At 46.0% G+C, this 57,671-nt stretch carries 44 protein-coding genes (1 of these 44 running past the window's edge); 20 read left to right on the top strand and 24 right to left on the bottom strand.

Annotated elements, in window-relative coordinates; genetic code table 11:
- From QUB16_RS17520 to QUB16_RS17505, 5 genes are all read right to left on the bottom strand, one after another.
- On the bottom strand, positions 1–4,001 hold the 5' portion of the coding sequence (locus tag QUB16_RS17520; RefSeq protein ID WP_333317951.1) for an ATP-binding protein. It extends 130 nt beyond the left edge of the window; the window shows 4,001 of its 4,131 coding nt (coding positions 1–4,001); the start codon lies at positions 3,999–4,001; the stop codon falls past the left edge of the window.
- A gap of 75 nt (positions 4,002–4,076) precedes the next feature.
- Positions 4,077–4,562 carry a DUF6887 family protein gene (locus QUB16_RS17515; RefSeq protein WP_333317949.1) on the bottom strand — a complete coding sequence of 162 codons (486 nt, stop codon included), beginning with the start codon at positions 4,560–4,562 and terminating at the stop codon, positions 4,077–4,079.
- Entirely contained in the window at positions 4,549–4,734 is a 186-nt protein-coding gene (locus tag QUB16_RS33620; protein ID WP_445251131.1) for a DUF6888 family protein, read from the bottom strand. Before QUB16_RS33620 ends, QUB16_RS17515 begins: the two co-directional genes overlap by 14 nt.
- 352 nt (positions 4,735–5,086) lie before the next feature.
- The gene (locus QUB16_RS17510) at positions 5,087–5,230 is read right to left on the bottom strand and encodes a hypothetical protein (RefSeq protein WP_333317947.1); all 144 of its coding nucleotides are present in this window, start codon (positions 5,228–5,230) and stop codon (positions 5,087–5,089) included.
- 34 nt (positions 5,231–5,264) lie between these two features.
- Complete coding sequence (locus QUB16_RS17505) at positions 5,265–10,358, bottom strand: PAS domain S-box protein (RefSeq protein ID WP_333317946.1); 5,094 nt, start codon at positions 10,356–10,358, stop codon at positions 5,265–5,267.
- Between the two features lie 229 nt (positions 10,359–10,587).
- Between QUB16_RS17505 and QUB16_RS17500 the strand changes: the two genes are divergently transcribed.
- Together QUB16_RS17500 and QUB16_RS17495 are read left to right on the top strand one after the other, a co-directional pair.
- A complete protein-coding gene (locus tag QUB16_RS17500) occupies positions 10,588–14,403 on the top strand; it encodes a glycoside hydrolase family 2 TIM barrel-domain containing protein (protein WP_333317944.1) in 3,816 nt (1,271 codons plus the stop codon).
- 92 nt (positions 14,404–14,495) lie between these two features.
- Positions 14,496–14,630 carry a hypothetical protein gene (locus QUB16_RS17495; protein WP_333317942.1) on the top strand — a complete coding sequence of 45 codons (135 nt, stop codon included), beginning with the start codon at positions 14,496–14,498 and terminating at the stop codon, positions 14,628–14,630.
- On the opposite strand, the gene QUB16_RS17490 is transcribed toward QUB16_RS17495, so the two are convergent.
- The 8 genes from QUB16_RS17490 to dnaK form a co-directional block, all read right to left on the bottom strand.
- Positions 14,625–14,861, bottom strand: coding sequence for a type II toxin-antitoxin system Phd/YefM family antitoxin (locus QUB16_RS17490; RefSeq protein WP_096829156.1), 237 nt, complete (start codon positions 14,859–14,861; stop codon positions 14,625–14,627). The genes QUB16_RS17495 and QUB16_RS17490 overlap by 6 nt on opposite strands.
- A gap of 91 nt (positions 14,862–14,952) precedes the next feature.
- Positions 14,953–15,198 (bottom strand): HNH endonuclease, encoded by a 246-nt coding sequence (locus QUB16_RS17485; RefSeq protein ID WP_333317940.1) that lies wholly within the window; start codon positions 15,196–15,198, stop codon positions 14,953–14,955.
- A 50-nt stretch (positions 15,199–15,248) separates the two neighbouring features.
- Positions 15,249–15,722: a KGK domain-containing protein gene (locus QUB16_RS17480; protein WP_333317938.1), complete on the bottom strand. Its 474-nt coding sequence runs from the start codon at positions 15,720–15,722 to the stop codon at positions 15,249–15,251.
- A gap of 47 nt (positions 15,723–15,769) precedes the next feature.
- Positions 15,770–15,958 carry a hypothetical protein gene (locus QUB16_RS17475; RefSeq protein ID WP_333317936.1) on the bottom strand — a complete coding sequence of 63 codons (189 nt, stop codon included), beginning with the start codon at positions 15,956–15,958 and terminating at the stop codon, positions 15,770–15,772.
- Positions 15,959–16,043: 85 nt separating this feature from the next.
- Positions 16,044–18,479 carry a dynamin-like GTPase family protein gene (locus QUB16_RS17470; protein WP_333317934.1) on the bottom strand — a complete coding sequence of 812 codons (2,436 nt, stop codon included), beginning with the start codon at positions 18,477–18,479 and terminating at the stop codon, positions 16,044–16,046.
- A gap of 140 nt (positions 18,480–18,619) precedes the next feature.
- Positions 18,620–19,558 carry an Rpn family recombination-promoting nuclease/putative transposase gene (locus QUB16_RS17465; RefSeq protein WP_333317932.1) on the bottom strand — a complete coding sequence of 313 codons (939 nt, stop codon included), beginning with the start codon at positions 19,556–19,558 and terminating at the stop codon, positions 18,620–18,622.
- 106 nt (positions 19,559–19,664) lie between these two features.
- Entirely contained in the window at positions 19,665–20,852 is a 1,188-nt protein-coding gene (locus QUB16_RS17460) for a J domain-containing protein (RefSeq protein WP_333317930.1), read from the bottom strand.
- A gap of 124 nt (positions 20,853–20,976) precedes the next feature.
- Complete coding sequence (gene dnaK, locus QUB16_RS17455) at positions 20,977–23,109, bottom strand: molecular chaperone DnaK (protein ID WP_333317928.1); 2,133 nt, start codon at positions 23,107–23,109, stop codon at positions 20,977–20,979.
- 55 nt (positions 23,110–23,164) lie between these two features.
- Here dnaK and QUB16_RS17450 point away from each other — a divergent pair, with 55 nt between their 5' ends.
- The 3 genes from QUB16_RS17450 (at position 23,165) to QUB16_RS17440 (ending at position 25,638) form a co-directional block, all read left to right on the top strand.
- Positions 23,165–23,341: a hypothetical protein gene (locus tag QUB16_RS17450; RefSeq protein ID WP_333317926.1), complete on the top strand. Its 177-nt coding sequence runs from the start codon at positions 23,165–23,167 to the stop codon at positions 23,339–23,341.
- Between the two features lie 376 nt (positions 23,342–23,717).
- The gene (locus QUB16_RS17445; protein WP_333317924.1) at positions 23,718–24,758 is read left to right on the top strand and encodes a DUF6745 domain-containing protein; all 1,041 of its coding nucleotides are present in this window, start codon (positions 23,718–23,720) and stop codon (positions 24,756–24,758) included.
- A 130-nt stretch (positions 24,759–24,888) separates the two neighbouring features.
- Positions 24,889–25,638, top strand: coding sequence for a Uma2 family endonuclease (locus QUB16_RS17440; protein ID WP_333317955.1), 750 nt, complete (start codon positions 24,889–24,891; stop codon positions 25,636–25,638).
- Between the two features lie 44 nt (positions 25,639–25,682).
- Here the strand turns inward: QUB16_RS17440 and QUB16_RS17435 are convergent, their stop codons facing one another.
- On the bottom strand, positions 25,683–26,276 hold the full coding sequence (locus tag QUB16_RS17435) for a hypothetical protein (RefSeq protein ID WP_333317923.1): 594 nt from the start codon (positions 26,274–26,276) through the stop codon (positions 25,683–25,685).
- Between the two features lie 388 nt (positions 26,277–26,664).
- Here QUB16_RS17435 and pds point away from each other — a divergent pair, with 388 nt between their 5' ends.
- Complete coding sequence (gene pds / locus QUB16_RS17430; protein ID WP_333317921.1) at positions 26,665–28,038, top strand: 15-cis-phytoene desaturase; 1,374 nt, start codon at positions 26,665–26,667, stop codon at positions 28,036–28,038.
- 92 nt (positions 28,039–28,130) lie between these two features.
- Positions 28,131–29,060, top strand: a complete 930-nt coding sequence (gene crtB / locus QUB16_RS17425) for a 15-cis-phytoene synthase CrtB (RefSeq protein WP_333317919.1) — start codon at positions 28,131–28,133, stop codon at positions 29,058–29,060.
- A gap of 154 nt (positions 29,061–29,214) precedes the next feature.
- Here the strand turns inward: crtB and QUB16_RS17420 are convergent, their stop codons facing one another.
- Entirely contained in the window at positions 29,215–29,712 is a 498-nt protein-coding gene (locus QUB16_RS17420; protein ID WP_333317917.1) for a hypothetical protein, read from the bottom strand.
- Positions 29,713–30,147: 435 nt separating this feature from the next.
- Positions 30,148–32,898 (bottom strand): valine--tRNA ligase, encoded by a 2,751-nt coding sequence (locus tag QUB16_RS17415; RefSeq protein WP_333317915.1) that lies wholly within the window; start codon positions 32,896–32,898, stop codon positions 30,148–30,150.
- A 160-nt stretch (positions 32,899–33,058) separates the two neighbouring features.
- On the opposite strand from QUB16_RS17415, the gene QUB16_RS17410 reads away from it, so the two are divergent.
- Together QUB16_RS17410 and QUB16_RS17405 are read left to right on the top strand one after the other, a co-directional pair.
- Positions 33,059–33,394 (top strand): hypothetical protein, encoded by a 336-nt coding sequence (locus QUB16_RS17410; RefSeq protein ID WP_333317913.1) that lies wholly within the window; start codon positions 33,059–33,061, stop codon positions 33,392–33,394.
- Positions 33,387–33,761 carry a type II toxin-antitoxin system RelE/ParE family toxin gene (locus tag QUB16_RS17405; RefSeq protein WP_333317911.1) on the top strand — a complete coding sequence of 125 codons (375 nt, stop codon included), beginning with the start codon at positions 33,387–33,389 and terminating at the stop codon, positions 33,759–33,761. Before QUB16_RS17410 ends, QUB16_RS17405 begins: the two co-directional genes overlap by 8 nt.
- 315 nt (positions 33,762–34,076) lie before the next feature.
- Here the strand turns inward: QUB16_RS17405 and QUB16_RS17400 are convergent, their stop codons facing one another.
- Positions 34,077–35,729: an FAD-dependent oxidoreductase gene (locus QUB16_RS17400; RefSeq protein WP_333317909.1), complete on the bottom strand. Its 1,653-nt coding sequence runs from the start codon at positions 35,727–35,729 to the stop codon at positions 34,077–34,079.
- Between the two features lie 680 nt (positions 35,730–36,409).
- Here QUB16_RS17400 and QUB16_RS17395 point away from each other — a divergent pair.
- From QUB16_RS17395 to QUB16_RS17365, 7 genes are all read left to right on the top strand, one after another.
- Positions 36,410–37,390 carry a sigma-70 family RNA polymerase sigma factor gene (locus QUB16_RS17395; RefSeq protein WP_333317907.1) on the top strand — a complete coding sequence of 327 codons (981 nt, stop codon included), beginning with the start codon at positions 36,410–36,412 and terminating at the stop codon, positions 37,388–37,390.
- 386 nt (positions 37,391–37,776) lie between these two features.
- Positions 37,777–38,193 (top strand): hypothetical protein, encoded by a 417-nt coding sequence (locus QUB16_RS17390; RefSeq protein WP_333317906.1) that lies wholly within the window; start codon positions 37,777–37,779, stop codon positions 38,191–38,193.
- A 287-nt stretch (positions 38,194–38,480) separates the two neighbouring features.
- Positions 38,481–39,032 (top strand): hypothetical protein, encoded by a 552-nt coding sequence (locus QUB16_RS17385; RefSeq protein ID WP_333317904.1) that lies wholly within the window; start codon positions 38,481–38,483, stop codon positions 39,030–39,032.
- Positions 39,033–39,273: 241 nt separating this feature from the next.
- Complete coding sequence (locus QUB16_RS17380) at positions 39,274–40,716, top strand: hypothetical protein (RefSeq protein ID WP_333317902.1); 1,443 nt, start codon at positions 39,274–39,276, stop codon at positions 40,714–40,716.
- Positions 40,717–40,934: 218 nt separating this feature from the next.
- The gene (locus QUB16_RS17375) at positions 40,935–42,818 is read left to right on the top strand and encodes a hypothetical protein (protein WP_333317900.1); all 1,884 of its coding nucleotides are present in this window, start codon (positions 40,935–40,937) and stop codon (positions 42,816–42,818) included.
- 63 nt (positions 42,819–42,881) lie between these two features.
- Entirely contained in the window at positions 42,882–44,501 is a 1,620-nt protein-coding gene (locus tag QUB16_RS17370) for a PLAT/LH2 domain-containing protein (RefSeq protein WP_333317898.1), read from the top strand.
- A gap of 143 nt (positions 44,502–44,644) precedes the next feature.
- Positions 44,645–45,511: a DUF4231 domain-containing protein gene (locus tag QUB16_RS17365; protein ID WP_333317896.1), complete on the top strand. Its 867-nt coding sequence runs from the start codon at positions 44,645–44,647 to the stop codon at positions 45,509–45,511.
- 80 nt (positions 45,512–45,591) lie between these two features.
- Here QUB16_RS17365 and QUB16_RS17360 read toward each other — a convergent pair whose 3' ends face one another.
- Entirely contained in the window at positions 45,592–46,596 is a 1,005-nt protein-coding gene (locus QUB16_RS17360) for a phosphoribulokinase (RefSeq protein ID WP_190739441.1), read from the bottom strand.
- A gap of 864 nt (positions 46,597–47,460) precedes the next feature.
- Between QUB16_RS17360 and petH the strand changes: the two genes are divergently transcribed.
- From petH to QUB16_RS17340, 4 genes are all read left to right on the top strand, one after another.
- Entirely contained in the window at positions 47,461–48,666 is a 1,206-nt protein-coding gene (gene petH, locus QUB16_RS17355; RefSeq protein ID WP_333317894.1) for a ferredoxin--NADP reductase, read from the top strand.
- A gap of 144 nt (positions 48,667–48,810) precedes the next feature.
- Positions 48,811–49,566 (top strand): Uma2 family endonuclease, encoded by a 756-nt coding sequence (locus tag QUB16_RS17350; protein ID WP_333317892.1) that lies wholly within the window; start codon positions 48,811–48,813, stop codon positions 49,564–49,566.
- A 132-nt stretch (positions 49,567–49,698) separates the two neighbouring features.
- The gene (locus tag QUB16_RS17345) at positions 49,699–51,015 is read left to right on the top strand and encodes a homoserine dehydrogenase (protein ID WP_333317890.1); all 1,317 of its coding nucleotides are present in this window, start codon (positions 49,699–49,701) and stop codon (positions 51,013–51,015) included.
- Between the two features lie 371 nt (positions 51,016–51,386).
- A complete protein-coding gene (locus QUB16_RS17340; RefSeq protein ID WP_333317888.1) occupies positions 51,387–52,238 on the top strand; it encodes a hypothetical protein in 852 nt (283 codons plus the stop codon).
- A gap of 168 nt (positions 52,239–52,406) precedes the next feature.
- Here QUB16_RS17340 and QUB16_RS17335 read toward each other — a convergent pair whose 3' ends face one another.
- The 6 genes from QUB16_RS17335 to QUB16_RS17310 all read right to left on the bottom strand — a co-directional run bounded on the left by QUB16_RS17335 (position 52,407) and on the right by QUB16_RS17310 (position 57,332).
- Complete coding sequence (locus QUB16_RS17335; RefSeq protein ID WP_333317886.1) at positions 52,407–53,291, bottom strand: PhzF family phenazine biosynthesis protein; 885 nt, start codon at positions 53,289–53,291, stop codon at positions 52,407–52,409.
- Positions 53,292–53,448: 157 nt separating this feature from the next.
- Entirely contained in the window at positions 53,449–53,784 is a 336-nt protein-coding gene (locus tag QUB16_RS17330; protein ID WP_333317884.1) for a type II toxin-antitoxin system RelE/ParE family toxin, read from the bottom strand.
- Positions 53,771–54,022: a hypothetical protein gene (locus QUB16_RS17325; RefSeq protein ID WP_333317881.1), complete on the bottom strand. Its 252-nt coding sequence runs from the start codon at positions 54,020–54,022 to the stop codon at positions 53,771–53,773. Before QUB16_RS17325 ends, QUB16_RS17330 begins: the two co-directional genes overlap by 14 nt.
- Positions 54,023–54,137: 115 nt before the next feature.
- Positions 54,138–55,751 carry an anthranilate synthase component I family protein gene (locus QUB16_RS17320; RefSeq protein WP_333317880.1) on the bottom strand — a complete coding sequence of 538 codons (1,614 nt, stop codon included), beginning with the start codon at positions 55,749–55,751 and terminating at the stop codon, positions 54,138–54,140.
- 131 nt (positions 55,752–55,882) lie between these two features.
- Positions 55,883–56,743 (bottom strand): GNAT family N-acetyltransferase, encoded by an 861-nt coding sequence (locus QUB16_RS17315; protein WP_333317878.1) that lies wholly within the window; start codon positions 56,741–56,743, stop codon positions 55,883–55,885.
- A gap of 163 nt (positions 56,744–56,906) precedes the next feature.
- Complete coding sequence (locus QUB16_RS17310; RefSeq protein ID WP_333106609.1) at positions 56,907–57,332, bottom strand: photosystem I reaction center subunit II PsaD; 426 nt, start codon at positions 57,330–57,332, stop codon at positions 56,907–56,909.
- Positions 57,333–57,671 lie beyond the last annotated feature (339 nt).

The raw sequence follows: 57,671 nt of genomic DNA, 5'->3' as shown, positions 1-57,671 counted from the left end.
AAATCGCACTCAATTGTGGCTTTCTCTAAAGCTGCCAGCCAATCTGCGGGTAAAGCTGCAAGAGTCTCTGGAGTCGGAGCCTCGATTTGAGTTGACTCGGGCATACTCTCCGGTTCACCGTAAATGTAACGCACTCCCAGATGTTTGTGGAGGGTGGCAAAAATTTCTGTATCTCGAAAGGGTTTGTGGATAAAGTCATCGCAATCATCTGATACAGTAACGGTTTGCCCTTCCTCAGCGTTACCGGCACTCACGGCAATAATTGCCGTAGCTTGACCTTTAACGGTGGCTTTAATGCGTTTGGTAGCTTCATGTCCATCCATCACGGGCATCCACATATCCATAAAAATTAAGTGTGGCTCAAAACTCGACCACTTTTCAATAGCTTCCATGCCGTTGGTGGCTTCTTGGAGTTCAAAGTTAAAGGCAGCCAGGAGTTTGATCAGCAGTTGGCGGTTGTCGGCTCGATCGTCCACAATCAAAATACGATAGCGCGGCTGATTGCGTTGCAGTGCTATCGCCCGACGCGGTGGCTGTACGGGTTGAGTCGCGGGGGCATCAACGGCGCTGACGGGGATATCAAACGCGAAGGTGGTGCCGCGTCCAACTTCACTGCGTACAGTAATCACGCCGCCCATCAGCTTGATAAACTGTTGGCTGATAGCCAGCCCCAAGCCTGTTCCTTGCTGAGATTTTGTTCCTGTTTTGGTTTGCACAAAGGCTTGAAAAAGCTTATCTAACTCATCAGCAGCTATGCCGGAACCCGTGTCTTCTATTTCAAAATGTAATTGGTAATTACTGATTGGTAAATTCTGATTTTTTCGGTCTATAAATGCACTTACTCTTAACCAAATTACTCCGTGTTTAGTAAATTTAATGGCGTTAGAAAGCAGATTAATTAAAACTTGGCGCAACTTCATTTGATCGGTTTGCACGTATTCGGGAGTTTCGCTAGAGCAGTCAAATATTAACTGCAATTGTCGATCCATTGCCTGGAGTTGAAACATTTCTGCCAGATCGTTCAACAGGCTGCTTAATTGAAATTTTGTTGGGTTGATTGTAATGCGTCCCGCCTCTATTTTGGCTAAATCTAATATTTGATTTATCAGAGCTAGCAAGTGTTCTCCGCTGCGGTTGATGATACGGATATTTTCTTGTTGTTCGCGAGTGAGGTTGGTAGAGCGCTGCATCAATTGGGAGAATCCCAGAATTGCGTTTAGCGGGGTGCGGAGTTCGTGGCTCATATTTGCCAGGAAAGTGCTTTTGGCAAGGTTGGCGGCTTCTGCGGCCCAGGCGGCTTGTTGAAGCTGTACTGCTTGCTGTTGAGTGGCTTCGAGCAATTGAGCTTGTTGTAAGGCGACTCCTAGTTGAGTGCTAATTTGCAGCCCAATATTGATTTCTGCTTCGCGCCAAGTGCGGGGTGCAGAATTTTGATAGCTGGCGAGCAAACCCCAAAGTTGACTGCCACAAAATATGGGAAAAATAACGTAGGCTCTAGCTTGAAATTGCTCTAACAGTTCTAGGTAACAAGGACTCAACCCAGCGGTGTATATGTCTTCAATTATGCGGTAAGGAACGCCTCTAGCATACATACCACCTTGATTTCTTTGTAAATAGGTATCCCGCACTGGTTCACCGGAGGCTTGCATAGTTTTCACGGTACAGCGAGAGTCTTCGACGAGAGTGTTTGGCACATTAAAATCGTCGGGTTGTTGCATCAGAGATATCCAGCCCGGAGCCATTGACTCGGCAACAAATTCCCCACTCCAATCAGGATTAAAGCGATAGATACCGACTCGATCGCATTTTAGGGTTTGTCGCAGTTCAAATGTTGTGGTTTTGAATATTGTGTCAATATCTAAGGATTGACGGATGCGCTCGATCGATCGGGCGATGGCTTGTTCTCCCTGGGCGCTTTCTCGCAAAGCTGACTCGGCTTGTTTGCGATCGCTAATATCCAAGACAGTGCCCAACAAACGGAGCAACTGCCCTTTTTCATCATAAACCGGTTTCCCTCGAACTTCAATGTAACCGATCGAGCCATCTCTTCGGAGCAGCCGCAGATCAATTTCAAAGCTTTGCCCCGACATAGCTCGATCGCGCACCATTGTCAGATAGCGCGATCGATCCTCTGGATGAAAACGCTCGATTAATTGTTCGTTTGGCAGCGGTTTTTGAGTCGGATCGAGTTCGTAAATGCGATAGACTTCTTCACTCCAAGTGGTTGTTGCTGTGGCGATATCGTATTCCCAACTGCCAATACGGGCAATTTTTTGGGCTTCCACCAGTCGGGATTCCGCCAACTGGCGATCGCTAATGTCGCGCGCTACCCAAACCGCAGAGCTATCCGACAGCGGCGAAATTTTAGCAGCAAACCAAACTTCTTGGTTATTAATCGGCAGACTGTAATCAAAACTAATAGTTTGTTGGGTTTCCAATGCCTGTCGAACTCGATCAAAATAAATCTCCTCCCTTGGCTCATGAAAAAATTGTTCGATGATGGAGTCGATCTGATTCGTCTGATAGTTGTATTGAAAAATTCCCTTTGTGGGTATAATTTGGATGGTTTTTTCTTCGTATTCAAAAATCAATACAATATCTGTAATAGACTCAAATATTTTCACAACTTGCTCAGTAGAAGTGGAAAGTTTTTGTTCGAGCAATTTGCGCTCGGCAATTTCATATTGTAATAGTTCGTTGGCACGAGCTAAGGCGCAGGTACGTTCGACCACTTCGGCTTCTAAAGTGCGATTGTAGTCAGTTAAGATTTTTTCAGCTTGTTTGCGCTGTACGATGTTAGAAAAAGCAGTGATGGCATAAATAATGTTTCCGCCTTCGTCGAAAATTGGTGTGGCGCGCACCTCAAAAGGAATAAATTTCCCATCTCGATTAAGTTCTAAATCTTCAAGGAATACCGTTGCGCCGCGCAGTGCTCGGAATGCGGGAAGTTCTTCAGTTGGATACGGCTGGTTTTGGCGATAGATTTGATAAACTTCTACTGCTTCTTCTAAAGTCGAATCGGGGATAGTTTCTACGCCGAGCCAATACTTGGCAGTTTCGTTGAAGTACACGACTTTACCCGAGGCATCGTGGATAGATACTCCCGCAGGTATGGCTTCGATAAATTGCTTGAGTTGGCTCTCGCTCTGCGCTAAAGCTTCATTTAAAGATTTTTGGTCTGCAAAAGCCTGTTGCAGTTGCGCGGCCATAAAATTGAAGGAATTGGCGAGTTCTCCGACTTCATCCAAGCGTTTATTTTCTAAAGGTTTATCCCATTTTCCTTGGGCAACATTTTTGGCTGCCGTATTCAAGCGCATAATTGGCTTTGTTACCCAACGGGAAGTCAAAAATCCGATCGCGATCGCCAGCGGCAGCGTACCCGTCAATAACCACAATGTATTGCGCGTATTTGCTTGAATGCGAGCCATGAAATCAGACTCTGGCACCACCACCACAATCAACCAATCCAAGCCACGGAAATCTCGATAGGGAGTGACGCGGACAAATTGCCTATCGCCCTTGTTCGCCAGGGTAAATCGCTGGGTTGTTTGCAGCGTGCGGAAGTTGCCAAATCGGTTGGCGAGTTGTCGAGCAATATCTCGCGTTGGGGCATCCTTGCTGTTGGTGGCTAGCAATGGCGTCGGTTGCTTTGTTGTTTGCGTCACCAAGGGTGTTTCTAGTGTAGATGTGGCAATCAGATTGCCCGATCGATCCATAATAAAAGTTTGTCCCGACGCCGAGAATTGCAGCCTAGCCAGAAAGGTATTGATTGCCGAGGGCCCATTATTATCGGTGAGGCGATCGCGGGTACGTTCTCCTACTTGTTCGATTAACTGATGCGCTACATCTTCGACTGATTCCTGACCACTTTTGAAAGAAAGATAGCCCACTAGCCCGACGGCGCTGACTGTTTGCAAAACAAAGGGAACAATCAGAACCATTCGCAGGGGAAGCTTGCTGAAAAGTTTGACTGCTGGGCGGTTGAGGGGATAAAGGGGCATGGGTGTGAACCAATTGCGCTGATAATCGTATTTTAACTGCTGTAGTCTGCCTTTACCCCCGGCAATTGGCGTACCCTACAGGCTCTGAAATGTTCCTCCGGGTTCAATATAGCCAACTACCAGCGAAGATTGGGCCCTGCTGTCAAAATTTGCTTCTGTCAGTTCTGTTTCTAGCTGTTTGGCATTTGATTCATTTTTACTTACAAAAACTGTGATAACCTTTCTAATTTCTTTGTGTCTCTCGGCGATCGTGTCGTTAATTAAAAGCTCTATAAATGGCTTATTGGTTGGCAGAGAACTGCCCATATTTTGAATTTTAACTTCTGTTTTCTTTCCTTCGGAATCTGTCAAAGTCCAGCTAGAGCAGCTTTCGGGAAGTTTATTAATAGTTTGATTCGGGTTCTGGAAGTGCAACCATTTAACAACTGCTGCCTCTGTTACGGCTACAGATTCATGCAGCCGATCGACAAAAGCATAGAAAGCCTCATTATCTTCTCGGTGAGCAAGTACGTAAGCTCGCAATTCCTTTCTGGTCATAGTTTGAAAATTAGGTCGGTTCATCAGAGTATCTCCATTGCCCGTTAGGATAAATCTCTATTTCGATAGTTTCACCAGCCAAAATGTAGACGTTATTTGTGCGTTCATCGAGCCGCACTATGTAGATAGGCTGATACATATTTGTTAACTCGTAGCAAACTACAAAGCATTTGAGTAACGGCGCTGCTGTAGGAATAATCTTTGCTCCTTCACTCTCCCACTCTTTGTTGTTTAGCCTTAAATTGTAGGTTGGGTTGAGGAACGAAACCCAACATTTTTCGTAGATTTGTTGGGTGGCGCTACGCTTAACCCAACCTACAGAAGAGGCAAGAAAACACGCTCTAGCCCGATCGCCCTACTGAGTTAACTTGGCTAAAACGGTGGCGAAGACAACGGGTTCGATCGGCTTTGTTAAGTGTTCGTTGTAACTCACATCTTGCACCATTCTCAATTAGCCTTTTAGGAACAGGCAAGATGCCTGTTCCACAAAGAGTGAATTTTCTTGTGGAACGGGCCGGAGAGCCCGTTCTTGAGAATGGTGCAAGATATCAGTTGTAACCAGCGGCGATCGCCCGATCGCGGTCTTCTTCGCTAGCATAAGCTGTCAGCGCCACGGCCGGCAAGCGCTTGATTTTGTCGGATTCGGACGATCGCACTTTGCGGATCGGCGAGTAGCCGTCCTCAACGGGCATAGCGATATCACTAACTAAAATATCCGGCGGCGACTCATCTCAACTGCCCCTTCTTACTCCGAGGCTGTTTGAGTGGCAGTGTCACCGTAAATGTCGCACCCTGGTCTTTACCGGGACTTTCCGCAGTCACAGTGCCCCCGTGGAGTTGCACCAAGTGCTCGACGATGGCCAATCCCAGTCCCAAACCGCTGTCAGCCCTAGTTTTCGAGCCGTCTGCTTGTCGGAAGCGATCGAACACGTAGGGCAGAAACTCAGCAGAAATGCCCTTTCCGGTATCGCTGACAGTAATTTGCACGTAATTGAGTGATGAGGAATCGCTAACAGCTACCGCAGACAAGCGCACTTGCACATTTCCCCCCGAAGGCGTAAACTTGACGGCGTTAGTCAGCAAATTCCACACTACCTGCTGCAACCTCTGAGCGTCGCCCCACATCAAGCTGACTGAGGGGTCAAGTTCTAACGAAACGGTGACAGACTTGGCCTCGGCTGCCAAACGAACTGAATTATTAGCCGCCTCGATCGTCCTTACCATATAGAACCAGCCGGGTTTCAGGGCCAGCTTGCCTTGAATAATCCGGGAAACGTCAAGCAAATCTTCCACTAGCTGGATCTGCACCTTCGACTGACGCTCAATGGCTTCCACACCCGAAACTAATTTATCTGGGTTGTAGGGGTGGGCGCGCAGGATCTGTGCCCACCCCAGAATCACATTTAAAGGCGTTCGCAATTCGTGGGAAAGAGAGTCTAGAAACTCGTCTTTCCGGCGGCTGATAGCTTCTGCTTCCGCCCGCGCGACTTGTTCGCGCTCGAGCAACTGAGCGCGTTGGGCCTCGATTTGCTTGCGATCGCTGATGTCGGCGACGATCGACATACAGTTGATATTGCCGTTGCTGTCGCGGACTGGAGTTGCCCACAAACTGATGTCGATCGAGCTGCCGTCTTTCCTTTGGCGCTGGGTTTCCATGCCCGCTATCGCCTTTCCTTCGCGAATTCCTTTCAAATTAGCCGTGAATTCCTCCCGCTTGTCTGCGGGAACGCTGGGCACAAATTGACCTACCGCCTCTGATTCATGCCAGCCAAAAATCCTCTCGGCTGCTGGGTTCCACATTTTCACAGTGCCGTCGTCGCAGTCCAAAACAGTAATTCCTAGGGGACAAGCCTCAATCAAGGCTTCTAAAGTTTGATGGATGTGCGATCGCGCTGCTTCTGCTTCTTTGCGATCGCTGATATCGACGTTCACCCCGATCATCCGCCAAGGCAAACCCCGATCGTCGGGAAATACCTTAGCCCTGCAAGCAATCCAGCCCACGCTTTTGTCGGGGCGGCAGATGCGAAACTCTATGTTTAATTCCTCCCCGGACGCCGCCGCAGCCTGCACCTGCTGTTGAGTCAAAGCGCGATCGTCTGGATGCACCATTTCCACCCAACTTTGATAGCTGTCCATACCGCCTGCAGGCAGCCCGTACAAAGCCTCTAACTCCGGCGTACACGCGACCTCGCCGGTTTGGACGTTCAATTCAAAACTTCCGATTTTGCCTGCTTGCTGAGCGATTTGCAGCCGTTCTTGATTGTGTTTGAGTTCTGCTTCCACCCGCGCGATCTCGGTCAAGTCGATGTAGAATGCGACGATCGTCTCTGGTTCGCGATCGTCCGGGCACAGAGTAGTTCCGCCCATCAGAATCGGCACGCGGCTGCCATCTTTGCGGATGTACTCTTTCTTGAAAGGAGTTGCGACTCCCTTAGCCCGCAGTTCTTGGGCTGCTAAGGCGTCGAGGTGCAGGTATTCGGGGGGGGTCATCCTGTCCCACCGCATTTTACCGGAGAGCATATCTGAGCGGGTGTAGCCGACCATGTTGAGCAGGGATTGGTTGGCGTAGGCGATGCGGCCGCTAAAATCGCCGATCGCGACTCCGAAAATATTTGACTCGAACAGCCGCCGGAATATGGCTTCGCTTTGCTGCATTACTCGTTTTGCTTGGTTGCGATCGGTGATTTCGGCTACCACAGTGCTGACTCCCAGCAGTGTTCCTGATTCATCGATCACGGGGTAAAAGCTGATTTGCCAATCCCGCAAAACTCCCGGCTGTTGCTTGGTTTCGGCCTTAACTTCCAAGTCGAGCACGGGGGTTTGCGTCGCCAGCACTTGGCGGTAAATCCGCTCTACCATATCGGCCATTTCGGGAAGCGCTTCTCTAACGGTGCGCCCGAGGTGCTCTGCGATCGATCGGCCGTTGATCGCAGCGAGGCATTCGTTCATGCGGATGTAGCGCAAATTGGTATCGACAAAGCACAGCCCGACTGGTGTGGTGTTGTAAACTAAGTCGAGTTCTGCTAGTTGGCGGCGAATGCGTATTTCGTTTTCTCGAAGTTGGTTTTGGGCTTGTTTGCGATCGGTGATATCTAGTACGAAGAATGCTCCTTTGTCTTTGCATCCTTGGAAGTTTCCGCCGCCCACTAAAACTGGGAAGCGCGTGCCGTCTTTGCGGATGTATTCTTTTTCAAAAGGCGCGCAACTTCCTTCGGCTTCGACTTGCGCGAAGGCGATGCGATCGAGTTCTAGATATTCCGGCGCTGTGAGTTCGAGCCAGCGGATCTGTCCTGCAACTAAGTCTTCCCTCGTATATCCAATCATTTCCAGCAAGGCGTCGTTAGCGTTAGTAACTTCGCCGTTGGCATCCCAGAAACCGATGCCGATCATGTTAGATTCTACCACGCTGCGGAAGCGCATTTCGCTTTCCCGCAAAGCTAATTCTGTTTGTTTGGCTGCGGTAATATCGGTGATAATTAGGCCAACTCCGATTATTTCTTCTCTTTCATTTTTCACTGGGTAGTAGTTGGCTAGCCAGTAACCGAAATATCCCGGTTTCCCATCAGGTTCGCCGCTCATTTCTAAGTTTAAAACAGGCTTGCCGGTTTCTAAAACTTGCTGAATTATCGGCGCAAATTTTGCTGCATGTTCTGGCAACAATTGGCGGAAGTCTTGGCCGAGATGCTGTTCTATCGGCAAACCGTTGAGTTCTGCTAATACTTGATTGATACGGATGAAGCGCATTTCGCGATCCATAAAGCAAATCGCTAGGGGAGATGCTTCTAATAGCGAGTCAATTAAGGCGAAGGATTGCGATGTTTGAGATAGTGCTTGTTGCGCTTCTGTGTAAAGTCTGGCGTTGTCTAGGGCGATCGCCACGCGGTATGCTAAATCTTCTAGCATTGCCATGTCTTCTGCACTGTAGCGGCGGCCCAACTTTGAGGTAAAGCAAGTGATGGAACCCATTACCCGCCCGCGAGCCCTCAGTGGTACGCAAGCGTGAGATCCGATATTGAGCGAGCGCAATTTTTCCTTTTCTGCTGCATTTTCGGCGATTGCTGCTAAAAATTCCTCATCCACTTCGGCAATTAATTCGGATTTTCCGGTGCGGATTACCAGCGGATAGCCGTTAACAGCATTGTCGGCGATCGAACTTCGGATGCTGAAGTTATTAATAGTCTCAACCATAGAGGGTTCTGCGTGAGCCACAGCGACTAGACGCACTTTTGACCCCGTTTCGGTCAAATGAATGCAGCACCCGTCGGCGATCGAATTTATTGCTAATTCTGCTACCTTTTGCAGCACCGTTTCCCCGTCAAACGCATCAGCCAGCATTTTGCTGACTTCTGCTAAAAATGCCGAGCGCTGCTGTTCTATTTCCGCTTTTTCCCTTGCTGTTTGCTCGATTGTTAACTGCAATCTTTGAGTTTCCGCAAGTTTTATTTCTGTGATATCGCGGGCGACAATTAAGGCTGATTCTGGTACCCCATTTTTGTCAAATTCTGGAACTACGCGGGATTGATAACTTCGGATGCCGTTGATTGAGAAAGCCTGAAATTCGATAATTTCTTCTTGGCCTGTGTCTAACACTTTGTGCAGGGTTTCATCCCACATCTGGCACAGTTCCGGCGGCATTCCTATTTCTTGACTGGTTTTACCCAGGAAGAATGAAATTGGTTTTCCTTGGCTTCTTTCAACTGCTTGATTTATATAAATATAACGCAGCTCTTTGTCAGTGCGGATAATGATATCTGGCGTATTTTCTAGCAGCGTTCTCAGTTGCTGTTCGCTGCTTGCCAAAGCTGCTTGCGCTTGTTGTCTTTCGGTGACATCTCTCACCGTGCCCACATATCCGATGAGTTCGCCGGAGTCGGAGAACATCGGCGATGAACAAACGTTAATCCAGCGCACAATCCCTTCTGGTGTTTGCAGGCGATACTCGATCGCATATTCCCCACCTTGCCGAGTATAATCCAGCCATCGGCTCAATACGCGATCGCTGTCTTCCGGGTGAATGCACTTCTCCCAACCGTCTCCTAAAAGTTCTGTCAAACTCAAGCCGCAAATAGCCTGACAGCGTGGGTTTGCATAGGTGTAGCGCCCCTCAAAATCAGCCATAAAAATGCCGACAGGCGAACAGGAACTTAAACAGCGAAATCGTTCTTCTTGAGCTTGCAGCGCTTCTTTAGCTACTGTCAGTTCTGCTGTCCGCTGTTTGACGCGGCTTTCTAGTTGGGTGTAGGATAAAGCCAGGGCTATTTCTGCTTCTGTGCGATCGGTAATATCAATGCCTGTTCCTATCACATATTCTACCAAACCATCGCTATCGGTCGTCACAGTATTCGACCAAGAAATTAAGCGTTTTGATCCGTTTTTAGTGCGCCAATAGTTTTGATATTCGCTGTTAAAATGTTCGACTTTTAGCTGGGTAAAAATTGTTTTCACTGGATCTATTTCTTCGGGAATCAAGAACAAATCCCACACATATTTATTAACAACTTCTGCTGTCGAGTAGCCTGTAGTTTTTTCGCAAGCTTGGTTGAAGCGGACAATCCGTCCTTGACTGTCGAGAACTACAATCAAGCAAGCTGTCGTGTCAATTACTTTAGAAATAATATTACGTTCTATTTCTAGTTTTTGTTCTGCGGACTTTAAGCCAGCATACCAAGCGATAACCATTGCAGCGGCCAAAAGTAAGATTGCAGGAGCTGCCTGGAAGGAAAACAGTAACAGAGTTGTCAGCAGTAAAGCCGTGCCGGCACTAAATGTAGCAATACTGTAAGATTTAATGGGTAAGGGCAAGACCTCAAACTCGCTCATTTTTGTTGACCTGTAGCGATGGCGCGATCGCACTATTGCTTATGTCGATGAAACAACCTTGTTAAAACTTAGTTAAAACTAAGTATTTATTTTTTCTATACAAAACCACATTTGTCGGCTCTGTGCCATCTTCCCAGAGGCAGATTGGCAGGGGAATTTCTGCTGAATCAACTGCTATCATAGAGCCAGGGACAAATTAGATTATCTAATTTCTGGGAGAAATAAGCGAGTGAATCACAAGCTGGCCAAAATTATCGGATTATTTTTCGCAGCCGCCATCCTCTTTGGATTCGTCGGTTACGCGCTTCAAAATCCCAACTTCACCAGCAGCTCAGCGATATCGATCGGCTTCCCCAATCTTACCACCTCGGCCGTCGGGGCGATCGACAACAAACGATCCCAAATCTATCTTAACGGAACTTGGCAATTTGTCCCCGCAGTTGGCAACCCCCAAAACCCCCCCGTCTCTCCGAATTGGGGTTCCATCTGGGTGCCCGGAGACTGGCAAAAAGAAAACCACGAATCCGTACCCGGAATCCTCACTCGCGGCAACGGCAAAGATTGGGAAAACTTCAACAGTAAACAACTATCAAAAGCTTGGTATCAGAGAAATATAGACATTCCCGGCGACTGGACAAACCGCCGAATTTTTCTCGACTTAGCCAGAGTCAGCACCGATGCAGTCATCTTTGTCAACGGCATTAACTGCGGTCAAATCCCCTGGCCCTACGGCACTATTGAAATTACCAAAGCAGCAAAACCCGGTCAAAACACCCTATCTATTTTAGTGATAGCAGTATCCGATGAAAAGGAAAAAGCCGTCATCATGGGCCCCACAGAAATCTACACAGAAAAATCCAAGTTGCAATCGCGGGGAATCATCGGCGAAGTACGGCTTCTGAGCCTTCCCCCAGGCCCGTTAATTAGGGACGTATTCGTCCAAACTTCCACCCGAAAAAAGCAAGTTAAATTAGATGTCGAACTCAAAGACGTTGCCCAAAGCGGTCAAGTAGAAATAATCGCGCAAATGCTCGACGAAAAAGGCCAAGTAGAACAAAAATTTACAGGCACTGCCAAGGTTCAAGCTAAACCCATTCAAACGGTAAAAGTTCAGTGGAATTGGCAAAATCCCCGTCTTTGGGATGTCGGGCAACCCAACCTTTACACATTGCAATTAGAAGTAAAAGGCAGCGGCATAGACACGCAATACTACCAACCTTTTGGCTTCCGCGAATTTTGGATAGAAGGGCGCAAATTTTTCTTAAACGGAACTGAATTTCGGCTGCGACCAAACTTGCACTCCGAGTCTTGGCAAAGCGGGACAGTTGAAGTTGCTGACAGGCTAATTGACAGCTACGTAAAAGCAGGTTTTAACATAACAGAAATGTGGCCTTGGAATCACGACGAACGGGGTAAATGGCACTTCCGAGAGTTATTTTCCGAAAGAGCAGACCTCAAAGGTTTTCCAATTATGGCTCCCGCTTTAGACATTAGTCCTATCGCTTGGAACGGCAAGTGGAGAAACCCCCTGTGGAAAAACCGCTGGAAAGACCGAATGGTGACTGAAATGCGCCGCTACCGCAATCATCCATCAGTATTAATGTGGGCGACAAGTCCTAATTTTTTCGGCAACGCTGACGATTTAAATCCCCGTCGCATCGGCAAAAGCAAAGTAGAAGGAACTCTCAGTCCCTCGGAAAACCAGCGTTTGCGGGTCAACACTCCCCTAGGAAATGACGCTATAGCGACGATTAAATCGGCCGACACAACCAGACCTGTGATGGTACACCAAGGCGCACACTTCGGCGATGTTTATGCGCTGAATTCTTATTTAAATCTGATTCCCTTGCAAGAACGGGAAGAGTGGATTTCTGAGTGGAGCAAAACCGGGGAAAAGCCCTACATGGCAGTCGAGTTTGGGACTCCTCTGCACGCAACGATGATGCGGGCCCGCAAAGGTTTTGGTCAGGCGATTCTCAGCGAACCTTGGATGACTGAGTTTGCGGCAATTTATTTTGGCAAGCAGGCTTACGAGTTGGAAACTGCCGCTTATAAAGCTAAAATTCGCGAGCAATTTGTCCAGGGTCAGGAGTATCAAAGCTGGCATGGTAAAAAAGAGTTAGATTTTGCACCCGCTTTTCAAAAGTTGCAGCATTTATTCAGTACAAATACTTGGCGGAGTTGGCGGACTTTTGGAATTTCTGGGGGGATGATTCCTTGGAATGACGGACATGGTTGGGAAGTTTCCGAAGCTGGCAGAAAAAAGGTGGATATTGGGGCATTTCAACCGGGTCGCCGGGGAGTTTATTTGAAGCAAGTCTCAAATAATCTTTTGAATTATTTCCAGCCCGAAGCTTACACTGTTCATCCTGGGGGCGAGGCAATTATGAATAATAATAGCTCGACTTTGGCTTGGATTGCTGGTGCTAGCCCGGTTTTTACTGCGAAAGAGCGCAATTTGTTTGTGGGCGGAAAACTGGCCAAGCAAGTAGTGTTAATTAACGATACGCGGACGCCGCAAGAATTTTCGTTTAATTGGCGGGTTTTGGTGGGGGGGAAAGAAGTAAAAAAAGGCGATGGAAAAGGGATGATTGAGGCGGCAGGAACGCTGTTTTTCCCAATTGACGTAAAATTGCCAAATACCATTTCTAGCAAGGCTGACGGCGAAATTCGCTTGACTGCGCGAGTCGGCGAGCGATCGCATTCTGATACATTTGCTTTCCGCGTTTTTCCCAAGCAAGCCAACATCAAAGATTCGCTGACAATCTTCGACCCAGCGGGCAAAACATCTGCCATGTTAAAACAATTAGGTTATCAGCTTGTACCGTGGAATGGTTCGCAAGTTTCATCGCTATTAATTATCGGTAGGGAAGCATTTTCTAGCGGGGAAAATTTGCCGGGAAGTGTAGAAAGTTTTGTGCGAAACGGCGGCAAAGCAATTGTGTTTCCTCAGCGCAGGGAATGGCTGGAAAATACGGGTTTCCGAGTTGCTGCCCACGTCAGCCGCCGCGTTTTTCCAGTTGACAGCAACCATCCGGCAATTAGCGGTTTAGACAGTGAAGATTTGCGGGATTGGGCGGGGGAAAGCACGCTGGTTGAAGCTTATCCAGATACAATTAAAACTGCGCCGAGATTGAGTCCGGCAAATACGCCTTGGTACGGCTGGCGTTGGGGAAATCGTGGCGGTGTCAGTAGCGCTTCAATTGAGAAACCGCACCGCAGCGGTTGGCGCCCAATTTTGGAATCAGAGTTTGATTTAGCTTATTCGCCGCTGATGGAATTGGATTACGGAAAAGGGCGGCTGATTTTAAACGAGTTGGATTTGGAAGACCATTATTCTGTAGATGCTGGGGCGGCGCAGTTAGTGCAACAAATTGTGAGTTACGGGATGAATTCTCCGGTACTTGGAAAGCCGGATAAAGTGGTTTTAATTGGGGGAGATGGAGATGCCCAAAAGTTGGACAGTTTGGGGGTAATTTATCAGCGCGCTAGTTCGCTTTCTAATGATGTTGGTTTGGCGATTGTGGGGAGAGAAGCGAATCTGAAAGATGCAGATTTGCGCGGTTATTTGAATGCTGGTGGGAAGGCGTTTTTCTTGCCACGTCAAGTGCCTGCTGCGGGTTTGGGCGTGGATTTGCAGCAAGCGAAGGATTTTGGGGGTTCGCTGGCGGTTCCGAGTTGGGATGAGGTGAAGGGGGTTAGCGCTTCTGATTTGCGATCGCGCTCTTTTTATGATACTTGGTTGATTAAGTCTGGGGGAGATATCGGCGCTGACGGTTTGTTAAGTCGGGTAAAAGTTGGCAAGGGTGTGGCGATTTTTTCTCAGATTGAACCGGACAGTTTGAATGCTGATACTAAGACTTATTTGCGTTTTACTCGCTGGCGGCAAACCAGGGCAAATGCTCAGATTTTGGCTAATTTAGGGGCGAGTTTTAAGGCTGATGGATCTGTGTTTAACGGTTCGTCGAGTCGGGAGTTTTATCACTGGGATTACAGAACGGATTTTGAGAAGGGGGACGATCCTTATCGGTATTATCGATGGTAAGTAGAAGGAAGTTCAGTAACGGATGTAAGGGATGTAACGGATTTAACTGAGATGTTCCACCATTCTCAATTATTTGCTTAGGAACAGGCATCTTGCCTGTTCCACAAGAGATAAATTTTCTTGTGGAACAGGCATCTTGCCTGTTCTTGACAATGGTGCAATTTGTGAGATGTAACGGATTGAAGGAAGAAGGAATAATGTATGAGTATCCAGCAGTAGTTTCATAGATTCCCTGTCCAAAATTCGTCTGGTAATGGTTCATCAAAATCGTCGCTTGTCCAGATTGCTCCTGCGTGTAATCCTGCTGTACGCTGCTTAGTAGGGGATGCGATCGGCGCTAAACGGACAAGGGGAATGCCACCTTCTGTGAGAACCACCTCTATGCCTTTAAGTGCTAGAGATAATAACTCTTTTAAATTTGTCTGTGCTTCTTGCACGTCTACTGTTTTTGTCAGCATTGCAATTATCCAAGCTAGGGATTAAAAGTGCGATCGAACAGAGGTTAGCAATTTCAAGCTTAAATTGCTGATTTTATCATACTGTTAAATATCAAAGGTCAAAGTGACGGCGGAAGCGCGGGTCTAGTTTGTCGGTTTTCTTTTGGTTGCAGGTGCCGCAGAGGGTTTGCAAGTTGCTGATGTCGTTGCTGCCGCCGCGCGCTAGGGGGATGATATGATCGATCGTCAGTTGGGTTTCTAGTTTGGTTTGACCGCAGCTTTGGCACTGGTATTTATTGCGGGTGAATACATATTTTTTGACTTCTGGGGGAATCGGGATTCTAGGGGTTTTAGACATGATGATTTTTAACCGCAGATGAACGCGAATTAACGCGGATGTTTGATGGATTAGCTGGGTGAGTTTTCTTGATTGAGAAGTTGGCGGCGCAAATCATCGAGGGGGGATTCGGGTTTGCTAGTTTCTGATTCGTTGTTTTCTGGTGTTTCTTCAACAACGCCTGGTTCGTCGGGGCAAAACTCTATAGTGACATTGAGTTTGAGTTTAATCTTTCCTTTCTTCCAGCCCTGAGCACCCACTCTGAGAATTTCACAATCTATACCTTCACCAAACCAGTTCTCATATGAAAAACGTTTTTGCCGAGTGTCAAGAGGTACATCGATATTTAAGTTCTGTTCTTTTAACCATTTATTCAGTGTCTCTCCTAACCCATACTCAGACAAAACTCTATAGGTTAGTGTTTCCTTGAGCTTTTCTATTTTAAGCATGGCCCTACCAAAAGATAAAGCATCATCATTAGCGCAGTTGTGAAAATCAAATTTATCTTCCATATTGATATCTAACCTAATAGGCTTTTTAGCCATGATTTTTAACTGCAGATGAACGCGAATGAACGCGGATTTTTGATGGCTCAGTCTGCAAATAGTGCGTCATAAATGTCATTTTCCGCACTCAGCCAATCTTGATAAGCTTGGGATACAAGCATCGGTTGAACAGATTCTTTTCCACTTTTCAAGAAGAGGGCTAGGTTCAGAAGTGTTGCTAACTTATCCTCGGAAAGGTGCTCGATTATTGTTAGAAGTTTTTGGCGAATGTTCATAGGATTAAAGTCGCTCTTTGTTGGCTATTATATCACAATAAACACAATAAAGAAACCAGGTGAATATAATTCACCCGGATTTCAATCATTCACCATCCACCGACACGCTATCATTTTGTGCAATTACAGGCAACAAATGCTCGTGCAACTTCATCGCCTGCAAACAACTATTAATCCCAGAAACCGCCCGATCGTACTCTTGAATCTTCTGCTCATTTTCAGCTTGCCGCCGCAGATTGCCAGCAATCTTTTCCTCCGCCTCCTGTGCCAAAGTTTGCTCCAAATAATCGCGGGCTTGACTGTATTTCTGCAAAATATCATCAGCTTGCTTTTGGGCCAGCGGCAACAAATGCTCTTTCAGGGTTTGGTTGACAGTTTGGCGAAAAGTTTGCCGAATAGTTCTAGATACTTTCGGCTCAAAATCCAGCCGCAATAATTGCCGAATTGCCGGTTGGGCGTCCACCATGTTTTCGCAGTCGTAGCCTTGAGAAGTTTGCTGCAATGTTTCCCGGAATTGATAAATTGAAAATGTGCCTTCGTCGTAAAAACGGGGACTTTCTCGCACGTAGCGATCGCACTCAACGCCCGCCGCATTTACCAAAGCATCAGAAACCCGCTTTGATAACTCCTCTAACTGCTGTTCAATTCCCCCGTCGTTACCCAACAACCGATAGAGTAATCGATAGTATTCCGACTTGCGAACGCTATCTTTCAAATACTGGAAATAATTATCAACCAGTGACTTAGTAGCCTCTACTAAAATATCTTCCAACTGATTCGCTAAATAATAAAGCGCTTCAACTAAAACAGCAATTAAAGGTGCTGTAGCATTGCGGGGATGATTCCGCAAAGTGCGTCCGTAAGCCGCCTCAACAGAAAATCCATCTAACAATTCATCCAAGCGCCGGATCATCCGAGATTGCAGTTGCCTAAAGTCTATATCGAAAATATCGCATCTGTTCATAATCATTTCATTGACTTCTTCGGCGATATGTTCCCGAAAATCCTGTCCGACTTGCTGCAATTCTTGATTTAGCCGCAAAAGTTCCTGTGCTTTCATTGCTTCAATTTCGCGGGGCTGGCTGTCCAAATTCCGCTGAATTGTTTGGTAATGTTTCCGCAGTTGAATGCACAAGTCTTCTAAGTCGTCAGCTAAATTTTTGAACAGTTGCGGGCGTTTTTCTTCTGTGAGGTAACGGGTGATGGCTGTGCGAAAATCTTCGATACCGCTATCTTGAATTAATTGAGCAATTAATGGTTGTCCTTGTTCCGCAAGAATCCGCACGTAGTTTTCATTGGGTGTTTCGTAGCTGTTAACTGAAATGCGAAATTTGCTCGGAGATAGCTTGCCGGAATTCGCACAGTAGCGATTAAATTCACTAACAAACTGCGGAGTTTCTTCACTATTACCGAGAAACTCTGAATCTAATTTATCGTCTCCAGAAACTCGCCCTTGACTGCTGGCAAATATTGTATTTAAACCAAAGTGATCGCGCCCTGTTGTCCCTCGAATCAAACTCCCGTAAAATCCTAACAATCCGCTAGTTTTATAAACTCTCGCAGTATCGCGAAAGTCGGAATTAATCAGATTTTCTAAGCGCTGTCGCAGTTGCGTGTTGTACCAAGTTTCGTCAATGCGGTTGAAAATGTAAAACAGTCGATCGCGAATTCCCGGATTTCCCCGTGTTTTTTCCATCAACTCGGTTTCTTCCGTCGTCATTTCCCCCGACGAAGCCGCTTTCAAAACGCAGACAACCGCCGAAGTATCCGGGCTTTCAATCTTATCATAAGTCAATTCTGCATCCCGCTGCACCGGCGCATCAATTCCCGGCGTATCGATAATAATATTGCCATCTTGCAGCAGCGGATGATAACAGTAGTATTCAACTCGCTTGAGTACAGCACTGTTACTACCGCGACGGGCATAACTAGCAGCTTCCTTGAGATTGGAAAAGTTAAACTGTTCCATCGAGTAGGTAGCGTTTTCGAGAGTTTGGATGCGATCGCGATTTGCCTCAAAACCTTCTAACAGCAGCATCAAAGCCTTAGCTTTTTTGGCTAACTCGGATTTATTTTCGCCGCCTTCCGTTTCAATAATTATGTTACATCCCTGAGACAACAGGGACACTACATCTGTTTGATTAATATTAAGTTCAGTAGCTAAACCTAACTGATGGCAAAGCACAGAAGCTTGCTGGCTAATCTCAAACTCGCTCAAAAAAGTGAGAACAACGCGCTCTTTTTCCGGCTCAGCAAAGGCGATATAACATTCCGTACCTGTCGCGTGTCCTTCTGCACTGTAGAGCAATTCTCGCTCCAGCAAAGCATTAATTAGCATGGATTTTCCCGCACTGAAAGCACCAGCAAACACAATCTCAAACTCAGGAGAAATTGCCTTTTTCAGAGAAGCTTGTACCGCCGTGATATCTTGTTGTCGCAAAGAGGATTCCTGACGCAGCAGTTGCAGTAAAGAGTCAACTTGCTCTTGCAGATTGTTGCATTGAGGGGGCATTTGAGTCATCGCGGCAGACTGCTCCTGATTGTGGGAAAATTACCTTAGTATTAATTCTCTGCTAGTTCAGGAATAATCACAACAGTAATTTTACTTATGCGATCCAGGATTGCTGAAAGTGCGATCCTCTTCGAGGGCTCCGCTAACGGCTATTCGGCGGGTAAATCTTGTGTTTGCAGCCAAGCTGTTAAATCTGATATGTCGTTAAAATTTAACAAGGCTTCTCCTAAGTTTTCCAATTGGTCGATCGACAATTCCCCGATTTGAGTTTGAACTTCGGGAGTAACAGCACCTACACGACGTTCCAATAGACGAATAATCAGTGCTATTTGTCCTGTTTTGATTCCTTCTTTTCTGCCTTTTTCTGTTCCGATTCGCACTGCTTTAGAGATTGCACCTCGCCGATCTTGGATATAAACTTCCTGTCTTTCCAAATCCTCTAACTCATCACGATTTAAATTAGCTTTACTTGCTATTGCAAAGGCTTTGTTAATTTCTGGCACAGCTTCCATTGTCTCAGGTACTGCATTTAAATCTCTAGCTGTTTTGAGGAAATAAAGCCACTTGTCGGTCAAGGTTTCTAACTCGTTCAGACCTTTTTTGAACTTAGGCAACTCGACAAATACCAATTCAATATCGTAACTCAGATAGTCACTCAAGAACTCTCTTTCCTTAAGAACAAACCGCGAAATTACTTTACTGAAATCCTCGAACATTTCAAAATCAGTAATTGTCAAGGCAATCACTGGATTCAACAGTACATATTGTTCGGCTGTTTCTAATTGCGTGGAATAAGCTTTAGCTGCATTGTACAAAATCCGCTTTTCAAAAGCCTCTACGTTCAAAACCTGCATCTCGATAATTACTGATGTGCCGTCATTTAACTTAGCTTTCACATCTAAGTAAGTCTCCTTGAGACCTCGAATTCGCGGAGCTGAATAAGGATCGAAAATTTGTAAACTTTCTATGGTGGGCTGACTGTCATACAGCAAGGCATTCAAAAAACTAATGAGAATGTCTTTGCTATTTTCAGAGCCGAAGATTTTTTTGAAGGCAAAATCAGTCTTAGGATTGATGAATGTGAACATATAGGTAATGGGTAAATTTGTAATAGTTAAGGCTTCAGGTGCCGGCAGCTCATCCTATTACATTATACCAACAAGGTCTCCGGTGTGAATCGCGCACCCTAAAAATTTATACCGACAAATCTTGACGGGGTTTAAAAGACTCAACCTCTCGCAACTTCTGGTATAATTCTCTTTCTTCGTCACTAATTTCTTTGGGAATTAACACCTGAATTTCTACTAATTGATCGCCCCGATCGCCATTTCCTGTCGGATAGCCTTTGTTAGCCAGCCGCAACCGCTTTCCAGACGTTACTCCCGGCGGCAATTTCATCTTTACCAAGCCGTCTAGCGTCGGTACTTCAATATCTCCCCCCAACACCGCTTCGCTGGGAGTCAGTGGCAATTCGCAGCAAATATCCGACATTTCCAATCGAAAAAATGGATGGGGAGAAACTGTGATTTTCAAATATAAATCCCCGCCGCCCATACCTTGATTTCGCAAGCGAATCCGCTGGCCTGATACCATAGCAGCAGGCAGAGTCACCTCGATCGCTCGCCCATCTTCCAGACGAATTCGCTCGGTACCGCCCGAATAAGCCCTTTCCAAAGGCAGAGTCAATCTGGCCTCAATGTCTCTTCTGGGTTCGCGATCGACTGTTTCCCGTCGCATTTCGCGATCGACTGCTTCCCGTCGCATTTCGCGATCGACTGTTTCCCGTCGCATTTCGCGATCGACTGTTTCCCGTCGCATTTCGCGATCGACTGTTTCCCGTCGCATTTCGCGATCGACTGTTTCCCGTCGCATTTCGCGATCGTCAAAATCCCTTCTAGGTGGGCGAGAATTAGCAACATAACTCGTTTTCTTAGAAGCCGTACTCCACGGTTCAGAGGAGGCTACTCCCTGTGTATCATTCGCTGTCGCCATCCTCACTTCTCGGCGTCTTCCGAGCACTTGGTCGAGAAATTTATTAAAATCCGAGTACTCGCTAAAATCGACATCTTCGGTCGGTTTTTTGCGGGTAGCTTTACCGTTTCCCCAAGTTTTGAAATTGGGAAGTCGCACCCCTTGCTTGCCTTGAAATCCCTTTTGTTTCCAGAATTTACTAAACTGATCGTATTGAGCTCGCTTGTCAATATCGGAAAGAATATCGTAAGCTTCATTAATATCCTTAAACCTATCTTCAGCCGATTTATCCCCCGGATTTACGTCAGGGTGCAACTGTCGGGCTAGCCGTCGATAGGCTTTTTTTATCTCATCAGCCGTGGCATCTTTGGGCACTCCCAAAATTAGATAGTAATTGCGAAAATTCTGCATATTTAGTCATTAGTTATTAGTCATTAGTCATTAGTCATTAATTATTAGTCATTAGTCATTAGTCATCCTGCTTCCCTGCTTCAAACTAGGGACTAATGACTAGGGACTAATGACTAACCACTAATTAGAGCCAATCGTCGTCATCATCCCAATCGTCGCTTTGATTTTGATAAGGGCGAGTGGGGCGATTAGCACTGCTTCTACGATCGCCCATACGATCGCCCATACGATCGCCCATACGATCGCCCATACGATCGCCCATACGATCGCCCATACGATCGCCCATACGATCGTAGGGGCGATCGGGAATTGGATCGACAGTCGATCGCCTGTACGGTTTAGCATTGGTATAATAGCTGTTGTCATCGCTGCGCCGCTTGGTACCGTCGCCCGTAAAAGTCCGCTTCACAGACTCAAAGAAATCATCATCATCGTCATCATCAGCAAAAGCGGAAACTTCCCGGCTCAAATCGTAAAGAGCATCCTGCAAATCCGAACCAACTTGGTCAACTCCCCGCTCATCATTGCGTTCCAAACTGTCTCGCAATTCCCGAATTAAAGTTTCAATTCGCTGGCGACTTCTTTGAGCAAACTGCATTCCGCGATCGAGCGCAACTTCTCGCAACTGCCGCTCAGCTTGATAAGCTAAAGCTTCAGCGCGATTGCGTTTTTCTACCCTTTCCCGCTGCAACTTATCAGCTTGAGCAAACTGTTCCGCATCGCGAATCATTTGATTCACTTCCTGCTGACTCAGCGTCGAAGCACCTTGTACAGTAATGCTTTGTTCCCTGCCGGTAGTTTTGTCCAAAGCAGTCACCAACAGCATCCCGTTAGCATCAATATCAAAAGCTACTTGTACCTGCGGAATCCCTCGCGGTGCCGGCGGAATTCCAGTTAGTTTAAACCGTCCCAAAGACTTATTATCTCTGCCTAATTCCCGTTCCCCTTGGATGACGTGAATTTCTACCACAGTTTGGTTGTTTTCAGCAGTCGAAAAAATGTCCGATCGCCTGACGGGAATAGTAGTATTCCTCGGAATCAGTTTTTTCATCACCCCGCCGATAGTTTCCAAACCCAGCGACAGCGGCGTCACATCCAACAGCAGCACATCGCGGACATCCCCACCCAAAATACCCGCCTGAATTGCCGCACCCACCGCCACAACTTCATCGGGATTGACATTTTGATTCGGTTCTCGATCGATCAAACTGCGAACAACTTCCTGCACCAAAGGAATGCGAGTCGAACCGCCGACTAGCACAACTTCATCAATGCGAGAAGGACTCAAACTTGCATCAGCCAAAGCTTGTTTGACTGGCCGCCGTAGCCGCTGCACCAAATCAGTGCACAGCCCCTCAAATTGACCGCGAGTCAGCCGCGTTTCCAGATGCAAAGGCCCGTCTTCGTTCGCATCGATAAACGGCAAATTAATCTCGGTGACACCGACTCCCGACAGCTCAATCTTGGCTTTTTCTGCAGCTTCGATCAAGCGCTGCAAAGCTTGGCGGTTGCGTCGCAAATCAATTCCTTCTTTTTCTAAGAATTGTTCTGCCAACCAATCCACAATTTTGGAGTCAAAATCATTGCCACCTAATTGAGTGTCGCCGCTAGTTGCTTTAACTTCAAATACTCCGTCTCCCACGTCTAAAATCGACACATCAAAAGTACCGCCGCCCAAATCAAACACTAAAATAGTTTGACTTTCTCGCCTCTCCAAACCGTAAGCCAAAGAAGCCGCCGTCGGCTCATTTAAAATCCGCTTGACATCAAGTCCGGCAATTCGTCCCGCATCGCGCGTCGCCTGTCGCTGCGAGTCATTGAAATAAGCGGGAACAGTAATTACAGCCCCCGTTACCTCTTGTCCCAGATAGCGGCTGGCTTCATCGGCCAGTTTCCGCAAAACCATCGCCGAAATTTCCTCTGGGGCAAAATCTTTTTTCAGGCGGGGACACTTGATTTTGATGTTCCCGTTTTCGTCGCGGCGAGTTGTGTAAGGGACGCGCTTTGATTCTGGAGTCAGTTCGGTATATTTGCGTCCGATGTACCGCTTGACGGCGTAAAAGGTGTTTTGCGGATTGAGAACAGTCTGGCGTCTGGCCATCTGTCCCACAAGGCGTTCTCCTTCCTTTGTGAAAGCGACTACCGAGGGAGTTGTCCGCATCCCTTCTGCATTGGCAATCACAACCGGTTTGCCGCCTTCCATGACGGCTACTACTGAGTTTGTTGTTCCGAGGTCAATGCCAACTACTTTACCCATGCGTCTGTTGTCTCCTGTGGCGTTGTGTGTAACTTTTTCAATATAAGCGTTAAGTATGATTGCATTTATTGTACCGCGTCGAGAAGCGGGGGCTGCGGGGGGATTGCCTCACTCGGGGCAAGGGGCGGGGGTTGGCTGGAGTGCGATCGGGCACGGTTTTCGATCGGGCCCAGCGCAGCAACCGAGGAGCAAATTGATTAGAATGGAGAGCAAAAGTTATATCTATCATTAACATAGAGGTAGCCTGAATGCCCGGATTAGAAGTATTGTAGTCAGTTGAGTTTCTCAATCTAAAAGGCAAACAAGTTGCTGTCTTAGATGTCGAAACTTGGCAAGCACTCATCGAATGGTTAGAGACTTTAGAAGATTTGCCAATCGCAAAAAAAGCATTAAATGAGTTAAAAGGTGCGGGTGGAAACTGCGATCGTGCCGGTTGGTTGGATTGGGAAGCAGTTAAAGATAAGTGGGATGAAGATTGAGGTTATTACAAGTAGGAATTACCCACGGGTGGTCAGAAACCGGGTTTTTTTACGAAAATCTTTCGCACTCACCCACAAATTCGGTAAAAAACCCGGTTTCTTTGGCATAATCGATTTTAGAGGATAGCGATGATTGAAAAACTTACTCCCGAACAAGAAGATTTAATGCTAGTTTATGATGAAAAGTGGTGGGAAATCATGTACTCCACTGAGCCGATCGATCGCCAAAAAGCAGCAGAGGCAGTTAAACAAGCTTACCTCGCAATTGACGAAAAAGAACCCGAAATTATTTTTTGCGGTAGCCCCTACGAAGCCGCTAATCTTCTTATGAGCTGCGAATCACTTACTCAGCTATATGAAAAATTCGGAGCCAACCTTTTTGAGAAATTTGCAGAGCAATTGTACAACGAGACTTGGGAAAATATAAGCGAACAGCTTTCAGATGAGTTGTCTGGCACGTTTTACCCGCAAGCATGGAATAGATTTTCTGATATTTTTCAGGAACTATTGGAAGCAAGCATTGGTGAAGTAGAGTTTTTTCACGATAAAGATTATGAACCTTTAGATTCTATAGTATGGGCAGAATTTGCGGCAGGTTGTGACTTCTGCTTCTCCGTCTTAAAGTGCAAATACAACCCCATAAAGTGGCAAGCGCTTCAATCTTTGACAACTCAATGCGGCTGGATTTTTACCTATGAAAAAGTTTGCATTGTGTGCGATCGCCCCCGCATCCTCTCCTTCGACAGCCAACACCGCCTCCACGCCGAAGGAGGGCCAGCCATTCAATTTGCTGACGGATACAGCATCTATTCTTATCACGGCGTCACCTTACCCGAAAAATACGGAATAATACACCCCAACGAGTGGCAACCGCAATGGCTTTTAGAGGAAGAAAACGCCGAACTCAAGCGAGTGCTAATTCAAGGAATTGGTTACGATCGCATTTGCTCTGAATTAGCTGCCGTTGAATTAGATACTTGGCAAGAATACACCTTATTAAAAATTGATACAAACGTTGACTTGGAGCCGATTTATCTGTTAAAAATGACTTGTCCCAGCACCGGATTTATTCACGCTTTGCGAGTGCCGCCGGATATCAACTCAGCTAAAGAAGCGATTAAATGGGTGAATTGGGGAGTCGATTATGAGGAATTTTCAGTACAGACTTGAATGGCGTTATAGTTATGATTCGGCGGTTGAAACCGCTTCTCGACAAACAAAGTCGGCGCAGGCCGACTGGTTCATAAATAAAAGCTCGATCGCCCTTGCTCTCAAAAACACCTCCGATCGCAATAAAACTATGAAATTCACCTTAGATGTAGAAAACAATCCTACAGGCTGGCCGGATCATACTCAACTACCCGAATCAGACGGTACTTTTGTGAAAAACTTTCAAGAACATCCCCAAAGCATCCTGCTAACAGATTCAATTACTCCCGTTTTAGAAAGAATTCACGCTGACGGTAACTACTGCATCGGTCAAGACAGCGGCATTTACTGGCGATTAACTGAGCCGCTAGAACGCGGTGCAGAAGCGCCAGACTGGTTCTATGTTCCCAATGTCCCGCCAACACTAGACGGTCAATTGCGCCGTTCTTATGTGATGTGGCAAGAATTTGTATCGCCGTTGATTGTGTTAGAGTTTGTATCGGGGAATGGTGCCGAAGAACGGGACAGAACGCCTTTATTGCGATCGGGAATACAGGAAACTAAGCCGGGGAAATTCTGGATTTATGAAAATGTGATCCGTCCGGCATTTTACGGGATTTATGAAGTAACTAAGGCTAGCGTTGAAGTCTATCACCTGATCGAAGGTAGGTATCAATTAGTTCCTGCAAACGATCGCGGTCACTATCCGATCGCACCGTTAGGAGTGGAATTGGGAATTTGGCAAGGTATGTATCAAAATGTTGAACTACCTTGGCTGCGCTGGTGGGATAGTGCAGGAAATTTGCTGTTGACCGGATTTGAAAGAGCCGATCGTGCCGAAGACCAATTAGAGCAGTTGCGCGCTCAATTGCGATCGGCCGGTATTGAACCGGAATTGTGAATTGTCGGAAAGTGCGATCGCCCTCACACAAGGGCGATCGTATTCTAACCCACATTACCAACATTCAACTCACCGAGGCGCTTCAAAATACTCAGCACGCTGTACAAATCATTCCCCGGATTGAAAAGGTAAAATTTCCGATAAAAAGCGTACTGCGGTGTTTCCCGCTTAACTAACTTGACAAATAGAAAATCTGCGCCATTCATTAACAATCCGTAAGTAGGTCGATCGGCATTCAGATTCGCTAACATATAAGCTAGTAACTGCGGCATCCCTACCTCCAAAGAAAACGCCGCTTTCTTGGACTCAATTACTACTACCCAAAACTCCTGAAACAAAGCCAAAACATCCAACTGTCCCCTCACGATCGTTCCTTCATCTTCGTCAATAATTTCTACAGACTTTTCTGAAGTAACGTGAAAAGGAGGACATACCAAAGAAACCCGGTTTTTTCGGGTTTCTGCATTGTGTAACGAAATATTCTCGCAAAAACCCGGTTTCTGAGTACCTCGCGCGTGAGTCGAGAAACCGGGTTTTTTCGGGTTTCTGCATTGTGTAACGAAATATTCTCGCAAAAACCCGGTTTCTGAGTACCTCGCGCGTGAGTCGAGAAACCGGGTTTTTTCGGGTTTCTGCATTGTGTAACGAAATATTCTCGCAAAAACCCGGTTTCTGAATACCTCGCGCCTGAGTCAAGAAACCGGGATTTTTCGCGTTTCTGCACGCTGTAACGCGTCTTCTCTGCAAAAACCCGGTTTCTGAGTACCTCGCGCCTGAGTCAAGAAACCGGGTTTTTTCGGGTTTCTGCATTGTCTAACGAAATATTGTCGCAAAAACCCGGTTTCTGAGTACCCCGCGCCGGACACGGTAGATTGCCCGCAAAATCCCACGGGTAGGGACACGGCACTGCCGTGTCCGGCGCGCGGAGGACACGGCAGTGCCGTTTCCCTACGGAATGACAAAATATTGTAACGAGTTGTAAAGTATAATTAAACCGAAGCGAACACAGAGGCCAAGTAGTATCAAATGCGAGTTGCGATCGCCGGAGCAGGCTTAGCAGGACTTTCCTGCGCTAAATATCTTACCGACGCGGGCCACACCCCCATCCTCCTAGAAAGTCGGGACGTACTCGGCGGCAAAGTAGCCGCCTGGAAAGATGCAGATGGCGACTGGTACGAAACCGGCCTCCACATCTTCTTCGGTGCATATCCGAATATGCTCCAACTCTTCAAAGAACTTGACATTGAAGACCGGCTGCAATGGAAACAGCACTCGATGATTTTCAATCAGCCGGAAACCCCCGGAACCTATTCCCGCTTTGACTTTCCCGACCTTCCGGCCCCCTTCAACGGCGTCGCAGCCATCCTGGGCAACAACGATATGCTCACCTGGCCCGAAAAAATCCGCTTCGGTATAGGTTTGATTCCGGCGATGCTTCAGGGCCAAAAATACGTCGAAGAAATGGACAAATACTCGTTTTCCGACTGGCTGAAAAAGCAAAACGTCCCCCCCAGAGTCGAAAAAGAAGTATTTATCGCCATGTCCAAGGCGCTCAATTTCATTGACCCCCACGAAATATCCGCAACCATACTGCTGACAGCCCTCAACCGCTTCCTGCAAGAGAAAAATGGCTCGAAAATGGCCTTTTTAGACGGTTCCCCCACAGAAAGGTTGTGTCAGCCGATGGTAGACTACATAACTGAGCGCGGTGGTGAAGTCCGGCTGAATGCACCCATCGGCGAGTTTTTGCTCAACGATGACAACACGGTGCGTGGGTTCCAGATTCGGGGAGTAAAAGGGGCAGAGTCAGAAATTCTGACGGCCGATATTTACGTTTCCGCGATGCCGGTTGACCCGCTCAAGTTGATGATGCCGAAACCTTGGGGCGAAATGGATTATTTCAAACAGCTCGAAGGTTTGGAGGGAGTACCCGTCATTAATGTACACTTGTGGTTCGATCGCAAATTAACTGATATCGACCATTTGCTGTTCTCGCGATCGCCCCTGCTGAGCGTCTACGCCGACATGAGCAACACCTGCCGCGAATATGCCAACCCAGACAAATCAATGCTGGAACTGGTTTTAGCACCGGCCAAAGACTGGATCGGCAAATCTGACGAAGATATCGTCGCAGCCACAATGGTCGAGTTAGAAAAACTCTTTCCCGATCAAATCCCAGAACCAGCCAAACTGCTCAAATATCACGTAGTCAAAACCCCTCGTTCCGTCTACAAAGCGACTCCCGGACGCCAGCAGTGCCGTCCCACACAAACAACTCCCATTAGCAATTTCTATCTAACGGGGGATTATACGATGCAGCGTTATCTTGCAAGTATGGAAGGTGCCGTGCTTTCTGGTAAGCTGACAGCGCAGGCTATTTCAACGGCCAATAACCAATGAAAAATTAAGAATTTTTCATAAAGACGTAAAAAAATCTCCCGTTTTCTAAACGGGGGAAAATCAGTTCTAATCTTTAAATTTCTTATTCTCGGATGCTGCAACTGTCAAAACTCCAGTGCATGAGAACTCTGGCTTCTGTGGATGACTCTTACGAACTGTGCCGCCAAGTCACGGCGAGTTATGCCAAAAATTTTTATTTAGGCACTCAACTCATGCCCGAAGCCAAGCGTCGGGCGATTTGGGCGATTTACGTCTGGTGCCGCCGCACCGACGAACTCGTAGACGGGCCGGGTTCTGATGCAACGACCCCTGAAACCCTCAATCTGTGGGAAAAACGGCTAGAATCGGTGTTTGCCGGCCATCCTCACGACGACTACGACGTAGCGTTGGTGGATACGCTGTCTCGTTTCCCGATCGACATTCAGCCGTTTCGAGAGATGATTGCGGGCCAGCAAATGGACTTGTACCGCAGCCGCTACGAAACTTTTGAAGAGCTCAATCTTTACTGTTATCGAGTAGCGGGTACTGTAGGGCTGATGTCGATGTCTGTCATGGGCGTAGGCGAATCGAGCTCCGCTGCTAACTGGAATTGGCACTGGGGTAATAGAATTCCCAAAGAAGAAGCGATAGCCCTGGGTATTGCCAAGCAGTTGACTAATATTCTGCGCGATGTCGGAGAAGACGCCCGCCGCGGCCGCATTTACCTTCCCTTAGAAGACTTAGCCTTGTTTAACTACACCGAAGAAGATTTATTCAACGGTGTAATTGACAACCGCTGGCGGGAATTGATGCGGTTTCAAATTCAGCGAGCTCGCAAATTATACGCCAGCGCGGAACCGGGAATTAAAGTGCTCAGTCCCGATATTCGGTGGACTGTTTGGGCTGCTACAATGCTCTACAGCAGAATCTTAAATGCGATCGAACGCAATCAATATGATGTGTTTCAGAAGCGGGCTTATGTTAGCAATTCTCAGAAACTGCGGTGTCTCCCCGCTGCTTGGATGAAGTCAAAAGTGCTTTAGCCGCAGCCCGTATTGCTGGCGATTCGGCAACGGGTAAGGGGTATTTGTCAAGTTACAAATTATATGATGTCCAGCAAATTGCATATTAGGTTAGTGGGGACGCGGTAGTGCCGTGTCCCTACGTTTGGTGTGTTAAATTAAGTCAAATTCTAAGTCAAATTAGTGGAGTAGCGGGCGGAATTGGCAATTGGGCGATCGAACTTTCCAACAATTGCTTTTCCTGCTGGAGTTTTGCTTCTAAATTTTGAATTTGTTCTCGGCGGGCTTCAACTTCAATCAAGCGGCGAGACAATTCTTGACTCTGCAAAGTGAGAGATTGCCTCCAATCTTCTGCTTTCTGGGCTTCTTGCTGCAAAAAATCGGGAGTAAAGCCTGTTGTTAAATATTTCTCAACTAATTCTAGCACCCAGTTTGTAGCTGCTTGAATATCCAAAACCTGGCTATTTTCGTCAACATTTGCTAATACTAAAATCCCTTCATTTAAAACATTCGTTGCAGAGTTAATTGGATTTTGATCAAAATCTTTTTGTAATGTCAAGAAACATTCTTCACTAAGAAGAGCCCAAGTATAATCAGAATTTTGGCAAGCCAGCAATTGCAGACTTATCTCGCCTAAAACTTGCTTCTTTTGTACTTGGGCTAAATATAACATGAGGGTAATTAGTAATTGGTAATTGGTGATTAATTGCCCGTGTTAGCACAATTGGTTCTATTATTGAAACCAAATTTGTAGGGGCGGGTTCGCCAACCATTTATGGTAAACATCAATAATACTATAAACCCGCCCCCGCCCACCAACAATAAAAATGTACGATGAATTTAGAGGTAAAATTGTGATGTAAATAATGGCTGAGGAGAGGGCGGGTTTACGAGATTGTTTGTGTATTTCATAGATGGCTGGTTAACCCGCCCCTACGGGATTTTGGGATGTTTTTATACAGCGATCGCCCAGCATAATAAAAATGATAATCTCCTCAGAAACCGGGTTTCTTTCAATATTTTTCGTTACTCAACCGAAAAATTCGTAGAAACCCGGTTTCTCACCCCACCCGCGACTAATGACTGCTGACTAATGACTAATGACTCCTTAAAACACCTTTAGCCGATCGCGCAAAATCTCCGCCTGTTTTTCCGCTTCCGCCAAAGCATCCCTCGCCCCCTGAACCACATCAGGAGTAGCCTTATCCACAAACTTCTGATTAGTCAAGCGCGCCGCAGTATGCTTAATTTCAGCTTCCACCTTGCTCAACTTCTTCTCTAATTTAGCACGCAAAGCCGCCAAATCGACAACCCCAGCCAGAGGAATCAATACTTGCACAGTACCGACAACCCCAGCAATTGTCTGTCCCAAATCTGCATCCAAACTAGCCGTAACAGTCAGATTTTCGACTTTTGCCAAATCTTGAATGTAAACGCCTCCATCAGAGATTATTTGCCGTTCTTTCTCGCTTTCGCTTTGCAAAATCGCCGTCACCTTCACACTGGGTTTGATATCAGCATCTGCCCGCAAATTGCGAACTGTGCGAATTGTACCGAACAACAACTCAAACTGCTGTTCCAAATCAGCATCTATTAGCGAGACATCAGCTTCAGGATAAGCCTGCCAAGCCAAACATTTATCGTCACCTGTTTGAGTCAGAGTGTGCCAAATCTCCTCAGTAATGTGCGGCATAAAAGGATGCAGTAGTTTCAGAATCCCTTCCAACACAAAAGCAAAAGTTTGCTGGGCCACTTTCTTAGAATTTGGTTCAGCATCCTGTTGCAAGCGAGACTTTACTAACTCAATATACCAGTCACAGAAATCGCCCCAAATAAACTCATAAAGTCCCTTCGCCGCTTCCCCCAAACCGTAATTTTCCAAACAATTGCGGCTTTGCTGCACAACTTGATTGTAGCGAGAAAGAATCCAGCGATCGCACAATTCCAAGGGCGGGCACGGGGGCACCGCCCCTACGGTGGGCTGGGGGTGAGGACTTCCCAACTGCTGCGGCGTCTGTCCCTCCAAATTCATCATCACAAACCTGGCCGCATTCCACAACTTATTCGTGAAATTCCGCGAAGCTTCCACCGATTTCGATTCATCAGTTTTGCGATCGTACTCCATGCGAATATTTTGACCGGCCCCAACCACTTCCTTAACCAAAGTGTAGCGCAAAGCATCAGTACCGTACTTACCAATCAACAGCAGCGGGTCGATACCATTGTTTTTACTCTTAGACATTTTTTGACCGTTTTCATCCAACACCAAACCGTGAATGTAAACAGTATCAAAAGGCATCTTTCCAGTAAAATGTCCTGCCATCATCGTCATTCTAGCAACCCAGAAAAAGATGATATCAAAACCTGTAACTAAAGTAGTTGTCGGATAGTAAAAATCCAAATCCTTAGTTTCATCCGGCCATCCCAAAGTTGAGAAAGGCCACAACCCGGACGAAAACCAAGTATCCAAGACATCTGGATCTCTTGCTAACTGCACGTCATTTCCAAATTTAGCCGTTGCTTTTTCCTTAGCTTCAGCTTCCGTTTTCGCAACTATAAAAGGTGTTGTATCAGTAATTTCGCCGTTAGTTTCGCTAACAGCATACCAAGCCGGGATTTGGTGTCCCCACCACAATTGTCGGGAGATACACCAATCCTTCAGCTTCACCAACCAATCGCGATAAACCTTTGTCCATCTGTCAGGAACAAAGACGGGTGAGTTACTTTGATCTAATGCCTCTAAAGCACGTTGAGAAAGAGGATCTATCTTCACAAACCATTGCGTAGATATCAAAGGTTCGACCGGAACTTTGCCGCGTTCGCTGTAGGGAACTGTATGCTTATAATCTTCTATTTTAACCAAAACCCCGTCAGTTTCTAACCGCTTCACCACATTTTTCCGGGCAACAAATCGGTCTTGTCCTTGGAACTCTCCGGCATTTTCATTTAAAGTGCCGTCCTTATTCATGATGTTAATAAACGGCAAATTGTGACGCTTACCCATCTCGAAGTCATTCGGATCGTGGGCCGGAGTCACCTTGACACAACCAGTTCCGAAAGTCGGATCGACAAACTCATCAGCAACGATCGGTATTTCGCGATTGACGATCGGCAAAGTCACAGTTTTACCGATAAGATGTTTGTAGCGATCGTCCTGTGGATTCACCGCCACCCCTGTATCGCCCAACATCGTTTCCGGCCGAGTCGTCGCCACCTCCAAATAACCAGAACCATCCGTCAAAGGATAGCGGAAATGCCACAAATGGCCCTCAACTTCCTGCTGGTCTACCTCCAAATCCGACACAGCAGACTGACTAGCCGGACACCAATTGACCAGGTAATTGCCGCGATAAATCAGCCCCTCATCGTACAGACGGACAAACGCTTCTAAAACCGCAGCAGATAAGCCTTCATCCATCGTAAAGCGTTCGCGCGACCAATCCACAGACACGCCCAAACTGCGTAATTGATTAGTAATAGTATTGCCCGATTCAGCTTTCCACTCCCAGGCCCGTTCCAAGAATTTTTCTCGGCCTAAATCGTGGCGAGTTTTGCCTTCTGCTTTGAGTTGCTTTTCGAGAATAGTTTGAACGGCGATGCTAGCATGATCCGTTCCCGGCAACCACAGGGTATTGCGTCCAGTCATGCGGTGATAGCGGACGAGGACATCAATCAGCGTCTCTTCAAAAGCGTGTCCCATGTGGAGGCTGCCGGTGACGTTGGGCGGCGGGATGACTACGCAGTAAGGTTCGCCGCCTTTTTCGGGGTCAGCTTTGAAAGTTTGGTTGTCTTCCCAGTATTTTTGCCATTTGGCTTCGGTGGCTTGGGGGTCGTATTGCGGGGGTAGGTTTGCGGTCATTGGCGAGAGGGTGCAGGTTTTATATATAAGATTGTGCCACAGCGGGGGGAAGAGAAGAGGTTTGAACCACATCCGCGTCAGAGGCAGAGGGAAGACCGATATTCAAGGCGGGGCGGGTTTACGTTAAAATCAAGGTAAAATTAAAAGGTTTGATGGCATTATGAATGTAGCAGCACTTCGACATCAAATCGATCGATGGCTCGATCGACTCTCTCCAGAACATCTGGCATTAGTTGCGAGTTTTATAGAGTTTCTAAGCCAAAAGCAACGTCAGGGGGTAATCATTTCGCAAAATAATCTGCCAGAGGTTTTCTCAGCAGAAATCCAAGAGATGCCTCCTGCTAATTCTTTTAGTATTCCAGAACCCTCAGAAATTGACGGAGAGGGCCAATCTAAAGCAGCGCTTATACAAGATTTTCGGCAAGCTTGGCAGGAAGCCATGACTGGGCAAACCATTTCGGTTGCTCAAATGTGGGAAGGAATTGAAAATGACTGACTTGCCCTTAATTCAAGTTATAGTTTCACCAACCTTCACTCGCAATTTACGCACTCTTGCAAAAAAATACCGCAGCATTCGCCATGATATTCAACCCATTATCGAACAACTCACACGGGGAGAACTGCCAGGAGATCGAATTGCTGGAGTGGGTTATGCAGTCTTCAAGTTGAGAGTACGAAATAGCGACACTCAAAAAGGTAAAAGTGGTGGATACCGTTTAATTTACTACGTCCAAACAGCAACGGGAATTATTTTGCTGACCCTTTACACAAAATCCGAACAAGTCGATATTGCAGCAGAGGATATTCAGAACATTATTACAGAATACGAGCAGCAGCAGAGCGAAGATCGAGAGGATATCTAAGAGTTGGGGAATCTTGCGCCGTCAAATATGAGGTTTCGACATCTTCAGTGGTTAAATCATTTTAATATCTTATTTGACAGAAATCCCTAATCCAAAACCCGCCTTCTCTCGGAGAAAGCCACGATTTGGCAGCTCGACCGTTTTTTTGCCTTAGTTCTACTGGTAAAACAACTTGCAATAATTAAGAATCGCAATGAATAACAGTTATCAAACTCCAGGAATTGCGTTTTTTGTTCTCAAACTCAAACAAAAATTTATAGTTTGTAGGCGGGGTTTAAAATAGTACAGCAACACGGGCGACAGCTAGATCTCTAATTATTTCACCTCCTTGTAATCAACTCCATAACTCGTATCTCTCCCCGACAAATACGTCGTTTTCCCCGTTAAAGTCTCCAGAGTTTTTTTCGTTTCAGCCGAAGTAATCGCATTCAGCGGCACGCCGAACTTGCTAGCCAAACCAGCGGCCACGCCCACACCTTGTCCTTGATAAATATTCACCGTTGCAATTCGCCCGACGGATACAGCCATACCGACATAACCGGACGATCGCCCTACAATGGCTAAATTCTTCACTTTGCTAGCCAAAGCGCTTTCTATCCCGAAATTATAGACTGGTAGCGGCGGAATTCTCGCAGATAAATTCTTGACTCCGCCCCGCATATCGAAATCGTAGGAAAAACTGCCGATCGACTTGGAAGCTGCTGTTCCCCCTTTGATAATCTCCTGCCCCGTCAGCGGATCTACCACATCGCGAACGTTCAAAGTTTGCCTGATATAAATCTCGTCTGGAATAAATACTCTCACATCTTTACCAGACTTCTTTTGTAGCCAGTGTTGGAGATGTGACATTTCTTTAATCATTTCAGGAGTCGGTTTTCTGCCGTTAGCTTCCATCTTCATGATTTGGTCAACTTGGTATTTAAACAGAAACCCGTTCCAGGAGAGCACATTTTTGTTATAAACGCAGACATTGCCCTTATCGAAAAAGAATCCTTTATTTTGACTAAAGGGCAGATTTCTGTCTATGTGATACGCTGCTCCTATGGCTACACTTCTGATGTCGTAGCCGTCTGTATATGGCTGATAAATCGTACTCCAGAAATTCCTCATCCAGAATTTTGTACTAGCCGGATCTTTAGATTTTGTAATGCTTTCTTTAATCTTTTTTACCAAAGGTCGATTGTAGAGAATGTCATCTTCTATGCTGCGGAATTCGGACATTGTTATACCCGTAATTCTCGGAACTATAGAGACTGCTAAAGTTTCATTTTTTGATTTTATATTTTGAGATTCATATCCTGTATAATAAGATAATCCTGCTTTTCTTGCCAATTCTGCGTCTTGAGTTACGTCAATAAAAGAGTTGGCTTTAATTCTTAAGGTGCTGCCTTTTACTTCGGCATATTCAATTTTTTTATCTACGACGTGGGGAGTAAGAGTTGAGTTGGAAATAACTCTGACTTTTGCTGCTGAAAGCATTTGTCTGAGAGCTTGATCTGCCCTTTTTGGGTCTAAGCAAGATTCGCGCGCATTCGCTTTATCTAAGAATTCCTTAAAACATTGGGCGTAGGGTTGGCGGTACCAATGGGGGATTTTATCTAAATCGATGTAAGCTAAACCGCCGCGAGTGAGTAAGCCACCTAAAGCTGCGCTTTCATGGTTCGATCGCACTACGGCTACTTTTCCGTTTGCACCGAGGGTTTTCTTTGCCCAGATAGCTGCACATATCCCCGGTACTTCATCGCCATATACTACTACATCAAAGTTGCGATCGGCTGATGTTTGAGCTGCTGCGGGGGGCTTGTTTGCGGCTGTTTGGCGCAGGCTTTCGGTGTCTGAGGTGGCACTTGCTTGGTTTCGGTGGGCGATCGAGCTTTTTACGTCTTTGAAATGCGGGGAGTCAACTAAAACTTTTATGGCTACAAAAAAGATGGCAATGGCAGCTAATTTCTTGAAAGTAGGGAGCATTTAGTTGACTCGTTGATGAATTTGGCATACCTGAAAGTGCAGTTCAGGGTTTACGGGGTTGAATATAGCACGTTTAGGTAATTTCGACACAAGTTTAATTTTTCCGGGAATGGTTGTTAGCGGTTTTGCCAGTGTTACATACTTGTGATTTTTTCCACCGACTTACTTAAATTAAGTATAGACAGACTCCTTGACATCCTTACTGAGAGGATGTTATGCTTGTACGGTGCATCATTGCAAAGGAATTCAACATTGCCTTGCAATTCAAACTTCAAATCACACTCCATACTCAAAAGCTTTTAACTTCAGGGATTGACGGTTATCGAGGGTGTCACAACTATATAAATCGGCCGCGAGCTCGGGTTTATAGTCTGTTCTTAGTATTGTGGCTATGGTCAAGTGCATCTTCTAAGCAAGTAGTTTCCCAACACCCAGGCATCATGGGTGAACCTTCTTGCCGCAGACTTTTCGAGTTTTAGAGGGAAAGCATCTCATTACAAGCCAGCTTTTATATTAGTTCAGGGTCAAGTCTCTTTCGAGTAGATGTTGTAGCTCGTGCTTTTTCTTAACGCACTGGGCAGGTTTTTTATTGGCATTTGGATGGAATTGGCAGATAAAAAGGGACAAATTTTCAAAGCATTTATCTTGCACAAATTAGGTATGTTATGGGTTCAAAAGTTATGTTCAACTCTCAATCTGTTAGTGCGTCATCCTTGCAGGGTAGCACCCAAGAGTTCGCGAAAGGCTTTTGGCAGCAATGGGAGCAGTATCAAGATTATCTTTACCGTTGCTGCATCAAGTGGATGGGTGGGAACCCGATTGATGCTGAAGATGCAATGAGTCGGGCGATGCTTAAAGCTTGGGAAAAGGTGCAAAAGTATGAGGGAGAAATTGCTAATTTTAAGGCTTGGCTGACAAGACTGACTCATAACCTCTGTATAGATATTCATCGAGAACACAGTCGGGGTGCGAAAAGAGTTGAGAATATAGAAGCGATTCCAGAGGAACTTGGACTGGCTTCCTTTGACGATACGCCAGAAAGTGCAATGGAGACTGCTGAGAAAAGGATTGTAATTCGTCGTGAGATCGCTAATTTGCCAACCAGGCTGCGCGAGACGTTTATCCTACACTTTTATGAGGAACTGCCTCATCAAGAGATTGCCCAACAGCAAGAGATTTCCTACCAGAATGTCTGCAAGCGCATCTCGCAGGCGCGGGCAATTCTGCGAGAGGAGTTGAGAGGATATTTTATCGGCGAGTATGGAACTGAATCGGATTTATCGGTTACGCCAACCTCGATCCCAACTGTGTCGGCAATTGGGGAAATGTCTAAGGGAAATGCGGGATTTGAAGCGATCGCGAGCGAGACTGTGACATTTTCCGTTGCGGTGGAGGAAGTAGAAAGTGTTGTTGGTGAGTCACCGATTGAGGCAGCACTATCGGTATTGGATGAAGATGAAAGTTCGTTTCTGGAAAGTGCAACTTCCTCAAATGAGCCTCACCCAATAACCCAAGCCGATGCTTTACAGCAAGGTTTACGTCTGCGGTGCCTAATTTCGCCTGCTGTCGAGATACTGGACAAGCTATATTCCCAAGTGCGGGAGATGCCGTCGCTTTTTGAACTGCGCTGGCGGGTGTGGATGGATAGTGGAGGCTATTAACTCAATTAATGTGAAAAATAGGTGAGTAGCAAGGGGAATATTCTTCATTATATCTCTCCAATAATCATTGTGGAACAGGCATCTTGCCTGTTCTTGACTGGCAATTCTTGCGATGTCTATTAGCCATCACTTTGTTCGCTCGTGCGTATCGATCGCGCGCAGGCGGGATTTGTCATGGGAAGCAATGGCTTTGCATGGATGAGCGCTACTCAATGAAGATATGCAAATAGCCGGGGCGATAACGATTCATCCTGTGGGCGATCGGGCGCACCCAAATACCGACTTACTGAATAATTCACAATTAATCTTCTTCAATCGTCTATTTGATAGATGAGCGCGAAAAAGCTCGTAACGCACCTAAATAGCAAATAGGAGAAAGTAGGACTATGAAATCAGTACAATCTGTATTCCGTCGCATTGTTGTTCTTTTGTTGTTGGTTCTCTGCACCAGTTTAGGTTTGGTAGCAACTCCAGCTCAAGCGGGGGTACTCGACCAGATAGAGCAAGTTTATTCGTCAGTTAAAACTGGTGGCAAAGAGGCTTTTTGTCGCAAGGCCAATGTAGCGAGTGGAAGTTTTTCGGTTCGTTCGTTTGATGGTACATTGTGTTCTAACAGCCGCACGATCGCAGCCTTATCACAATACGTCTGCCCTAGTATTGCCGATTTTTCCGGTTCAAGCTGCGATTCAAAAGGTAAGAACAAACTCGGTGGAGCCGATCCGTTAACCGCTCTGAAAGAGGAAGCTAAATCAGCAGCAGGGACTACCAAACTGTTGATAAACAAATTGGTTCCCGGGGTGTAATATAATGCGGTATTAACGCATCGATCGAGCTCATTCCACAAATACATTTAGCGATCGCTCTCCTTCTTTATCTTGGAAGGATGGCGATCGCCTTTGTCTTAAGCTAGAGATGAATGATTGCGACTTAAAACATTAATATCATGCTTGAGGATGGTTTTGTGAAGTCATTTCTTGGGGAAAAACAGCCTCTCACTCAAAAAATTCAGAAATTGACTTTGGGAAACGTCTTTACAGTGTAAGAGAGCCAACCAAAGCAGCTCTGTTGAATTAAAAAAACGAGGTCTTAAATGCCACTAGAATGGAATCAACAGAAGGATGAAGTCAGAAAAGCCTTCCTAGACCAGAAAGCGGAATTAGTAACACTGCCCAAAGGAATGAAACTATGGAAGCTTACTGCTTATAAGCCATCAAAAAATCCAAATATTCATCGTTTTACGACTCCAATTACTCCTTGGTGGTCTAATTGTGACCCATTCAAGGATGATAAACGCGGGGTAAAAGGTGTATTCAAAGATGCAGAAGCAGCAAGTAAATTATTCTTGGCGTATGTTCGAGACAGATCAGCAGTGACGCTTGAGTGGAATCGACTGACTTACTATATGGAGACAAGTCTGGTGAATCCTAAAGAAGCTTTTTGGGGTAAATATGCGCCGCAGCCAGTCTCCAAAAACGAGAAATATCAGACGCTATACGACGGTGTATATTACCCGGAATTTTTAGGTGGGTGGCCTGATGCTTTTCAGTTATATATTCCTAATTTGCAAACAGCGGATATGACTCCGCCAGAATGGTTCAGTTCCACTGATAATAAGGCATTGAAGGCGCATTTTGGCATATAAAGCATTGAAGGCAAGGTTTGGCTTTGAGTAAGACAGACAAGACAACAAGGGTGGGGCGATCGCCTTTTATAGTGCAAAAGAGTTTGTTCTTTGAGGCTGGTTGCGTGCGATGTATCAAGTTAGCAAAAAACTAGCCTCTTACTCAAAAAATTCAGAAATTGCCCTCGGAGATCGTCTTATTTATGTAACCAACAGGTTATAGCTAGTCAAAAAAAACTAATAATTTTCTGAGGAACTACCAATGGCTAAACAAGACGATTTGATGAAAAGCCTCGTGGCTAAAATTTACCAAGTGCTAAACGCAGGGGACTCAACGGCTCCAAACAGAAATGATTTTATTAGCTGGTGTGCTCCGGGTCTTCCCATAGACGCACAAGATTTAGAATTCATCAGCACGGGTGGCTTAGGAACTGGAGGAACTAGCGCTGATAGAATCCGGGAGTTTTTAAACGAAGCCGAGGACTTTGCCCGATTGGTTAACTTTATTCCCAATACATCAGGGATTTATGATAAAGAGCAACAACAAACAACCTATAGTCAAGACGGTACCTTGCTGTGGGATGTTTACGAAGCAGTTTTGACTCAGAGCCAAGTGGCAAGCTATCCTCTTTCAGACTCAGAGAAGGAAAAGCTCAACAATGCTCAACAGCTTCTGACAGTCGTGGAAAAACAGATAGCGGGTGTAGACGATAACTTCAAACCTACTTATAAAGAGGTGGAAGTAGACAGCCCCATGATGAAGGCTTACTATGAAAAAATGCAAGCCTATGATGAGGCTCTTATTTCCTACAATAAAGCCCGTATCAGTGCATTAAATAGTGACAGTGCAAACGATGTGCGAGATTGGGCGCTCAATGAATCCATCTATCGCCGTCGGGTTACTACGGCTCTCAACGTCTGGAATACAACAGGTTTCAAGAACATTATCGAGCAGGCTCAGAACTATATCGCTCAGACCCAGCTACGGGATTTAACATCCATCAAGGCAAAGTATCTAGACTTGTTGCAACCTGGAAAAAGTCGTTTGGACAACCCCGCTACTGGCGGATCATTTTATTTGACCACCGTGCTTCCAGGCAATTTTGCGACCAAGGCTTGGCCAGAGTTTTCATTTAATGAAGAAAATGTATCAAAATACGATAAAGCTGAGACAAATGGTTTTGGAACTTCAGTATCTGGAGGATGGGGCTTATTTCGTGCCAGTGCATCAGCTGAGGGTGAGTTCACATCAACCAACAGCAGTATAGATGTTAAAGGTTTCAAGCTGAAGTGCCAACTGGTGGAGGTGCCAATCTCCCGTCCCTGGTTCAAACCAGATTTTTTCAAGAGTAACACTTGGAAGTCGAAGATTGGACAAATTCTTTCTAACGGAAACAGACCGCCCGATGGTGATCTCGTAGCGTATCCAACATCAATCATTTTTGTTCGCGACCTGCTGACCGATTTCGCAGAGTTGCATAAGAGTGAAAGTACATACAGCCAAAAGATCAATACTTCTGCAACCGTTTCCTACGGTCCGTTCAGCTTGAGTGCCAGTTACAAGCGAGGGTTTGACGAGCGGAAATTTAACTCTCAACTTACTGAATCAGGGTTATTTAATCCGGGAATGCAGATCATTGGTTTTCGCTGTGTCCTTCTTCCCAAAGCACCCAATCCTAACCCCCAAATTAAAGACTGGGTGTAATCATCCCAAAGGTTCACTCATCTGAATCTGCACACTCCAAGTTCGCCTAAAAACAAGATTAACATTTAGCTTAGTGCTTAAGTAGGCTGACGGGAGTGTGCAGAAAAGGCAACTTTCGCTTAGTTCCAAGGCAGTAGAAGAGAAACTTAACTCGAAAATAAAACAGGAGGAAACCTTGCCTCTTTTGATTCATCGTCATAGTAAAAAAGGGAACTTCGATGAGTAGTAAAATAGTAGCAGCACTCAGGGCTAAGATTGAGAGTCTATTTTGTGAACCAGACTCAACAATTGGTGCTAAGGATGCACCTTTTCTGGCTTTCTCCATTGCTGAACTTCCAGTGTCACCACAGGAGTTAGACTTCGGAATCACGACTCAACAGTCAAACCTCACTGCCGAGCAGGCTATCAAAGCAGCAGCCAACTTTGCTAATTTGGTCAACTCCATCCCCCAAGTCAGCCGTCATTGGCAGTCCGATGGGCGCTTACTGTGGAACCAATACCAAACTATCCTCAGAGAAGCGGTGGTAGCCTCCGGTGAACCCACCACAGAAGAGGCTAAAACATTTCAGAACGCATGGAATTTCTTATATCAAAAGAAACAGATAACCGACCTACTAGGGACACGTACCGTTATAGCCGATTCTGAGTCTTTAGAAAATTATAAGAGATATCAGAAAGCGCACCTGCAAGCTGAGTTGGAATACAAATCCAGGCAAGTCGCTGCACAGAATTCAACAGACGCGATAGTGGTGCAACAATGGGCTTTGAGTGCTTCTGTTGACAAGCGTCAGGTCGCAACTCACCTCAACAATTGGGTTTTCAAGGGGTTAAAGAATGAGGTTGAGAGGGCATTCGCTGTCATTAACCAAATTTTGGGACGTAACCCCCAGCTTGCCTGGGCGAAGTGGAGGGAAGAGTTCAATCTTTCTCATCTAAAAGATCTGGAAAATCAGGACTTTTATTACAATTATTTCTCTCCGTCTGGGTTTTACAAGCTTGGTGCTGAAAAAAACTGGAAGCATCTGACCATCAACACTACAGAGATAGAGGCACTCTGTTCAAAGGGAACCGATGCTGACGAGGAATTGTCCTCTTCTGAAGGTTTTTCAACCGAAACTCAGGAACAATATCTGTCCATATCAAATCTGGCAGTAGATTTGATTCGAGTGGAGATCGTGCGCCCTTGGCTGAACCCAAGTATTTTTGATAGTAGATTTTGGAAATGGCCGGATAATAGAGACCCACTTTCTAATGGTCAACAGCCACCTCATGGAAGCCTACCTGCATATACCACGCACATCATATTGGCTCGGAATTTGAGAATTACGTTAGAGTCAGACTCGGAACAAAATGCACGAGTTTTGCAAGCTATAAAAGCGGGTAACTCTGTTTTTTGTGGTCCGTTTTCTCTAAAGAATGCTGCTAGATCGGGTTCCAATTCACTCCAGTTTGATGCGATGCAGATCGTAGCTTTTGTTTGCCAAAAGCTGCCAAAGTCCCCCAATCCCGACCCAAGTTTAGCATGGCAAACTCCTGCACCGACTCCTACACCAACTTCTGTACCGACTCCTACACCAACTCCTGCACCGACTCCTACACCAACTCCTGCACCGACTCCTACACCAACTCCTGCACCCAACTCCATCACAGTGAACTGGCTTGGCGGTGAATACAGGCTAGATCCTCAAGCCAAAATTACTCAAGTTAAAGTGACCGTCGGCACGGGAAAAGAATTCGTCGCTGGCACTGATGCCAATATTTGCTTTAGGATTAATAATGTGGATATTAGGATTAATGCTCCTGTTGAGTTCAGAATAAATAATGGAGATTGGTGCATTCTAAATCATCCTACGTTTAATACTTCTGAAAATGGTAACACGGCTATGTACGAACCTTTTGAAAGTCCTAACTTAACAGTTGAAAATTTATCTGTGATTCCCATTGAATTTAAGCCAGACACCATCGTTCGCTTATGGGCTTGGCAGATAGAGTGGTTCCGATTGGAAGTTAATGTAGAGGGGCTAGGGTGGACTGCTTACAAACAATGGCATCCTGCATGGTTAGAGTCAACAAATGACAAAAACTATTCCCAACTGCAATGACAAATAGGATGTCAACTTAATTTTGTTTAATCTTATCGACCAAATTTGACCCGAGGTAATTCAATGACTAATCAAGCTGTAATAGCACTGATAAAAAAGATTGAGAGTCTATTTAGTCAGACTCCTTCTACGGGTGTTCAGAAAGATCCGACTTTCCTTGCCTTTACCATTCCTGGATTGCCAATGTCAGCAAGGGAATTGGATTTCAGAGACAAAAATAACGAAGCGGGTAACAGTCCTGCTCAGGCTCTCAATGCCTGTGCAAACTTTTCCCGTCTGGTCAACAATATCCCCAGTATAAGCACGAACTGGCACTCAGATGGCACTATGCTGTCGGACGAGTACGAAAAGATCCTGAGCCAAGCCACATTGGCCAGCAATCAATCCACATCAGAGGAAATTAAGCAACTCGATCAGGCTCAGAATTTTGTTAAGGAAAAAGAGGTAGTTTATCAGCAATATCAGTCGGCATACGACCTAGCTGTTTTGCGTTACAACAATATGAAACTCACGGCACAAAATTCAGCAGACTGGAATGAATTGCAATACCAGCGTGAGGTCGATACTGCTTACAGTGATTGGGTAATTCAAGGGTACAAAAATAAAGTTGAGCAAGCATACAGTACGATCGATCAACTAACGGGACGTAGCCCGATGCTTTTCTGGGGGAAGTTTAAAGACAAATTTCAAAAGTCCAACCTCACGGATTTGCTGACAAATCAAGAATTTTATAAAACAGACTTCTACCCAACAAATTTTTACAGGTCTGGCGGTGAAAATCAATGGATGCGACTGGTATTAGACTCTAGAGATATCGAGCAAGTCAGTTCCGAGAATACAGGAATTAATCCAGGTTTAGATATTACTGTATCGCGTCTGGAAGTGGAATTGACTCGAGTGGAAATACTGCGCCCTTGGATGAATCCAAGCCTTTTCAAAAGTCGATTTTGGCAATGGTCGGATAATCGAGAGCTACTTTCCGATGGTGGGGAACGACCACAGGGAAGCTTACCTGCCTATGCAACTTCGATCATATTTGTTCGCAACTTGAAAATTGATACGCAGTCTGCTTCAGGACAACTTCTGGGGAACATTCAATCTGGTAAGCTGAGAGATTTTGGACCGTTATCTCTACAGGATGCTACCGTATCTGGTTCCAATTCAATCCAGATTGAGGGTATGCAAATAATCGCTTTTATTTGCCAAAAGTTGCCCAAATCTCCTAATCCAGATCCGACATTAACATGGTCAAGTCCGATAGTGGTCAAATGGTTCAGTGGTCAACATACTCTAGATCGCAATGCCAAAATCAGCCAAGTTAAAGTGACTATCCGCACAGGCGGAGAATCGGGTGCTGGCACTGATTCCAACGTTTACTTTAGGCTGAATAATGGACAGTGGTGGGAGCTAGACAAGCCGTTATACAACGATTTTGAAGCCAATCAGACAGATACTTACGGCCCTTTTGATACAAATGATGGGAATTTAAGAGTAGAGAATATATATATGATTCCTATCGAACTTAGGCTAGAAAAATATTTATGGGATGTCGCGCCAGCGTGGCAGGTAGCGTGGTTGCGCCTTGAGGTGAATGTTGAAGGTAAGGGGTGGCTTACTTACAAGGAATGGCAACCTGGTTGGTTAGATCCCAGCGCCGGCTCCAACTATAAGCAGTTGCAATGAATACTCAATAATACTTGCACTGAGTGTATTAGACCTCTCCAGAAAAGCCTGTGAAAAATAGGCAAGAGGCCTGCCCCACAAGAGTTATTGGAGATGTCTAATATGCTAAACTTGTATCCGATAGCCAAATTTACTACAAGACAATGAATACTTCTGAAATCACTACTTCTGAGCGAAAAAATCCGGCTGATGTTTCCAGTTTTGTTGAAAAATTCTCCTATTCATCAAGTCCACAAATGTTATCTTTCCTACAGATTAGTCAGTATTTATCCCTGGCTGCTTTTGTTTGTGTCTGCCTCCTTAGCTTTGTTTTTCGAGACAATCAATCGATCTTTATTTGTATAGCTGTTTCTCTTTCTGTCTTTATTTTTCTGTTTTTCACCAATAAACAATTGTTTCAGAACTATAAGCAGATAGCTAATCAGTTAGAGGTCGGACAAAAAGCTGAATTGTATACCGCTTTATTGAATTTGAATAATTCTGTGGATAATCAACCAATAAATCGTGCAAGGGAAAAAGCTTTAATCTATTGTCGGGATTTGATAGAAGACTATAAAAAAACGCGAGAAACTGCTAGAAATATTTACTACACTTTCCAATTGGCAACTGTTATTTTATCTGGAGTTACACCGATTTTAGTTTTGGTAGATAAATTGGAAGCCGGTCAAGCTTGGCTTAAATGGTTGCCTGTACTTTGTCCAGCTATTGCCTCGATAGTTGCCAGTATAGTTACTTCCTTTCCGTTTCAGGAGAATTGGATTTCGGCTAACACAACTGTTGAATTATTAGAAGCCGAACAGGAGAAATTTATCTTAGGAGTGACACCAGCTTATCGTTGCTACGATATAGCCGACGAAACCCAACTCCAACAAAAGGCAAAAATGGCAATAGAAAATTTTATCGATCGGGTGAATGAGATTCATCTCAAGCAAATCCAAAAACCTGATGAGAAACAGTCAAGGGAGCAGAATACACAGCCAGCTCAATCTACTGAGTCCACTTCAAGCTGACTAAATAATAAAGATTGTTCATTTCATCCACAAAAAAAAAGAGGCGCAATTGCGCCTCTCAAATCTTTCATGTCTGCGTTCTAAACACTCATAGCCACTTTCGCTTCTTTTGCGGTCAACTTCTCGTAAGTCGCCCGCATTTTCAATCCCACTAACACTTGGAACAAACCGGTTCCATTGTTGGAACCGGGATATTCGCGGTGCTGGAGCAACAGGTGAGTTAACTCGCCTTCATACTTCGTAGAAGTCTTGCTCAAATGGCTTTCGATGTAAATAACTTCTTCGAGATTCTCGAATTGACCATCTACTTCCAAAATCGAGACTTCGTGACCGTAGAAAGCATCGGGCCCGTAGTACATCTTAATTCCGGGATAGGAACAAGTCAGCTTGCGGCCGCAAGGAACCCAGTTAATTGTTGAACCTTCGTCAAACAAATACGCAGGCTCAAAATTGGCGATGCCTTCGCGCTGGATCATCTGCACGCGCAGAACCTTCCGCTCTTTGTCATCTTTGATCAAGTTGGTCGGCAACACTTGAATTACCACATCAGCATATTGCTTTTGCGGGTCGATGTAGGCGGTAAAATCCGGTTTGCGAGCATTGATCGCAAACAGCACGTCTTCGTAACGGTGGCCCCGTTCCGCCATGTCGCGCTGGATTTTCCAAGCAATTTTTACCTCGTCGCTGATGTCGAGGTAGACGCTGAAGTCGATGAGCGATCGAACTCGCTCGTCGTACAGGGGATGCAGCCCCTCAATCACAATCACGTGATTCGGCTCTACCCTTTCGGGGGGGTCGATCATACCGGTTTCGTGGTTGTAAATCGGCTTGTCGATCGCGTGACCTTCTTTGAGCGCCTTCATTTGCTCAGCCATCAGGTCAAAATTGTTGGCTCTGGGGTCAAGGGCTGTAATTCCTGTTTCCTTGCGCTGCTTGCGATCGAGACTGTGATAGTCGTCAAGGCAGATTACAGTAACGAAATCTTCCCCGAACAAATCTGTCAATCGGCGTAAAAAAGTAGATTTTCCGCATCCGGAATCTCCGGCAACGCCAATTAAAACCACGCGATCCGGCTTACTTGTCATAGTTTCCCTCTAACAAAATCACTGTTTACTAACTAACTCAAGTCTAGATTCCACAAAATTTCAGCCCGCAGGTAGCGGCAAGCAGGCTTTGCGCTGCTTTGCTACCCCGAGACGATCGAGTTCTCACCAGCATACAGCAGTGAGTTGACTGCCTGCCCGGGCAGACCCAAGCAATCTTCAAGGCAAGTAATTAATAGCTTGTAAAAGTATAGTCATTTATGTATGACATGGGAGGCGTGAATCCCTCCCCTTTCTTTTTTACTTCGAGCGGATTGACCCGCCTGGGCTGAACTACGCAGCTCCCTATCCCATCGCACAAGGCATTTGGGATTGCTTGGGGCCTAAGATCGTCATATCTATTAACACTAACTTTAGTAGTTGATCTTACCAGAATGCGATCGCCCACTACAAGCTCAACGTCGATAGATTTTAGATTTTAGATTTTAGATTTTAGATTGTAGAATTGACCCGTCAGTCAGCCTGGGAGTCATAAATCCAGGATCTTGTACCTGGCTGCTTTCGGTCAATAGGAGCTATTTGTTGCCCGATGCCACACTCCATCACCGATCGGCAATCACAATGACTTATCGGGGCAGATCCCCCGATCGGGTAAAATATTGGCAGTACGCAGACAACAATAGCTATAGGTCAACAGCCGAACGCAAAGCGGGCTCGGTGAGCGCGGCGTTCGGCTAGTAGGGATGTGATACGCGAGCGATCGCAACTTCAACACTCCCGCCGGCGTGGCGAGGCCCAAAAATTGGCAGGGCCAATTAGTCCCGATGGCCTTAAGAAAAAAGTAAATTGAGTCTAACGTCACATTCTCTTTCTTTATAACTCTGTATCGTGAAGGACAAGCAACAAATGTACAGCCCAAGCATATCTGGTGTGGCGGCCAACTCAGAATCAGGCAGCCGCATCTTTGTTTACGAAGTGGAGGGTATGCGTCAGAGCCAAGCAACTGACCAACTAAGTAACCCGATTCGCCGTAGCGGCAGCGTATTTATCTCCGTGCCCTACGATCGCATGAATCAGGAAATGCGCCGGATTGCTCGGATGGGTGGAAGAATTGTCAGCATCCGCCCCTCAAACAGCGCTCCCGAAACAAATGGCAAAGTCGCACCAGAAGCAGGGCTACAGAGTCAGAAATCTGGAGAAGAAACTAAGCCCATGACTCAAGCCAAGGAAAAAGTTCAGGTTCCTGTTAACCTCTACAAACCGGCCAATCCCTATATTGGTAAGTGCATTTCTACAGAAGAATTAGTCAGAGAAGGCGGCGACGGCACAGTTCGCCACGTCACCTTCGACATTTCTGGAGGCAATTTGCACTATCTCGAAGGTCAAAGTATCGGGATTATTCCTGATGGCACGGATAAAAACGGCAAACCTCACAAAATTCGGCTTTACTCGATCGCCTCCACCCGTCACGGCGACCACCTCGACGACAAAACAGTCTCGCTGTGCGTGCGCCGCCTAGAGTACAAAAGCCCAGAGACTGGCGAACAAGTGTTCGGCGTTTGTTCAACTTTTCTCACCGGTTTGCAACCGGGGGATGATGTCAAAATCACCGGCCCCGTAGGCAAGGAAATGCTGTTGCCCGACGACGAAGAAGCCACCATTATTATGATGGGTACCGGTACAGGTATTGCTCCTTTCCGGGCTTATTTGTGGCGGATGTTTAAAGAAAACAACCCCGATTACAAATTCAGAGGTTTAGCTTGGTTGTTCTTTGGAGTTGCTTACACTCCCAACATTCTTTATAAGGAAGAGTTGGAGCAATTGCAGCGCGAGTTCCCCGATAATTTCCGCTTGACTTATGCCATCAGCCGCGAGCAAAAGAATGTTGACGGCGGCAAGATGTACATTCAAAACCGGATTCAAGAGAACGCAGACCAATTGTGGGAATTGGTTCAAAAGCCAAATACTCACACTTATATCTGCGGTTTGAAGGGTATGGAAGGCGGAATTGATGAGGGAATGTCGGCGGCGGCTGGCAAGCACGGTGTTGACTGGGCTGGCTATCAGAAACAGTTGAAGAAAGAGCACCGTTGGCACGTTGAAACTTATTAATGTGTTACCTGATTTAATCTGATTTGTAGGGTGGGCTGGGCTCGCCCTACAATTTTTGAAACAGTTTTGAGGCTGGAGGGGCTGGTTCACCCAATACAAGTGTAAAATATACAGTAAGCTCACCGAAAAAGGGAGATAACTGACATGGTTATAACTTCTACCCAAAAACTCACCTTTGAAGAATATCTGAACTATCAGGGAGAATCAGGTGTTTGTTATGAATTATATCGGGGCAATCTGATTGAAATGCCAACACCTACAGCAATACATATCAAAATTTGTGAATTTTTAGTTTATCAGTTCCGGCGCTTCTTTGCAGCACACAACCTACCGATAGTTGCAATTGTGACTGCCGCCGTCCGAACTGAGGAAAACTCTTGTCGGGTTCCTGATGTGGTGATTTGCACTCAGAGTCTGTGGGAACAAGTCGGCGCGCAACCTGGTTCTGCAGTGCTGGAATTTGAAGAAAAACCGCTGTTAGTTATCGAAGTTACCAGTCAAAATTGGCGGGACGACTACATCCGTAAACGGGCAGAATATGACTTGATTGATATTCCTGAATATTGGATTGTAGACCCCAATTTACTAAAAATACGAGTGTGTAGCCGTCCCGAAAATGAAGGTAGTTACTCTCAGCAGGAATTTTTGCCGGGACAGCAAGTTCAGTCTGTACAGTTCGCTGAATTTATTCTATCGGTGAATCAAGTGCTATGTCCGCCGCTAGTAGAAGATTTAATTCGAGAAGAAGAAGCACAGCGACAGCAGCTAGAACAGCAAAATCAGGAACTAGAACAGCAAAATCAGCAGCTAGAACAGCAAGTTAATGCAGAACGCCAGCGGGCCGAAAGATTGGCCCAGCGACTCCGAGAAATGGGGGTAGACATGGATTCAGAACTGTGAATTGTCATCTCAAATTAGATCCCCGACTTATTAAAGAAGTCGGGGATCTGGATATTGAGCTTACTTAAATGACAAATTGCTTGATTAGCATACAATGATTGTAGGTTAATTGAGTTTCTACGGGTCAAAGTCGTGGCTTTCAAAATTGGTTTGTTAGGTTTGGGTACAGTTGGCGCGGGAACAGCAGAGATTTTGCTCTCCCCAGATGGCCGCCATCCGCTGTTGCAGGAATTGGAAATCTATCGGGTGGGAGTGCGCGATATTTCTCGAACTCGGTCTTTACAATTGCCAGAAAATGTGCTGACAACTGACCTAGAAGCGATCGCAACTGACCCGGAAATTGATATTGTAGTAGAACTGATTGGCGGATTGGAACCAGCGCGATCGCTCATTCTGCAAGCTATTGCCAGCGGCAAGCACGTCGTCACTGCCAACAAAGCAGTTATCGCCCGCTACGGGAATGAAATCTTCGAGGCCGCCAACAAAAAAGGCGTTTACGTAATGCTAGAAGCTGCTGTCGGCGGCGGCATTCCAGTCATTCAAAGCCTCAAACAATCTTTAGGTGCAAACCGCATTCAAACTGTCACCGGCATCGTCAACGGCACAACTAATTACATCCTGACGCGGATGCAAACAGAAGGTGCAGACTTTGCTGAAGTGCTCGCCGACGCTCAGCAATTAGGTTATGCTGAAGCTGACCCCACAGCAGATGTAGATGGATTAGATGCTGCCGATAAAATTGCTATTTTAGCCTCGCTAGCTTTTGGCGGACGCATCAAATTAGCAGATGTTCACTGCGAAGGTATCAGAAAAGTTAGTGCGGCGGATATTGACTACGCCGACAAGCTGGGATTTGCGATCAAATTGTTGGCTATTGCTCAAGAAACAACCCCCTACAATGGCAAGCAAGCGGAGGGAGAAAGCGAACTGCTGTCAATTCGAGTGCATCCTACTTTTGTGCCGAAAACTCATCCGCTGGCGAGTGTTAACGGGGTTTACAATGCAATTTTAGTCGAAGGAGAGCCGATCGGGCAATTGATGCTGTACGGGCGCGGCGCCGGTGCAGGCCCAACAGCTAGCGCCGTAGTATCCGACATCATGAATGTCGCGGCCATCCTGAAAACCGAAACTGTTCCGATTCCCCATCCTTTGCTGAGTTGCAGTCACCAACACTACTGCAAAATTGCTCCGATGCAGGAACTTGTTACTCGCTTTTACGCCCGTTTCCTGACGCGCGATACTCCGGGAGTAATTGGCCAACTCGGCACTTGTTTCGGCAATCACAAAGTTAGTTTAGAATCTGTTGTGCAGACGGGAATTCACGGCGATTTAGCAGAAATTGTTGTCGTGACTCACGATGTTAGGGAAGGGAATTTTCAACAAGCACTCGATGAAATTCGCGCGATGGAAGCAGTCGATAGTGTTGCTAGCACGTTGCGAGTTTTGTAAAAGTGATTTGCTAGGGGCGGGTTTCAGATACAATATTTCCTAATAATTGACAATCTATAAAACCCGCCCCAACCCAAGCATAAATCATCATGTACCGGGTGCTTGTAGGGGCGGGTTTTACCAACAATAATTGCCTGAAACAAACAATCTCGAAAACCCGCCCAAACCGAACCATAAATCATCATGTACATTTTTCGATGCGATGCAAATTTCTGGTTGACCTAGGTTATCGGTGGTGGGGGGCGGGTTTATCTAGATTGTCGGTCATCGTTAGATATGGTTGGTGAACCCGCCCCTACCAAATCTGGGTAAAGGTATTTTGCAAAAATACCGGGTTTTCCCCCCACAAGCAGTTAAAAATGAGATTTGGGATGAAAATAACAAAATCAGATTTTGTCGATGGCAAAACGGGGAGGCACTTGCTAGACTCTCTGTATGAAAAGTTTGCCAAACCCCAACTGCACGATACTTTTAAACCCAATAATCCTTCAATTTACATTCGGCACGGGGAAGGGCAAGTTATTGAGGGAAATTATATCATAGAAAAAGTGTTTGAAGACTCTCGCACGGGTTTTTATGCTGAAAGTCGCGTTCCCATTTCTGGCAATAACCCACCTGTTTTAGTGATTCGTGGCTACGGTTCTTGGTATCCTTTCGAGCGCGTTTTGGAAGATACGCCCGATGTATTTATGGCAAAACTAGAACGCCAGTTAAAATCGGCGCAAACTGTGGGTGCTATTGATTGGATAAAGCAGCAATTTCACAGCGGGAATCCGCCGGATGTCATCGGAGAAAGTTTGGGCGGCAAAGTTGCTCAGCAAATAGCCGCAAAATACCCGGATTATATTCGATCCACTGTAATTTTTAATTCTTTGGGCGTTTCGGAAAAGTTAGCTAAAACTTCTACGGCTAAGAATGTTTTTCACTACTTTACTTTAGGCGAAAGGTATGCTTTCTGGGCAAATGAAGGGGATTACATACCGGGAACGATTTTTGTGATTTCCCCCAAAGGCAACAACTGTTGTTATAAACTCGAAGAGGCGATCGTCCGAATGGCGCGTTTTGAAGGCAAGTTTCAGAAAAGACGAGCCCTGGTGGTAGTATTGGCTCAGTTGCTTTTGGTAAACAGACACAATGCGATCGTCCTCAACAAACGGCGGCCAGTAGTCGTTGAGATCGATCGCACTCAATTGCAAATTTTCCGAAAAAAGCGCTTTGTTTAAACTCAGACAGAATTGCTTCAGGCCGCAGATGGCTGGTTTTCCCGCGCTGCGACGGCGAGAACCAGACAAAGTGCTGCGATCGCTATTAGCAAAATTGTAATAAATCTAGCTGTACATATCTGCGTATATCTGCGTGTATCTGCGGTTAAAAATTTCCCATTAAATATTCTACACAAATTCTCCCTTAGCAACCATCACCACCTTACCACCAACCAAAACTGCTATTTCCCCTTCATTTTGGGCGGCTTGTAACAACAGCAAAGAAGGTCGATCGATTTCATAACCCTGCTCTACTCTGACATCAATCTTTGTTTCCCCATAATAAGCGTATTCTACCAAATATCCAGCCAAACAGCCGTTAGCACTGCCAGTCGCCGGATCTTCTGGAATTCCTAATGAATGGGCAAAAACTCGCACGCTTAAATCATTAAGGTCGCTGTAGGTTTCTGGGCAAAATATCAAAATTTCTTTTGCTTCCATTGTATCAACTAGCTCAAAGTATTTATCTAAGTTGACTTGAGCTTTTTTGAGCGATGCGAGAGTTTTTAATGGGACAATTATAAACGGCACTCCGGTCGAAACTTCTTGAATTGGGAAGTTTGCATCAATTTCATCTGGTTCTAAATTCAGGACATTTGCCAGACTTTCGGCTGATAAAACTTGACCAAAACTAGGCGGGTTTTGTCGCATCCACAAAATATCTGCCGATTCATTGTGATAATTAAAAGTAACTGGAATTTGACCGACGGCTAGATTGAGAATTACTCGATCGACCTTTTCGCGAATAATCTCTTGCTGCAACACAAACGCAGTGCCCAAAGTCGGATGACCCGCAAAGGGCAATTCCTTCTTGGGCGTGAATATCCGCACGTCATAGCCGCCATCTCGCGGATCGGGCGATCGAATAAACGTAGTTTCTGAATAATTAATTTCTCTGGCTATCTGTAGCATTTGGGCTTCAGATAGTTCGGCAACTCCTGCACCGCAAAATACAGCTAGCTGGTTGCCAGCATATTTTGACTCGGCAAACACGTCAACTATATAAAAATTCATAATTATGTTTCGGGTAAAAGTCGATCGACAAGTGATATTTTACATCGGGCAGCCTGCATTTCCTGGGATTAGAGGGACTTAGCGGGGGGGTGTCTTCAACCCTTTTTGTGCGCGTCAGTGTTTGTGCAGGCGCGGTTGAAACCGCCAATTTAGACGATCATTCACCCTCATTCGCGATCGCTTCCGACAACAATTGACGCAAATTTTCATACTGATAAGGAGGCCGTTTTCTAACAGTTAACACAGTCAGTAACTGTAAATCTTCTTCCACTACATACACAACTCGCCAAGATTCTACCCTAATGCGATATAGCCCGATACTTGAAGGCAATTCACCACCCAAGTTTAATGTATCCATCTGCTTGGTGCTGTCGGGTCGGGGTTGTGAGGATAGTGCTTTCAGAAGTCCGAGCACTCGCTGTCGCATATTACCCGGTAGAGCGCGAATTTCTAGACGTGCCGAGCTAATTACTTCAACTCTATACAAGGCCATCTGCGATCAATTCCTGCTCCAAATCTTCCAAAGAAATAGTTTCCACCTGACCGGCATCCCGCTGTTGCATCCACTCTTGGAAAATCCCAATATCTTCTCGATCTTCCAATCTATCGATCATTTCTTTCCAAGAAGCTAGCAAAGCCTCCCAAACTTCTAGCGGGACAAGCACATCAGTTTTATTCCCATTTGCATCAGCAACGTATTTTACCAATGCTGTAGCCTGTGTTACTTTCATTTTTTTAGCCTGGTTTCAATCCATCTTTTTATTATACATTTTGTTATGCGATCGACTCTTCAACCCGTTTGGAGTGCGTTTTGTGTGTAAACGCGGTTTCAACCGTCGGTGCGAGCTACTTCAAACAGCGAATTGCCTCCAACATTCCCCTGGCTTTATTGAGCGTTTCTTCGTACTCCATATCCGGGTTAGAATCAGCCACCAAACCAGCACCTGCTTGCACAGAAACCGAATGTTTATCGCCTCCTTGAGAACGAACAACCATAGTCCGAATTGCGATCGCACTATTCAACTGCCCCTCAAAATCATAATACCCGTAAACCCCAGAATACGGCCCCCGGCGACAACCTTCCAACTCGTGCACAATCTCCATCGCCCGAATCTTCGGAGCACCGCTAACCGTACCCGCAGGAAAACCCGCTTTCAACAAATCCCAAGCTGTCTTATCCTGGGCCAATTCTCCCACCACATTGCTCACAATGTGCATGACGTGAGAATAACGCTCAATTTCCATTAATTCGTCAACTTTTACAGTACCGTTTCGGCAAACTCTGCCTAAATCGTTCCTGCCCAAATCAACTAACATAACGTGTTCCGCAATTTCTTTCGGATCTTGCAGCAATTCAGCAGCCAAAGCATCATCTTCTTGAGGAGTTTTACCCCGGCGGCGAGTGCCGGCGATTGGCCGCAAAGTTGCTATCTTTTTGCCATCAGCAGTGTTTTCCGCCTTCACCATAATTTCGGGACTCGAACCGATAATCTGCCAATCTCTGAAATGAAAATAAGCCATGTACGGAGAAGGATTTATGAGACGCAAAGAACGGTAAAGTGCAAAAGAATCGCCACTGTATTCAGCCTCTAGTCGCTGCGAAATAACTACTTGAAAAATATCTCCGGCTTTGATATAATCCTTAGCTTTTAAGACATTGGCACAATACTTTTCACGGGTAATATTGCTAGTGTAAGCCAATTCTGTATTTCCCGTTGTGGAACGGGCATCTTGCCCGTCCTTATCTCTTGTGGAACGGGCATCTTGCCCGTCCTTATCTCTTGTGGAACGGGCATCTTGCCCGTGACTGGGAGGTGTCCATTCTATGAGAGTAGATTGCCGGGAAAGCGGCGATTGCAGCTTCTCAACTAACTTGCCAACGCGATCGCACGCTTGCTGATAAGCATCGGCCAAATCAACGCCAACCTCGCGCAAATCCGCATAGGCGACGGCCCAAATTTTCCGCTTCACCTGGTCGAAAATCAGCAAATTATCCACCTGCATCCACAATCCATCCGGCAAATCATTCTCGCTTGCTGGATGCACGGGAACTCGCGGTTCTATCCACTTAATTAACTCGTAACCCCAAAAACCGAATAGCCCGCCAATTCCCGCCGGTAACTGCGGCAATTTCACCGGTTGATAAGACTCCAAACATTCAGTTAAAGCTACAAACGGATCGCCCGTAAATACTTTTTCGGAACCGTCGCGGTAAACTTGAGTTGTGCGAGATCCCCTTGCCTCCAAAATCCACAACGGATCGCACCCTAAGAAACTATAACGCCCAAGTTTTTCCCCACCTTCCACCGACTCCAGCAGAAAACTGTAAGGTTGACCCGCACAAACCCGATACCACGCAGACACCGGCGTATCCAAATCAGCAACCCATTCTTGATACACGGGTACAAAATTGCCTTGTTTCGCCAGTTCCGAAAATTGTGAGAAATCGGGGAATATCATATATATCAGAAGGAATAAGGAAGTTCGGCAACGGATTCTGTAACGGATGTAACGGATGTAACGGATGTCAGGAAGAAGGAAAATGCAATCCTAGGATTTCAGCGATTAAAAGCGTCCTAACCGTCTTGGGATCAATAGACAAAAGACGGAAAGCAACATCCCTCCGGCGACTGATACTCGCCAACTGCCATCACCGCCATCGGCTTGAGGGCGCGCAGCCCCTCTTGCAAGCACCAGCGAAACAAACTTGCGTAACGCACCGGCAAGTGAAAAGAAACCTGTGCTTCGGAGTTCGACGCAGCAGCCCCCAACAGTAAAGCCTGCATATCGGCTTCAGTTTCTGCGACGCTGTGGCTCAAAGCCGACACCGCACAAGTATAAGCCACAATCCGACCTTCTTTGCAAGCAACCCAAGGAGAAAACAAATTCAGGGCGTCTTCAATCTCCCAAGTTCGATCGCACCCGCACAGTTTTTCGCACAAAGCGGCACATTCACCAACATCCTCACTAGCCAGCGGCCGCACCTCAAACCCATGCGGAGGCTGGCTGCGAAACTTCCCTTCCATTAACACGAAAGGTTCCTTCACCTCAAAACCCAAAGAAGCGTACAGCGACAGCGACGCCATATTAAAAGATTCCTGAACCAAACGGATGCCCACAGCGTCCTGTCCGCGTTCCAGCAAAGCTTTCATGATTTCGCGTCCCGCGCCGCGGCCTTGAAAAGTTCGATCGACACTGACGGGCCCGATACCGCGAATCGGGTTGCGTTCGTCCATAAACCCGCAGCCGACAACCGCACCGGAGTTCTCGGCTACTATGCCAAAAAATACCGGACTTTCGATCAGAAGACCAATAATTTCAGTGGAAAACTCCAGCGTCGGAAAATCTGTAGGGAATTGATGGCGATCGGAAATACATTTAAAAGCTTCATAATTAATGCGGGCGCAAACATCAATATCCTGATGAGTCGATCGCCTGATTACGAGATTCATTCTTAATTTAATTATTAATTTTTAATAAGATTTGAAGTTTGCAGTAGTATTCTGGCGCTGCGGGCTTAGCCTCCCGCGCCCGAATACTACTGCAAAAACAAGTTTACAAGCTGAGCCTTACAGGAAATATTACCTATGTTTTGCTCAGCCATGAACTCATTGTCTAAGGATCGAAAGTCTTCTTACCTGTGAACTTGAGCGTAGCCGGATTTGGATTGCTGCCAATATTGCGGTCAATCTTACCGTTGTAGGGACGACCTTCGTTCACCTTCTCAGGGAACACGCCATCCTTGGGATGCAGGTACTCAGTAGTACCGTCTGGAAACACGCGGTAAATTTTGTAGTTGGTGATTTTGAATTTAGCCCGCAGTTGCTGGCCGCCCAAAGCGATGCACTGCTCCTTCCGGGGCAGATGCAGCAAGTTGTCGCCTTGACGCATAATCGCAGCGCCACCCGTAGGCATTTCAAACACCTGCTCCTTGGGGCTAGTCCAAGTGATAGCGTACTTCTCTTCAACTAGCGCCTTGGTCAGCAAGCCGCCTGTGCTGCCGCCGAAGATTGGGGGTTGTCCAGTAAGTTGTTCGGCCATAGATATATCCAAAGGATTTTTACGGCATCGTATCATCGAGACTGCACGCTGTTCTCGAAATTGTAAGGAAAGTTAACAGTTTTTTGGCGATCGATCTTTTCTGATAACTGATAATTAGTAATTAATAATTCATAATTGGTAATTTCCACCAAAGTTAGAAAACAAAATTAGGCAGCACGAATTCCGAAAAATTTATCAAAAAAAAACAGCAATTATTCTGGTGCTTGTGGGGCACCAGAATAATCGCACATTCCCCCAATTTCCGGGAGCATCTCAGTTTTGTAAAAAGCATTTTTTTTATTGTAGTGCGAGCGTCCCCGCTCGCGTATTGTACAATAC

The sequence above is a fragment of the Microcoleus sp. D3_18a_C4 genome (genome assembly GCF_036702415.1).
Taxonomy (GTDB): Bacteria; Cyanobacteriota; Cyanobacteriia; order Cyanobacteriales; family Microcoleaceae; genus Microcoleus.
Note: the sequence above shows the minus strand (reverse complement) of the source record. Positions and strands in the feature narration are given on the sequence as shown.

Coding starts and splice junctions, on each gene's coding strand:
- QUB16_RS17515 (WP_333317949.1), bottom strand. CDS start 4,562: ATGAACCGACCTAATTTTCAAACTATGACCAGAAAGGAATTGCGAGCT.
- QUB16_RS17510 (WP_333317947.1), bottom strand. CDS start 5,230: ATGCCCGTTGAGGACGGCTACTCGCCGATCCGCAAAGTGCGATCGTCC.
- QUB16_RS17505 (WP_333317946.1), bottom strand. CDS start 10,358: ATGAGCGAGTTTGAGGTCTTGCCCTTACCCATTAAATCTTACAGTATT.
- QUB16_RS17490 (WP_096829156.1), bottom strand. CDS start 14,861: ATGCTGACAAAAACAGTAGACGTGCAAGAAGCACAGACAAATTTAAAA.
- QUB16_RS17485 (WP_333317940.1), bottom strand. CDS start 15,198: ATGTCTAAAACCCCTAGAATCCCGATTCCCCCAGAAGTCAAAAAATAT.
- QUB16_RS17480 (WP_333317938.1), bottom strand. CDS start 15,722: ATGGCTAAAAAGCCTATTAGGTTAGATATCAATATGGAAGATAAATTT.
- QUB16_RS17475 (WP_333317936.1), bottom strand. CDS start 15,958: ATGAACATTCGCCAAAAACTTCTAACAATAATCGAGCACCTTTCCGAG.
- QUB16_RS17470 (WP_333317934.1), bottom strand. CDS start 18,479: ATGACTCAAATGCCCCCTCAATGCAACAATCTGCAAGAGCAAGTTGAC.
- QUB16_RS17465 (WP_333317932.1), bottom strand. CDS start 19,558: ATGTTCACATTCATCAATCCTAAGACTGATTTTGCCTTCAAAAAAATC.
- QUB16_RS17460 (WP_333317930.1), bottom strand. CDS start 20,852: ATGCAGAATTTTCGCAATTACTATCTAATTTTGGGAGTGCCCAAAGAT.
- dnaK (WP_333317928.1), bottom strand. CDS start 23,109: ATGGGTAAAGTAGTTGGCATTGACCTCGGAACAACAAACTCAGTAGTA.
- QUB16_RS17450 (WP_333317926.1), top strand. CDS start 23,165: ATGATTGCATTTATTGTACCGCGTCGAGAAGCGGGGGCTGCGGGGGGA.
- QUB16_RS17445 (WP_333317924.1), top strand. CDS start 23,718: ATGATTGAAAAACTTACTCCCGAACAAGAAGATTTAATGCTAGTTTAT.
- QUB16_RS17440 (WP_333317955.1), top strand. CDS start 24,889: ATGAAATTCACCTTAGATGTAGAAAACAATCCTACAGGCTGGCCGGAT.
- QUB16_RS17435 (WP_333317923.1), bottom strand. CDS start 26,276: ATGCAGAAACCCGAAAAAACCCGGTTTCTCGACTCACGCGCGAGGTAC.
- pds (WP_333317921.1), top strand. CDS start 26,665: ATGCGAGTTGCGATCGCCGGAGCAGGCTTAGCAGGACTTTCCTGCGCT.
- crtB (WP_333317919.1), top strand. CDS start 28,131: ATGCTGCAACTGTCAAAACTCCAGTGCATGAGAACTCTGGCTTCTGTG.
- QUB16_RS17420 (WP_333317917.1), bottom strand. CDS start 29,712: ATGTTATATTTAGCCCAAGTACAAAAGAAGCAAGTTTTAGGCGAGATA.
- QUB16_RS17415 (WP_333317915.1), bottom strand. CDS start 32,898: ATGACCGCAAACCTACCCCCGCAATACGACCCCCAAGCCACCGAAGCC.
- QUB16_RS17410 (WP_333317913.1), top strand. CDS start 33,059: ATGAATGTAGCAGCACTTCGACATCAAATCGATCGATGGCTCGATCGA.
- QUB16_RS17405 (WP_333317911.1), top strand. CDS start 33,387: ATGACTGACTTGCCCTTAATTCAAGTTATAGTTTCACCAACCTTCACT.
- QUB16_RS17400 (WP_333317909.1), bottom strand. CDS start 35,729: ATGCTCCCTACTTTCAAGAAATTAGCTGCCATTGCCATCTTTTTTGTA.
- QUB16_RS17395 (WP_333317907.1), top strand. CDS start 36,410: ATGTTCAACTCTCAATCTGTTAGTGCGTCATCCTTGCAGGGTAGCACC.
- QUB16_RS17390 (WP_333317906.1), top strand. CDS start 37,777: ATGAAATCAGTACAATCTGTATTCCGTCGCATTGTTGTTCTTTTGTTG.
- QUB16_RS17385 (WP_333317904.1), top strand. CDS start 38,481: ATGCCACTAGAATGGAATCAACAGAAGGATGAAGTCAGAAAAGCCTTC.
- QUB16_RS17380 (WP_333317902.1), top strand. CDS start 39,274: ATGGCTAAACAAGACGATTTGATGAAAAGCCTCGTGGCTAAAATTTAC.
- QUB16_RS17375 (WP_333317900.1), top strand. CDS start 40,935: ATGAGTAGTAAAATAGTAGCAGCACTCAGGGCTAAGATTGAGAGTCTA.
- QUB16_RS17370 (WP_333317898.1), top strand. CDS start 42,882: ATGACTAATCAAGCTGTAATAGCACTGATAAAAAAGATTGAGAGTCTA.
- QUB16_RS17365 (WP_333317896.1), top strand. CDS start 44,645: ATGAATACTTCTGAAATCACTACTTCTGAGCGAAAAAATCCGGCTGAT.
- QUB16_RS17360 (WP_190739441.1), bottom strand. CDS start 46,596: ATGACAAGTAAGCCGGATCGCGTGGTTTTAATTGGCGTTGCCGGAGAT.
- petH (WP_333317894.1), top strand. CDS start 47,461: ATGTACAGCCCAAGCATATCTGGTGTGGCGGCCAACTCAGAATCAGGC.
- QUB16_RS17350 (WP_333317892.1), top strand. CDS start 48,811: ATGGTTATAACTTCTACCCAAAAACTCACCTTTGAAGAATATCTGAAC.
- QUB16_RS17340 (WP_333317888.1), top strand. CDS start 51,387: ATGAAAATAACAAAATCAGATTTTGTCGATGGCAAAACGGGGAGGCAC.
- QUB16_RS17335 (WP_333317886.1), bottom strand. CDS start 53,291: ATGAATTTTTATATAGTTGACGTGTTTGCCGAGTCAAAATATGCTGGC.
- QUB16_RS17330 (WP_333317884.1), bottom strand. CDS start 53,784: ATGGCCTTGTATAGAGTTGAAGTAATTAGCTCGGCACGTCTAGAAATT.
- QUB16_RS17325 (WP_333317881.1), bottom strand. CDS start 54,022: ATGAAAGTAACACAGGCTACAGCATTGGTAAAATACGTTGCTGATGCA.
- QUB16_RS17320 (WP_333317880.1), bottom strand. CDS start 55,751: ATGATATTCCCCGATTTCTCACAATTTTCGGAACTGGCGAAACAAGGC.
- QUB16_RS17315 (WP_333317878.1), bottom strand. CDS start 56,743: ATGAATCTCGTAATCAGGCGATCGACTCATCAGGATATTGATGTTTGC.
- QUB16_RS17310 (WP_333106609.1), bottom strand. CDS start 57,332: ATGGCCGAACAACTTACTGGACAACCCCCAATCTTCGGCGGCAGCACA.